Here is a 57,671-nt window from a genome sequence, read left to right on the forward strand (position 1 = left end):
ATAATTGCTCTAGAGAAACTAAGAATAATCCCGCCATCCCAGATACCTGTACTATTTTCCGTTATTGGTGTTGTGCTACATCCCGCTAGGACTAACATTAACCCTAACATACTGAATAGGACTAAAAATCGCTTACTCTTCTTTTTCACAAGAATACCCTCGCTCACTTTATTAGTCTAAAATTTTGGCTATTTTCAAGACGTGTGTTAATTGCTTTTTTGATTCTTCTTGCGATAACCAGGCAACTGATGGTCTAGCAATCACTAAGAAATCACAATCTTGTTTAAGATCTGGTTTCAATTCTAATAGCGATTGACGAATACGACGCTTAACCCAATTACGGGCAACCGCATTCCCAATACGTTTTCCAACTGAAATACCGACCCTAAAATGAACCTGTCCTGGTTTTTCCATCATATAAATAACATATTTTCGGTTTGCACAAGACTGACCCTTTTTAAAGACGGTTTGAAACTCTGCTTCTTTTTTAACGCGATATGATTTTCTCATGTGATATCTCCAGTTAAATAGGTACTCGTATCTTTGTAATAAAAAAAACCACTGAAATCAGTGGTCTATGCAGACAATACTTTTCTACCTTTACGGCGTCTACGTGCTAAGACGTTACGTCCGCCTTTTGTGCTCATGCGTTTACGGAAACCATGTACGCGTTCACGGTGACGTTTTTTAGGTTGGTATGTTCTTTTCATAATTTAGGCACCTCCTTAAATACTTAATGTTTCAACTAATCGGTATCTTATAAAATAAGACACCAGTGATGTCAATTTCACTTACCGGAATATAATACCATACTTCTTTCTTCTATGAAAGAAATTTATTAAAATTCACTGTAAATTAGTTATCCACATTTTTAAGATGATTATTTTTTTGCTGTGGATGACTTGTGAAACACATCTTGCGTTCCACAGTTCGGGTCACAGGCTTTTTCACAATGAACACCCTGTTAACAAGTTATACACACCCTTAACTAAAAATTGTTAATAACTAACATAAACGCTTTTACCATAACACTTATATTCACTCCTGATTTGTGGATAACCTTGTCATTTTTCACCAACTTACACTTTTACTCCCACCCTGTGGAAAACTTATTAATACCCCTGTTATTCTTTTTTACACAATTTTTCAAACCTGTGGAAAACTCTGTCTTAAAATGCTAAACTAAGGTTACGATTTATTTAAACAAGGAGGCTTTTTGTGCTTACTCTCGAAAATTTATGGACTTCGCTGACAGATTATTTCAAAACGCAACTTAATCCCGTTAGTTACGAAACTTGGATTTCATCAGCTGAACCAAAACAATTTATCAATAACGATCTTATTATCGAACTACCCTCCCAACTGCACAAAACATATTGGATACAACACTTAGCTCCAAAAGTTGTTGCTTTTCTTTATGAAACAACGGGCGAAGAAATTAATCCCGTTTTACAGATAAAGGGTGAAATCACTGCTAGCGCGCAAACAAAAATGTCTCTAGCAAATGCCGCGCAATCTAATAACGACAACGTTCCCACCTTTATGCGTGACGCCAAGTTAAACGACCGCTATACCTTTAGTACTTTTGTTACTGGTAAAGGCAACCAGATGGCGCATGCCGCCGCTTTAGTTGTTTCCGAGGAACCAGGCCGTCTGTATAATCCGCTATTTTTCTATGGTGGCGTTGGATTAGGTAAGACCCATTTGATGCACGCTATTGGTCACCAAATGCTTCTAAATAACCCTGATGCCAAAGTGAAGTATGTTACCAGTGAAGCTTTCACAAACGGTTTTATAAATTCACTCCGAAATAATACACCGGAAGATTTCCGTAAGGAATATCGCAGTGTTGACCTTCTATTAGTAGATGATATTCAATTTTTTGCCGATAAAGAATCAACTCAAGAAGAATTTTTCCATACGTTTAATTCATTATATGATGATAAAAAACAAATTGTTTTGTCATCCGATCGCTTACCAAACGAAATTCCGAAACTACAAAAACGTTTAATTTCTCGCTTTAAATGGGGACTTTCGGTTGATATCACACCGCCCGATTTAGAAACTCGAATTGCTATTTTAAGAAACAAATCTGATGCTGAGAACCTTGAAATTCCGGATGATACTTTAAGCTATATTGCCGGTCAGATTGATTCAAATATTCGTGAACTTGAAGGCGCGCTTGTAAGAGTTCAAGCCTATGCAACATTATCAAATTCAGAAATTACAACTAGCCTAGCCGCTGATGCCCTTAAAAACTTGAGTCTAAAGGACAAGTCAAACGAGGTTTCAATTGCCATCGTTCAAGATCGCGTTGCCAAATATTTCCACGTAACCGTAAGCGACTTAAAAGGTAAGAAACGGGTCAAAGCGATTGTTATGCCTCGCCAGATTGCCATGTATTTAAGCCGTGAACTAACTGAAAATTCTTTACCAAAAATTGGATCTGAATTTGGTGGTAAGGACCACACGACCGTTATCCATGCTCACGAAAAAATTGCCGTAATGTTGGAAACAGATGACAAATTACAACGTCAAATTTCGGATCTTAAGAGTGAACTTAACTAATCTAGTTTGTGGATGACTGTGGATAAAACAGTTTATTTACTCACAGGTTATCCACATGTGGATGCTTTTATTCATACGGTCCCAACCTATTTCTTAACATGATTAACAGGCCCTACTACTGCTTCTATTCTTTTATTACTTAATTAATAACTAAACTCACCGGAGGTTTCACTATGGAATTTACAATTAATCGATCAGCTTTTATTAAACAATTAACAGATGTTCAAAGAGCCATTTCTTCAAAAACGACGATTCCTATATTAACGGGTATTAAAGTCGTTTTAACTGCTTCTGGATTACTTTTAACAGGAAGTGATGCCGATGTTTCAATCGAAACTTTTTTATCTGTTGAAGATGAATCTAATAATTTAACTATTGAATCAACTGGCGAAATTGTCTTACCCGCTCGTTTTTTCAGTGAAATTGTTAAAAAATTACCACAAGATACATTTTCATTAACTGTAACTGACGGTTACCAAACTGAAATCACTTCAGGATCAGCTTCTTTTAATATTAATGGGCTAGATGCTAATAATTATCCTCATTTACCAGAAATTGATACGGATGATAATTTAATCTTCTCTGGTTCAATTTTAAAACAGATTATTAGCCAAACCGTTATCGCAGTTTCAAACCAAGAAAGTCGTCCTATTTTGACGGGTGTCCATTTTGTAATCGAAAATGGTGAATTCTTGGCTGTGGCAACGGATAGTCATCGATTAAGCCAACGTAAAATTACATTAGAAGGCGCTAATGATGCTAAGTATGATGTCATTATTCCAGGTAAGTCATTGGTTGAATTATCACGAATGATTGATGATTCAAATCCAGATATTGAAATGCGTATCTCGGAAAACCAAGTACTCTTTATTCTTGGTAACACTTCATTCTATTCGCGTTTATTAGAAGGTAATTATCCCGATACAAGTCGTTTAATTCCTAATGAATCTGCTACAGGTATTGAATTTAGTGCACCAAAACTGTTATCAGCAATTGAACGTGCTTCATTGTTATCACATGAGAGTCGTAATAATGTTGTTAAACTTGCGATTAACGCCGCAGAACAAAAAGTTGTTATTTATAGTAATTCACCTGATGTTGGTAATGTTGAAGAAGCGTTGGAATTCAGTAACTTATCAGGAAATGATCTTGAAATTTCATTTAATCCAGATTATATGAAAGATGCATTGCGTTCATTTGGCCAAACTGAAATTAAAGTTGCCTTTACACAACCATTGAGACCTTTTACTTTGGTACCAACTGAAGATACAACACAATTTATTCAATTAATTACACCCGTTCGTACATTCTAATTGTCCATTAGATAGCGGTAATTTATGAAAATAGAGTGAAAAGTCGTTTTAATTAACGATTTTTCACTCTATTTTTTATCAATTAAACCTTAAACCTAAAAATTGATAGAAATGGCGTTTAGAGTTTGGTTTTACTAAAAAAAAAGAACTGATAGCGGATTTTAGTCAATTAATTAAAAATATGGCCTTTTTAGCATTTTGAGAGTAAAAGGACTAAATAAAAATTAAATCGCTTAAATCGCCTTAAAATGAGATGTCAAATTGTAATTTTACATAAAAAAAGGTATAATGAAAAAAGAAGAAAATGGAGGTTGACGACGATTTGAAATCAGATATTTATTTAGAAACACCTTATATGATGTTGCAACAGGTCTTGAAATCAGAAACAATTATTAATTCTGGTGGCGAAGCAAAATGGTTTTTACGTGAGAACGAAGTGCTTGTGAACGGCGAATTAGAAGATCGACGTGGACGTAAATTATATCCTGGGGATGTCATTGAAGTACCAGGCATTGCAATTATTACGATGCATTCAATGGACGAAAAGTAGGCTTATCCATGTATTTAGAAAGTCTGACCTTGAGGGATTATCGTAACTATGAAGACTTAAATGTCTCGTTTTCTCCAGCAATCAATATTTTGCTTGGTGAAAATGCTCAAGGTAAAACCAATTTGTTGGAAGCCATTTATGTGCTATCGATGACTCGGAGTCATCGAACGAATAATGACAAAGAGTTAATCAAATGGGATAAGACGGCGGCAATCATTCAGGGTCGAGTGAATAAACACTTAGGCACCGTTCCACTTGAAATTCAAGTTAATTCTAAGGGAAAAAAAGCTAAAGTTAATCACCTTGAGCAGGCTAAATTATCACAATACATTGGTCAGTTCAATGTGATTTTGTTTGCACCAGAGGATTTGGCCCTTGTTAAAGGGGCGCCGGCGGTTAGAAGACGCTTCGTTGATATGGAATTCGGTCAAATTAATGCTCGATACTTGTATAATTTAGGCCAGTATCGAACAATTTTGAAACAACGCAATCAATATTTGAAACAGCTGCAACATAAAAAAAATCAAGATTTAGTTTTTTTAGATGTACTATCTGATCAATTAGCCGCTTTTGGCGCCGAGATCGTGCATCAACGATTGATATTTTTGAAACAACTTGAATTTTGGGCTAACCAATTGCAAGAAGAGATTACACAATCAGCTGAAACACTAACGTTTGAGTACGCAACTCATTTAGAGGATGCCGCAGATCAGACGATTGAGCAATTATATGCGCAACTCCAAAACGATTTAAAAAAAGCAACGAAAAAAGAAATATTTCAAGGGACAACCCTGGCTGGACCACATCGTGATGATGTGCGTTTTTTGATTAATGGCAAAAATGTCCAGACTTATGGATCGCAAGGGCAACAAAGAACAACTGCATTATCGGTTAAATTAGCCGAAATTGAGTTAATGAAAGAAGAAACGGGTGAATACCCGGTCCTTCTTTTGGATGACGTGTTGTCTGAATTAGACGATATGCGCCAAACTCACCTTTTAAAAACAATTCAAAATAAGGTTCAAACGTTTTTAACAACGCCTAATCTCAGCGGTATTGCCAGAACGTTAATTAATGAGCCGAAGATTTTTCATATTAATCAAGGTAATTTACTTGAAGAGGAGGAACACACAGTTGACTGATCAAGAAAAACAGGCTGAAATAGCTGAAGAATTACATGAAGAAAAAGCAAAAGAATACGATGCGAGTCAAATTCAAGTTTTAGAAGGACTTGAAGCTGTTAGAAAACGTCCCGGTATGTATATCGGAACGACGGCCTCACAAGGTCTTCATCACTTGGTTTGGGAAATTATTGATAATGGTATTGATGAGGCATTAGCTGGTTTCGCTGATGAAATTAATGTCGTTGTTGAAAAAGACAATAGTATTACGGTTCGCGATAATGGCCGTGGTATTCCCGTAGATATTCAAGAAAAGACGGGTCGTCCAGCACTTGAAACTGTCTTCACAATCTTACATGCCGGTGGTAAATTCGGCGGTGGCGGATATAAAGTTTCCGGTGGACTTCATGGTGTTGGTGCTTCAGTTGTTAATGCATTATCAACTGAGTTGGATGTTCAAGTAATCCGTGAAGGAAAAATTTACGGTATGGCTTTTGCTCGTGGTAAAGTTACGAAGGAAATGTCTGTTGTTGGTGAAGCACCCGAGAATGAACATGCAACAATTGTTCATTTTGTGCCGGATCCTGATATTTTCACGGAAACAACCGTTTACGATATTAAAATCCTAACAACACGTATTCGTGAATTAGCATTTTTGAATAAGGGACTTAAAATTACGATTGATGATAAACGTGATGGCGGACCCGGATTACAAGAATTCCATTATGCCGGTGGTATTAAGCATTATGTTGAATTTTTAAATAAAAATAAAGATGTTATTTTCCCCGAACCTATTTACGTTGAAGGTGAACAAAAAGGGATTATTGTGGAGGTCGCTTTACAATACACCGACGATTATCACAGTAATTTATTAACTTTCACAAATAATATCCATACTTATGAGGGCGGAACACATGAGTCTGGGTTTAAGACGGCCTTAACCCGGGTTATAAATGATTATGCCCGTAAAAATAACCTGATGAAGGAAAATGATGCTAACCTTTCTGGTGAAGATGTTCGCGAAGGGTTAACAGCCGTTGTTAGCATTAAGCATCCCGATCCTCAATTTGAAGGCCAAACAAAAACAAAATTAGGAAATTCCGATGCACGTTCTGTGACTGATCGAACTTTCTCTGAACATTTTACTAAGTTCTTAATGGAAAATCCTAAGGAAGCTAAGATTATTGTTGAAAAGGGCTTATTGGCTGCTCGAGCTCGCGTTGCCGCTAAGCATGCTCGTGAAGTAACTCGTAAAAAGAGTGGGCTTGAAATTAGTAATTTACCCGGTAAATTGGCTGATAATACAAGTAAAGACCCCGCAATTAGTGAATTATTCATCGTTGAGGGTGATTCAGCCGGCGGTTCTGCTAAACAAGGTCGAGCTCGCTTAACACAAGCTATTTTACCTATCCGTGGTAAAATTTTGAACGTTGAAAAGGCAAGTTTAGATAAGATTTTGGCTAACGAAGAAATTCGGTCATTATTTACAGCCATGGGTACGGGATTTGGTGGCGAATTTAATGTCGAAAAGGCGAACTACCACAAATTAATTATCATGACAGATGCCGATGTTGATGGTGCACATATTAGAACGTTATTACTAACGTTATTCTATCGTTATATGCGTCCACTTGTTGAAGCTGGATTCGTGTATATCGCGCAACCACCTTTATACCAAATTCGTCAGGGTAAAATGATTCGTTATGTTGATACTGAAGAAGAATTAGAAGAAATTCAGGGTCAATTATCACCAACACCAAAACCTGTTATTCAACGATACAAAGGTCTTGGAGAAATGGATGCTTCTCAACTATGGGAAACAACAATGGATCCAGATGCGCGTCGTTTATTGCGTGTTAACGTTGAAGATGCAATTGAAGCCAATGATGTCTTTAATATGTTAATGGGCGACCGTGTAGAACCTAGACGTGAATTTATTGAAAATAATGCTACTTACGTAGAAAACTTAGATATTTAACAATTTAGTCGTAAAGGAGGTCGAGTATTTTGGCAGAAGAACTACCAACTACAAGCCGGATAACAGATGTTAATCTTTCCGGAGAAATGAAAAAATCGTTCTTGGATTACGCTATGAGTGTTATTGTTGCCCGTGCGCTTCCCGATGTTCGTGATGGGTTGAAACCTGTTCATCGTCGTATTCTATATGGTATGAGTGAACTGGGGATCACGCCTGATAAACCATACAAAAAATCAGCTAGAATCGTTGGGGACGTTATGGGTAAGTATCATCCTCATGGTGACTCATCGATTTATGAAGCGATGGTTCGTATGGCTCAAGATTTTAGTTATCGTTATATGCTGGTTGATGGTCATGGTAACTTTGGTTCTGTCGATGGTGATGGCGCTGCTGCTATGCGTTATACCGAAGCTAGAATGAGTAAGATTGCCGTTGAAATGATGCGTGATATCAATAAAGATACGATTGATTTCATGGATAATTACGATGGTAGTGAACATGAACCAGTTGTTTTACCTGCGCGTTTTCCTAACTTACTAGTCAATGGTGCTACGGGTATTGCCGTTGGTATGACAACGAATATTCCACCACATAATTTGTCAGAAGTTATTTCTGGATTGCATATCTTAATGGATAATCCTGATGCAACTGTGGCTGATTTAATGGAAGCTATTCCTGGACCGGATTTCCCTACTGGAGCAACCGTTTTAGGTAAATCCGGTATTCGTAAAGCTTATGAAACGGGTAAAGGCACAATTACAATTCGCTCAAAAGTCGAAATTGAAGAACAAAAAAATGGTAAGGAACGTATCATCGTTGATGAATTACCATACATGGTCAACAAGGCACGTTTAATTGAGCGAATTGCTGACTTAGCTCGTGATAAAAAAATTGAAGGTATTACTGATATTAATGATGAATCCGATCGTGAAGGATTACGAATTGTGATTGATATTCGTCGTGATATGAGCGCTTCAGTTGTGTTGAATAACCTTTATAAATTAACGTTATTACAAACATCATTTAGTTTTAACATGTTGGCAATTGTTAATGGTATTCCTAAAGTCTTGAGTTTAAAGGAAATGCTTGTTTATTACCTTGAACATCAAGAAAAAGTTATCCGTCGTCGTACACAATTTGAATTGAAAAAGGCTCGTGCCCGTGCACATATCCTTGAAGGATTGCGAATTGCACTTGATCACATTGATGAAATTATCAGAATTATTCGTAGTTCAAATACGGGTGAGCTTGCTAAGAATCAATTGATGGGCAACTATGGATTATCAGATAAACAGGCTCAAGCTATCTTAGATATGCGTTTGGTTCGTTTAACTGGCTTGGAACGTGAAAAAATTGAAGAAGAATATCAAAACTTAATGGCATCAATTGCCGATTTTGAAGATATCTTGGCCAATGATTCTCGAATTCATGACATTATCTATCAAGAATTATTAGATTTACAAGCTAAATTTGGCGATGAACGTCGTACTGAGCTATTAATTGGCGAGGTATTAAATCTTGAAGACGAAGATTTGATTGAAGAAGAAGAAGTGATGATCACATTAACGCATAATGGTTATGTTAAACGACTTCCAACGGATGAGTTTAAGGCACAAAACCGTGGCGGACGTGGTGTTCAAGGGATGGGCGTTCACGATGATGACTTTATTGAACATCTCGTGTCGACATCAACGCATGATACTTTACTCTTCTTTACCAATGCTGGTAAAGTTTACCGTATGAAGGGATATGAAATTCCTGAATATGGTCGTACAGCCAAGGGAATTCCCGTCATTAATCTCTTAGGGGTTAATTCTGGTGAAAAAATCCAAGCCGTTATTAACGTAAGCAAACAAGAAAATGATGAACGTTATCTTTTCTTTACAACGCTTAACGGAACGGTTAAACGGACACCAGTTTCAGAATTCTCTAACATTAGAAATAATGGGTTAAAAGCGATTAAATTGCATGACGAAGATGAATTAATCAACGTTGCAATTACGGATGGCTCACAGAATATGATTATTGGAACGCATCTAGGGTATGCTGTATCATTTGCTGAGAATGATGTTCGTTCAATGGGTCGTTCTGCTTCTGGTGTTCGTGGTATTCGTTTAAGAGAAGGCGATTACGTTGTTGGAGCTGATTTATTAGCTGCTGATAGCCATGTCTTTATTATTTCTGAAAAAGGATATGGTAAACAAACACCTGCTTCTGCTTACGCAATTAAAGGACGTGGTGGAAAAGGGATTAAGACAGCCAATATATCTGAAAAGAATGGGCCAATTGCTGGATTAGCAACCGTTCAAGGTGATGAAGATATTATGTTAATCACTGATCAAGGCGTTATGATTCGCTTTAATGTGAAAAACGTCTCGAAAACGGGTCGTGCTACTTTAGGGGTTCATTTAATTCGAATTGATGAAAATGCTAAAGTCGCAACAATGGCTAAAGTAGAGGCTGCTCCTGAAGAAACAACAGTCGTTTTGGATGAAGATGTGCCAAACGTCGAAGCCGAAACAATTGATCCAGAATAAAAATTTTTAAAAATTAAAATAAAATCCTAATTAACCGCGTACTTAATCAGTGTGTAGTTAATTAGGATTTTCTTGCTTTAAGCGAATGGCAGTGATATAATTTTAGTTCGTAAGTGTCTATGGCATTAAATAGATAACTTTCCTTGTTCTTACCACGAGGTAAGGACCTAAAGTCCATAAGGAGGTGTAAACAGTCATGAGTAAATATGAAATTACTTATATCATCCGTACCGATCTTGATGAAGCAGCTAAAGCAGCTTTGATCGAACGTTTCGATGGTATCTTAACAAGTAATGGTGCAGAAATCGTTACTTCAAAAGACTGGTCAAAACGTCGTCTTGCATACGAAATCAGCGGTTATAATGAAGGTATCTACCATATCATTAATGCTACAGCCAACGATGATATCGCAATTAACGAATTTGATCGTCTTTCAAAGATCAACGAAGGAATTTTGCGTCATATGATCATTAACAGAGATGAAAAATAATTCATTTTTAATAAAATAACAGGGAGGAGCAATACATTATGATTAATAGAACAGTACTTGTCGGACGTTTAACAAGAGACCCTGATTTACGCTACACAGCTAGTGGTGCTGCAGTTGCAACTTTTACAGTTGCGGTTAATCGACAATTCACGAACGCTTCTGGCGAACGTGAAGCCGATTTTATCAGCTGTGTTATCTGGCGAAAAGCAGCCGAGAATTTTGCTAACTTTACGCATAAAGGTTCTTTAATTGGTGTCGATGGACGTATTCAAACACGTTCATATGATAATCAACAAGGAACCCGCGTTTACGTTACTGAAGTTGTCGTAGAAAACTTTTCGTTGCTTGAATCAAAATCTCAATCAGGCCAACAACAAGATAACGCTAATAATCAAAGCAGCGCTCCTCAATCAAGTTCATCTTCATCATCAAATAACAATGCTAACCCGTTCGGTGGCGCAAGTTCGAATAATAATTCAAACACAACGCAAACAAACGATTCAGCAGCGGTTGATCCATTTGCAAATAATGGCCAACAAATTGATATTTCTGATGACGATCTACCATTCTAATTAGAGGAGGAAACTCACATGGCACAACAACAACAACGTAGAGGTGGTGGCGGTGGCGCACGTCGTCGTCGTAAAGTCGACTTCATCGCAGCTAACCACATCGATTACATCGATTACAAAGATACAGACTTGTTAAAACGTTTCATTTCAGAACGTGGTAAGATTTTACCTCGTCGTGTTACGGGAACAAGCGCTAAAAATCAACGCAGTTTAACAATTGCAATCAAACGCTCACGTATTATGGGCTTATTACCATTCGTTTCAGAAGAATAGTAATCAAAAAAGAAGACTATGTAAATAGTCTTCTTTTTTTGTGCCCCTAGCAAGATTTGTGCAGTAAAACGGGGAATGTGATAAAATAGATAACATCTAGGATTCAAAGATGAGGAGATACTATGAAAAAGTTCCTTTCAAAAGAGAGGCTTCCCAGCTTCTTGAAGAATGAACGCTTAAGATGGATTGCAATTTTTATTATAATCTTATCTTTATTTAGTGTTGTTCTGTCTTTTACGGTCAATTTCTTTTTAGGACTTATGTTATTAATTATTGCATTGGGTGCTACCAGTGCAAGTATTTATATTATGTCCCAAATTACCGCAAATACGAATGAGTACATATCTGAATTATCATATCGAATTAAACGTGGTGAGCAAGAAGCGCTCATTAAAATGCCAATTGGTATTTTAATATTCAATGAACAAAACGAAATAGAATGGGTTAATCCTTACCTGCAGCCTTATTTTGAAAAAAATGATGTTCTAGGTAAGAAATTAGAGGCCGTTGATGAAGAGTTGGCAACGATTATTACCAATAATGTGGACAACAAGACAGCAGCTACGGTTTCATGGCATGAGAAAGATTTTGAAATGATTATTCAAAAGGATATTCATGTTGCTTATCTAATGGACGTCACGCGTTATTCGGCAATTGAGAAAGAATTTGAGGCAGAACGTGTTGTTATTGGACAAGTCTTCTTGGATAACTACGATGAAGTGACGCAATCAATGTCAGATAAAAATGTTTCTAATTTAAGTAATTTCGTCACAAATGAACTATCTAACTGGGCTCGTCGTTATGGAATGTATTTGAAAAGAACGGACACAGATCGCTTTTTTATCTTAGTACATGCGCATTCTCTACAACAAATTGAAGAAGAAAAATTTAAAATTTTAGATCGGATTCGCGATCGAACGTCAAAACAAAATTTCCCATTAACATTGAGTATGGGAATTGCGTATGGTGATGGCGATTTAAATTCACTCGCAAAATTGGCTCAAAGTAACTTAGACTTGGCATTAGGTCGAGGCGGCGATCAAGTAGTCGTTAAATCACCTGAGGAACAAGCGAGATTTTACGGTGGGAAAACAAACCCAATGGAAAAACGGACTCGAGTTCGTGCAAGAATGATTTCTCAAGCCTTACAAGAAATTATGAAACCATTGGACCAAGTTTTCGTTATGGGACATCAGAGTCCCGATATGGACTCTGTGGGTGCCTGTCTGGGTATCAGACGAATTGCGTTAATGAATAATATGAAATGTTGGATTGTACTTGATCAAACGGCTATTCATTCCGATGTACAGCGATTAATGGAAGAGTTGGATCAATATCCCGACATTAAATATAATATTATTACGCCTGAAGAGGCATTAGAAAAAGCGACGGAACAAAGTTTATTAGTAATGGTTGATCACTCTAAACCGTCAATTTCTGGAAGCCCGGAACTGTATGAAAAACTTAAAAATCGTTTGATGGTTATTGATCATCATCGTCGCGGTGAAGAGTTTCCTGAAAATCCGATGTTGGTTTACATTGAACCTTACGCATCATCAACTTGTGAATTGATTACTGAAATGTTTGAATATCAATCAAAAGATAGCGAGCCAATTAATAAAATTGAGGCAACCGCAATGTTGACCGGAATTATTATTGATACAAAGTCGTTTTCATTACGAACGGGTACGCGAACATTTGATGCAGCTAGTTATTTAAGATCCGTTGGAGCCGATGCAACAATGGTTCAAGACTTTATGAAAGAAAATGTTGATAGTTACTTGAAAAGAAATCATTTAATTGATAAAGTGGAGTTCATAAATAGTGATTTAGCATTGTGTGTGGGCGAGGATGATACAATTTATGATCCTGTGACAGCAGCGCAAGCAGCAGATTCGTTATTATCTGTTTCGGGCGTCTCGGCTTCATTTGTTGTAACAAAAAGACCAGATAATCGTGTTAGTATTTCAGCCAGAAGTACGGGTGAAACGAATGTTCAGGTTATTATGGAACAAATGGGTGGCGGCGGCCATTTATCAAATGCCGCAACACAGTTAACCGGCGTGAGCGTGAGCGAAGCCGCAGAACAATTAGTTAGCATATTAACAACAAAAAAAGATGAAATTAAGGAGTGATCAATTATGAAAGTTATATTTTTGGAAGACGTCCGTGGAAAAGGTAAACGTGGAGAAATTAAAGAAGTTCCAAGCGGTTACGCACAAAACTTTTTAATTAAAAATGGTAAAGCTAAAGTGGCAACAAACTCAGCTATGAGTTCGTTAAAAGGCCAACAAAAGGCTGAAGAAAAAAAAGCTGAAATAGTTTTACAAGAAGCTAAAGATGAAAAAGTTGTTTTAGAAAGTGATAAAACAATTGTTGAATTAACAGCTAAAGCCGGTGAAGATGGCCGTTTATTTGGCTCAATTCCCAGCAAACAAATCGTTCAGGCAATGGAAAAACAATACGGTATCAAAATTGATAAACGTAAAGTTGAACTACCAGAACCAATTCGCGCTTTGGGATTTACAAACGTCCCCGTGAAATTACATGTCGATGTAACAGCAATGATTCGTGTGCATGTTTCGGCCAATAACTAAAGTAGCGTTTATTTGAAAAACTGGGCAAAAGTTGATTTTGCGCCAGTTTTTTTCTTGATTTTGGAAGTAAGGAGAACACTATACAATGAATAATGAACTGTTAACAGACCAAACACCACCGCAAAATATTGAAGCGGAACAAGCTGTCTTAGGCGCTGTTTTTTTAAAGGGTGATGCCCTTATTGAAGCAATGGAATACTTGGAGCCAGAAGACTTCTATCAACGACGTCATCAATTAATATTTGCCGCTATGGTAGATTTAAATGACAGGGATGAAGCAATTGATATTGTTACAATTCAAGATAATTTAACGTCCAGGAATCAAATGGATGACGTTGGTGGTGTCAGCTACATTGTTGAGTTGGCGGGATCTGTCCCAACAGCTGCTAACGTACAATATTATGCTAAAATTGTTGAAGAAAAATCAATGATTCGACGTTTAATTGCTACAGCAACGTCAATTGCGACAAAAGGTTTATCGCAAGAAGACGATGTGGCGACACTTTTAGATAACGCAGAACGTGAAATTATGAGCGTCTCTGAAAAAAGAAATAGCAGTGGCTTTCAAGCCATTGCGGATGTATTAAAAAGCACGTTTACAAACATTGAAAAGTTGGCTAAAGAAGGCGACACGATTACAGGATTATCGACAGGTTATCCCGAACTAGATAAGATGACTGCCGGATTACATGCAGATGAATTAATTATTTTAGCTGCTCGTCCAGCCGTTGGTAAGACAGCTTTTGCATTAAATATTGCGCAAAATGTAGCGACTAAAACGGGCGAATCGGTTGCAATTTTTAGTTTAGAAATGTCAGCAGAATCCCTTGTAAGTCGAATGTTGTGTGCTGAGGGTAGTATTAATGCCAACCATTTACGGACAGGACAACTGGACGAATCTGAGTGGTCTAACTTAATAGTGGCGATGAACTCGTTATCAAAAACAAATATTTTCATCGATGATACTGCCGGATCAAAAATGGCTGAAATTCGTGCAAAATGTCGTCGTTTAGCGAAAGAAAAAAATGGTTTGGGATTAATTGTTGTCGATTATTTGCAATTAATTGAAGGCTCAGGTCGTGAAAGTCGTCAACAAGAAGTATCAGAAATTTCTCGACAAATGAAGAAGTTAGCGAAAGAATTGAGTGTTCCGGTAATTGCTTTGTCTCAATTGTCTCGTGGCGTTGAACAACGTCAAGATAAACGACCAGTCTTGTCGGATATTCGTGAGTCCGGGTCTATTGAACAAGATGCCGATATTGTGGCATTTTTATACCGTGACGATTATTATGAACGTGATACGGATGAAGATGAAGACGGAAATCTGCCTGATCCAAGGGATGAAGATGACCAAAATGTTGGTGAAGTTGAAGTTATTATTGAAAAAAACCGTGGTGGTGAACGAGGGACGGTTAAATTATTATTTGTTAAATCGTACAATAAATTCTCATCGCTTGCGTATATACCTGAAGGTTAAAAAATATCTCGTTAAGAGATATTTTTTTTGCATAAAGTAATAAAAGTTCGTTATATAGCCGATAAATGTTTTATTAAAAACTTAACGTTCGTATTTTACTTGTATTTTAATCGTTTTATTGCTACAATATCCTAGGATTGTATTTATGAATTACCAAAATATAAATTATGAGGTGGATGAAAATATGTCATCAGTAGTCGTAGTAGGTAGCCAATGGGGCGATGAAGGTAAAGGTAAAATTACAGATTTCTTGAGCCAAAATGCCGATGTTATTTCACGGTACCAAGGTGGCGATAATGCCGGACACACAATTGTATTCGAAGGTAACACTTACAAATTACATTTGATTCCATCAGGTATTTTTTTCCAAGATAAATTAAGCGTTATTGGGAATGGGGTTGTCGTAAATCCTAAAGCTTTGTGTGAAGAACTCGATTATCTTCAAGCGCTCGGCATTAAAGGCGATAATTTACGAATTTCTGATCGTGCACATGTTATTCTTCCTTACCATATTCTTTTGGACGGTCTGCAAGAGGCTGCTAAGAAAGATGATAAGATTGGAACAACTAATAAGGGAATTGGACCAGCTTACATGGATAAAGCTGCCAGAGTTGGTATTAGAATTGCCGATTTAATGGAAAAAGACACATTCTCGGCCAAATTAAAACTTAACCTAGAACAAAAAAATCGTGAATTTACAAAACTGTATGATCATGAACCACTTGAATTTGATGATATCTTTGAAACATATTTTGCTTACGGACAACGTCTTAAACAATATGTGGCGGATACATCAGTGATTATTAATGATGCATTGGATGCCGGAAAAAAAGTCTTATTCGAAGGTGCACAAGGTGTGATGTTGGATATTGATCATGGGACATACCCATTTGTAACATCTTCTAACCCAATTGCCGGTGGTGCAACAACTGGTGCCGGTGTTGGGCCTTCTCAAATTGATACAGTCGTTGGTGTCTGCAAGGCGTATACATCTCGTGTAGGTGATGGCCCATTCCCAACTGAATTGCTTGACGAGATAGGGGATACTATCCGTGAAATTGGTCACGAATATGGTGTAACAACGAAGCGTCCACGTCGTATTGGATGGTTTGATAGTGTTGTTATGAATCATTCTAAACGTGTCTCAGGCTTAACTAATTTATGTTTAAACAGTATTGATGTTTTAACGGGATTAAAAGAAGTTAAAATTTGTACGGCATATGAATTGAATGGCGAAATTATTCATCGTTACCCAGCAAGTTTTAAAGAGTTATCACAATGTAAACCAGTTTACGAAACATTACCTGGCTGGACTGAAGATATTACTCAAATGAAAACACTCGCCGAATTACCTGAAAATGCCAGAAATTATGTAAGACGAATTGAAGAAATCGTAGATGTTAAAATTTCTACATTCTCAGTTGGTCCCGATCGTGATCAAACAAATGTTTTAGACGACGTTTGGGCATAAGAGAATTACAAGTTGTAATCGAAAGACCTAAAATTAATTTTAGGTCTTTTTTGTTATATTAAAAGCTATTTGGAATGGTTTGAACTGTATTAGCAGTATAATGAATGATGTAAAAAGGGGTTCATGGAGGAAAATAAAATGGATTTAAAACAATTATTAGACCAACAAACTTATGAGATATTGACTCGAGAATATGGGCTACATGATGCGTATATTGACGCGATGACTTATGAAAATACGGGAGACAGTGAGTTAAAAAGTAATATTAGATTAGTTATAAAGTTAACTGATTATGAAGATGAACATTTGAAAATTGACTTAATCTTTGAAGAAATTTGGCGTATTAATTACAATATGGATCTTAATACTTACAGATATGTGGAGACAGGCAAGCCAGTATTTGGGGAGAAGCTAGGACAAATACTGGATTCTCGAGTTGATTACAGTGACCAAAAATATACTGTCACAATACGAATGCAGGGAGACTACCGATTAGTTGTTTCAGCGAAAAAATTTAGAATAGAAACGAGATATTTAGAAAATAAATAACTTGGGGAGAAACTCGGATGAAGTTAAAAAAATTTCTGGATCGACAGACATTTGATTTATTGGATCGTAATTATGGGAATGGATTAGAAAATGCTGACATTGGTGCGATGACGTATGTAAATACGGGAGATAACAGGAAAAAAAGCAATGTTAAATTAGTCATTAAAATGATAGATTTTGAAGGGAAACACCTGAATTTAATATTTGAAGAAGTTTGGGGTGTTAACCATGACATGGATCTTAATACGTTTAGGAATGAGGAGACCAACGAACCTTTATTTAAAAAGGGATTAGGGCAAGTGGATGGCTTTCATATTGACTATGTTGATAGGAACTATCTCATTTCAATAATAACGTATGAAGATTATAGGTTAATCATATCAGCCAAAAAATTTAGAATAGAAACGGAACTCGTTTGAGAGTAGTCGTTTATCTAAGGTGAGGTTGGTTTAAAAAGGAATTATGATTGGGATAATTTTATGGCACCTCAATTATTGAACGGTCCTTTTGTTTCACGTGAAACATTCATAAAAAAAGAGTACAAAAAAAGCACCTAGCCGCAGCTAGATGCTTCAACATATCTTGCGATATGTTGGGTTTGGCACCCATGGGTGGTTAGGGGCTCGAACCCTAGACCCACGGATTAAGAGTCCGTTGCTCTACCAACTGAGCTAACCACCCAAACCGTTAATAATAATTCATCAACTTAAATATATTATCATATATTTTTAGAAAAAACAATAACTTTCAAAAAAAGACTTCCAACAGATGAAGGACCGTGTTTGGCAATAACGATTGAATAGGCTATAATATGAAGGGTTAAGAAGTTGCACACGGATTTAATTTTGCGATTTCCTATAAGGAGGATCATATTATGAAGAAAATATTAGTTGTCGACGATGAGAAACCAATTTCTGATATCGTTAAATTTAATTTAACTAAAGAAGGATACGACGTATATACTGCCTACGATGGTGAAGAAGCCTTAGAAAAAGTTAAAGAAGTCGAACCAGATTTAATTTTATTAGATTTAATGTTACCCAAGGTAGATGGTTTAGAAGTTGCTCGCCAAGTTAGAAAAACTTACGATATGCCAATCATTATGGTGACGGCAAAAGATGGAGAAATTGATAAAGTCTTGGGCCTAGAATTAGGTGCTGATGATTATGTCACGAAACCTTTTTCAAATCGTGAATTAGTGGCCAGGGTCAAGGCCAACTTAAGAAGACAAAAAACAATTGAAAATGTCCAAGCAGAGGAACAACCACAAAATAGTGAAATACAAGTGGGTCAATTAACGATTCATCCTGAAGCCTACATGGTTTCGAAACATGATGAAAAAATTGAATTAACACATCGTGAGTTTGAGTTACTACACTATTTAGCGCAACATCTAGGCCAAGTAATGACTAGAGAACACTTACTACAAACGGTATGGGGTTACGATTATTTTGGTGACGTCAGGACGGTTGATGTTACGATGCGTCGTTTGAGAGAAAAAGTTGAAGATAATCCAAGTCATCCGGAATGGTTAGTAACGCGCCGTGGTGTCGGTTATTATATGAAAAATCCAGATTTAGAATAGAGCAGGAGCATAACGATGAAAATGAATCAAAAAATTCGTTTTTTTAGATCTATTCAATTTAAAATAGCCCTCATTTTTGCGTTATTAATTTTAATAACGTTAGAAATTGTCGGGGCTTATTTTGTTAGACAATTAGAGCAACAGAATTTAGACACATTTAAGCAACAAGTGCAGTTACCAACCTATGTTACTAATTCCATTACCAAGGATTTAGCGAATCCGGATGTTTCTGCCGGCAATAAAGATATTAAAAAGATATTGGAAGACGTCAGTAATTCAAGTATCACAGAAATCCGGGTCATTGATAGCAAGGGAACCATCCGCGGGAGTAGTGACTTTAATAATCAGACCGTTGTTGGTCAAAAAACAACGGATGCAACAATTAAACAGGTACTATATACGCCCAAAACATTTGAAAAAAAGATTTATGATGAATCTAACGATAAACGGTATTATGTTTCAATTGTGCCATTAGTTAATACTTCTGGTAATGCCACGACGACAGTCGGTGTAACGTACGTTAAAGCCAATCTTGAAAATCTATACTCTAATATTAACGATATTACCGTTATCTTTGTGACCGCCTCACTTTTTGCGGCAATTTTAGTTCTTTTAATAACGATTGTTATTTCCCGGGCTATAACTCGACCGATTGACGAAATGAAAAAGCAAACGATTCGAATTTCGCGTGGTGATTATTCGGGTAAAGTTCGCGTATATTCTAATGACGAACTGGGTCAATTAGCTGATGCAGTAAATAATTTATCCGTTCGTGTTGAGGAAGCACAAGAATCATCTGAGGCCGAACGTCGTCGCTTAGATAGTGTTTTATCGCATATGACGGATGGTGTAATTGCGACTGATCGTCGTGGAAATGTCATTATAATGAATGAGGCAGCTTCTACTTTATTGGATCAGAATGAAGATGATTCAATTGGAAAATCAATCCTTGATATTCTCGACTTGCGTAACCAATACACGTTGCGTGATTTGTTAGAAAATCAGGATGAAATTATGATTGATTTATCTGACGTAGAGCACGAACAGATCTTAAATGCTTACTTCTCGTTGATTCAGAGAGAATCTGGATTTATTAGTGGTCTGGTCTGTGTGCTTCATGATGTTACAGAACAACAAAAAATTGAACGTGAACGTGAAAGCTTTGTTTCTAATGTTTCGCATGAATTAAGAACGCCATTAACGAGTATGAAGAGTTATATCGAAGCATTAAACGATGGCGCATGGAAAGATCCAGAAGTTGCGCCAGGCTTCTTAAAAGTTACGCAAAATGAGACAGAACGTATGATGCGGATGATTAATGATTTACTTAATTTATCACGGATGGATTCAGGAACGTCTAAGTTAGAACTTGAATTAGTTAATTTAAATGAATTATTCGGCTACGTCTTGGACAGATTTGACATGATGATTAACACGGATGATGGTACCGGTAAAAAATATACGATTAAACGTGATTTTACTAAACGTGATTTATGGGTTGAATTGGATACCGATAAAATTGTCCAAGTAATTGATAATATTATGAATAATGCGATTAAATATTCACCAGACGGTGGGGAAATAACCTGTCGTTTATTAGAGACGCATAAACATGTTATTTTAAGTATCTCTGATGAGGGTCTTGGTGTTCCTAAAAAAGATTTAACCCACATTTTTGATCGCTTTTTCCGTGTTGATAAGGCACGTTCAAGGGCACAAGGTGGGACTGGACTTGGGTTAGCTATTTCCAAAGAAGTGATTGAAATGCATAAGGGCAAGATTTGGTTAGATAGTTCAGAGGGTAAAGGGTCAACCTTCTACATCTCGTTGCCTTATGAATCATATGAGGAGGACCTGTGGGATGAAATTGAGTAAATTTATTTTACCAACAGTCTTATTTTTATTAATCATGACAAGTGTTGGATTATCATGGGTTATTTGGACGGATCCAACTTGGAATGGTAAAAGTGAGTCAACAAGAACGACTAATTCAACTCAGACTGATTTAACGAAAACCGCAAAATTGAGTGAGGTTTATTCACCAACATCGATTATTTATAATGATGATCAAGAGCAAAATGTTTTATATAGTGAAAAAGTTAATATTATTGCCAATATTCAAAAACAAATGCGTAAATGGGAAGAAACTTCAATTGTTGAGGTTCCAGTTAAAGATGAAAAGGAATACCTCTCTTTTTTGAATGAAAAAAATCAGTTAATGCTTAGTTATTCAGATGAGATTACGATTAGTTTGTTCAATCAAGTCTTTAATCAACAAAATAAAAATTATCAAACACGTCCTTTTGATCGTATCGTTATTCCTCGTAATAATAAACGTAGTATTTATCTCTTGAGTGACAAGGATAAAAAAGTTTACGAAATTTCTTTGAGTAAATCATATAATAAAGACAAAATGATTGATGAAGCTTTAAAAAGTGGGAAGTTCTCACAACTACTAGTTACATTTAAATTGCACAATAATAATATTTTTATGTACTATAATCAAGATTTTAAAGTAGCGCGCTTCCGGTACTTAGTGGATAAACAAACGGCCAGTAAGTATGTCGCTAAACTACTGGGACAAACAAACGGCTCAACGGTTAATATTAAGGAAAGTAAAAAAACGAGTACTTATTACGATGGTTCAGACAGACAATTAACTGTTCAAAATGAGACAAATTTAGTTTCATTTGAAGACGATAAAGATACAAATCAAGAACAAAAAATCGGTCGTGGAAAAGCGCTAGAACAGAGTTATGATAGTATCAAAAACACGGGTATTGGTCTAGATAACATTCACTTTTATCGATTTAATAGTGACACCATGACAACCGTATTTAGAAGTTACATTGAAGGATTTCCGATTTTCAATCAGACTAAGAATGGCGCGATTGAAGTGGAACGATTATCCAATGGTGGAAATAAGATTAATTTTTCATTGTCAACGTTACAAATTGCCGTTCCATCTGGGAAGGCAGACGTGACACTACAAAGTACGGAAAAGGTACTAAATGATTTGGTTGCGGCGGGTTATAAAGATTCCGATATTTCCGATATTCAATTAGGTTATCGTTGGGTATCAAGTTCCGATTCTGATTTAGTGGTTGATTTATCGCCTACTTGGTACGTCCGTTACAAAAATGAATGGAAAAATTATGCTGGGTTGTTAAAAATAGACTAGGAGGTGAATTAATTGGATTTTAAACGAATTGAGATTATTTTTATTATTGTTTTTCTTGGTTTGAATATCTTTTTATTCACCTCGCTGCGTCAAAATCAGAAGATTGAAATATCTAGCAGCTCTTCAGCCGGAACAACAAAAACGGGAACAACGCTTAAAGAGATGCGAGAAGATAATATTAAATACGGTAGTGTTTCGAATAAAGTTGGTACTGGTGTATATATTGCTAATAAGGCATCTGATTCGTTAAAAAATGATACAGCACAGTTACAGGAGCAAGTGACAACGTACAAAGATAATACGTTATCAGGTGTTTTTGTGACCCCAATCAGTATTTTAGATGGCGTTAATCCGAATAAAACGATTGATAAAACAATTGTAGATAATAAGAAATTGATTCTACACGGAGCGGATTATCGTTACAATGATAGCCTTTCAACGGATACCGAGGTCGTATATTCGCAAGTTGTTTATGGAAAAATGGTCTATGCGGATGTTGGTTTAATAAAATTTACCATTAAAGAAAATAAAGTCGTTGGATACTCGCAAACTTATATGGCGAATACGGAAAAATTACGTGAAAATGAGTCAATTATTAGCCAACAGCAAGCAATCCTGATATTGTATCAATATAATCAATTTGTCAGTGCAAGTAAGGTGAAGTGGTCCGAGATGGGCTATGCGGAACTACTAAGTTTGGATAAAAAATATAGCGTCTACATTCCGGTTTGGATTGTGGCAATCAAGAATCCAAGTAATGGCGCAATCCAGTATAAACAAGTTAACGCATTCTCTGGGGCCATCATGAAGGATAGTAATAGTATTTTAAATTAATTGAATATTAAAGGATAGAGGCGTAGACGAGTAATGAATGAAGAGACAGACGACATGAAGATTAGCGTTCTCGCAAGTGGCAGCGCGGGAAATGTCACTTATATTGAAACACCGAAGCACAAGGTACTTGTAGACGCCGGCTTAAGTGGTAAAAAAATAGCGAGTTTAATGACTGATATTGGTCGAGATATTAATGATGTCGATACATTACTTGTGACTCATGAGCATACTGATCATGCTAAGGCCGCCGGTATTCTAGCCCGTAAGTATGATATGAATGTTTACGCGAATGAGTTAACGTGGGATGCTATGGCCCATACCGTTGGTAAAATTCCTGTCGAGAAGAAACATATATTTGATATGGGAAAAGTCATCACATTTGATGATTTAGACGTTGAGAGTTTTGGTGTCTCCCACGATGCCGCTGCGCCACAGTTCTACCAATTCCATCATAATAATAAGTCGTTCGTTATTTTAACGGATACGGGATATGTTTCAGAGAACGTTCAAGGGACAATCTCTGATGCAGATGCGTACTTGTTTGAGTGTAATCATGACATCGAGATGTTACGGATGGGTGGTTATCCTTGGTCGTTAAAACAACGTATTTTGGGTGATAAAGGTCATCTGTCAAATGAAGATGGTGCTGATGCGTTGATGAATGTCATGGGGAATCGAACGAAAAAAATCTTCTTGGGTCATCTTAGTAAGGACAACAATATGAAGGAACTAGCTCATTTAACTGTAGAATCAACGATGAAAGAACATGATTTAGCGGTTGGTAGTGACTTTAATGTCTTTGATACGGACCCAGAAAAAGCAACAAAATTAGTTATTTTATAAAAATAATCTTTTTTCAAAATTTGTTCATAAATAGTTCACAATTAATCGTTATTCTTAAGAGAGTAAAAAGACTACGTTTAAGGAGGCAGCGACAAATGTGTCGCGTATATAAAAATGTCAGATGAAAAGAGAACAGGATCTGGGTTAGGTAAAACAATCGTTACGGCGCTTATCGCGGGTTTAGTTGGTGGAGGAATTGCATTCGGTGGTTACCAGCTTTATCAAAATAATAGTGGTGATAATGGTGCTATAACAACGTCTTCAAATAAATCAGGAACAACAAAAGTAACAAATGTTAATGTTAAATCTAGTAATGAAACGTCAAAGGCGTTTTCTAAAGTTGAAAATGCCGTTGTTTCAGTAATTTCATATACGAAATCAAGCAGTTCAAGCAATAGCTTAACTGATATCTATGGGACGGCGGGTGATTCTTCTTCAACCGCGACGGAATCTGAATCAAGCGAAGGCTCTGGTGTTATTTATAAAAAATCAGATGGTAATGCTTATGTCGTAACGAATAATCACGTTATCTCTGGTGCAAGTAAAGTTGAAGTTTTATTAAGTAATGGTAAAAAATTAAGTGCCACGGTTGTTGGTAAAGATGCTGTTACGGATTTAGCTGTTTTGAAAATTTCAGCAGATAGCGTCACTCAAATTGCGACATTTGGCGATTCTGATAACATAACCGTTGGTGAAACGGCGTTGGCTATTGGTTCTCCACTTGGGTCTGAATATGCAACGTCGTTAACGCAAGGTATTATTTCAGCCAAGAAACGGACAATTGATGTCACAAATAGTGCAGGTATTAAGACAGGTCAAGCAACGGTTATCCAAACTGATGCAGCGATTAATCCTGGTAACTCAGGTGGCCCATTAATTAATACTTCTGGACAGGTAGTTGGCATTAACTCGATGAAGTTGGCAAGTACAGCAACGGAATCATCTGCTGGTTCAGGAACGTCTTCAACTTCCGTAGAGGGGATGGGATTTGCTATTCCAAGTAACGAAGTTGTCTCAATTATTAACCAATTAGTTGCCAATGGAAAAGTTAAACGTCCGGCATTGGGTATCTCGCTAATTGATTTAGACTATGTTTCTGCAAGTGATCAAAAGAGTGTTTTAAAATTACCAACGAGTGTTAATTCAGGGATTGTTGCTGTTAAAATTAATAGTGACTCACCCGCTAAGAATGCTGGAATTGGTAAATATGATGTTATTGTTAAGTTAGATGGTAAGAAAGTGGCTGATACTTCAAGTTTACGAGAAGTTTTATATGCTCATAAAATTGGTGATACAGTGGCCGTTGAATTTTATCATAACGGTAAGTTACAGAAAGCCAACATTAAATTGACGTTAGAGGCAACTGATTCTAATACGGGATCAGATACAGCTAGCAAATCGGCATCATCAGCACAATAATTAACTAAGAAATATCCGTAAAGTCCTTATTTACGGATATTTTTTTTATTTTAATTAAAGAATGTGTATAACTAAGTGGACAGATAAAATGATGGGTGTGAGTAACAAGATAAAAGGGCAGTACAAAAGGACTTATTTAATAAAATAGTTATGCACAAATGAGTAGCTAAGTTGTGTGTAACTTTTATTTTTAGAAATTTTAAAATAAATAAAGGCTGATATACCGGTAGATAAAGCGTATAATTAAGAAATGTTAAAGGTCTGTAAATCTGTGCATAACTAATATAGTGTTGACAAATGGGTGACAAATAAATATAGTGACGAACACATATTCGCCGCAATATGTTGTGGTCTAAAATGTGGATATGTGCGTAACTTTGTGGATAACTTGTGAAAAAGGTGGAAATGATGAATATTAAAATTATTGGTGTCGGTAAATTAAAAGAAAAGTATCTTAAACAAGGAATTGAAGAGTACGCAAAACGATTAAGTAAGTTTTGTAAATTTGAAATTGTTGAAGTAAATGATGAAAAAGCACCAGAGAAGTTAAGTTCGGCAGAAATGATTGATGTTAAAGGAAAAGAAGGCGAACGAATTCTTAGTAAAATTAAGGATAAAGAGTATGTCTACGCATTAGCTATTTTAGGTAAGGAACGTACATCTGAGGATTTCGCTAAAGAAATAGCTGATCTTGGGACGTACGGACATTCAGATATTACATTTGTGATTGGCGGATCGTTAGGTTTGAGCGATGCCGTTTTAAAACGGGCGGATACTCAGATTTCGTTTGGTAAATTTACGTTGCCCCATCAACTAATGCGCATGATTTTAACAGAACAAGTTTATCGAGGATTTATGATTAATGCGGGTAGTCCTTATCATAAATAGATTACTATTTGAAGAAAACGAGCTTAAATTCTCCTTGTCATAGAGTGCACTCAAAGGTGTACGATAAAGACAATCAAGATGATTATGAGTTGATAAAAAGGAGAATCTATATATAGTGAGTAAAAAGAATTTAATGATTGTGACCGTTGCATTATTACTATCCAATGCAATGGCAGGTCTTGATGGCACAATAATCAATACCGCACTACCGGCTATTGTAAGTGATTTACATGGGATTCAGTACATGGGTTGGATAGTCGCGGTATTTCTGTTAGGAATGGCAGTCGCGACACCACTTTGGAGTAAATTTGGTGAACGTGTTGGAAATCGTGGCGCGTATCAATTAGCAACTTTATTATTTGCAGTTGGGGCAGTATTTCAAGCAACATCTAGTAATATTGTCTATTTTTTAATTGCACGAACAATTATGGGAATCGGCGCGGGCGGAATGAATACAATTCCATTTATAATCTACGCGGATATCTACCAAAATATTAAGAAACGATCACAAGTAATTGGCTATGCAACAGCCAGTTATAGTATTGCTTCGATTATTGGTCCTTTAGTTGGTGGGTGGATTGTTGATACGTTCAGTTGGCATTGGGTTTTCTATATTAATGTACCAATTGCTCTAATTTCAATTATTGCGGTTCAATTTTTCTTTAAAGAACCGATTAAAAAACGACAAAAAGGAAATATTGATTACTTAGGTGCTGGACTAATGGTTGTTAGTTTGGTTACGTTACTGACTGGAATTCAAATGATTGGCGTTGGTTCAATTGAACTTATTATTGGGCTAATTGTTATGGGGTTCATTCTAATTGGTGTTTTAGTTAAAGTCGAAGAAAGAGCCGTTGATCCAATTATCCCTAATCGATTATTTACAAATAGTAAATTGATAATTGATTTCATTTTATTTGCTCTTTTATGGGGAGCCTTTATTTCATTCAATATTTATATTCCAATGTGGGCGCAAGGATTATTGGGTATGAGTGCATTAATTGGTGGAGCAACACAAATTCCTGGTGCGTTGACTAACTTAGTAGGTTCATTGGGAGGTCCGTCAATGATTCCCAGACTAGGGAAATATCGCGTTATCACAATTGGGACAATTAGTTTTATTATTTCATTTGCAGGGATGTTAATTGTTGGAATAACCGTTCCATTTTGGTATTTATTGTTAATGGGTGCCTTCGAGGGGTTTGGATTAGGGATGTGTTTCAATGTCTTACAATTGAGTGTTCAGCAAGATGCCGAAGGGCGAGATGTGCCAATTGCGACTTCGTTTGCCTATCTCTTACGTATTTTAAGTCAAACATTTATGTCTTCAATTTACGGGGTTGTTCTTAATCATGCATTAATAGAAGGAGTTAATAATTCACACGGGAAAATTTCAATGGATATGTTAAATAAATTAAGTGATTCTAAGAGTGTTTCAAGTCTTCCAAAGCAATTAATTCCTAAAATGCGACAAATTATGTACGCAGGATTACATAACATTATGGTTATCGCAACAGTATTATTGGTTATTGGATTATTATTTAATTTATGGATTCAAGCGAAATCAAAGAAGAAAAGTACTAATTAAATACCAATAGTAATCTTCTTAAAGTGACTAGGTTCAGGTCTGGTTACTTTAAGAGGATTTTTTTGGGTTTATTGATAAATTAAAAAAATTCAGTGGAGCTGTTTTAATTTAGTATTTGGGATAGCGGTTTAAACCACTTAACTCTGAATGAGGACCACTTAACCAAATATGGCTCACAACTCCTCCTTTTGGGAATAGACTTAGGTCATTCAGTAAAGGGAGGATTTTTTAATGACATTATTAACTGCAAAATCGATTAGTAAAACATATCGCGAAAAAGTAGCTGTTAACCATATTGATTTAACTGTAAAAGAAGGGCAATTAATTGCTTTTCTTGGGCCAAATGGTGCCGGTAAATCAACAACAATTAACATGCTGACAGGATTGATTCAAACAACATCTGGTGAAATTAGACTGGCAGGGCTAGATCCAAAGCAAAAAGAATACCACCACAAAATAGGTGTCGTTTTTCAAAATAGTGTGTTGGATGGGCAATTAACGGTACAACAAAATATTCAAAATCGAGCAAGAATGTATAAGAATATTGATTTGGATTTTGAAAATCAATTAATTGGTGATTTTGGACTAACCACCATCTTGGATCAACGATATGATACTTTATCTGGTGGGCAAAGGCGTCGTGTAGATATTGCAAGAGCACTTGTTCATCAACCAGATTTATTGTTTCTTGATGAACCGTCTACGGGCCTTGATATTCAAACGAGAAAAGTTATCTGGGGTACATTAGAGAAATTACGTGAAACAAGAGGACTCACCATCATACTCACGACACATTATCTAGAAGAGGCCGAGGAAGCTGATTTTGTATATGTTATTGATCACGGAGAAGTCATCGCACATGATACGGTGAAGCAGTTGAAGGAAGATTACGCGCAAAATCTATTAACGATTGAGTCTGAGAATAAGGATGCCGTACTTGCCGAAATAGATTCAAGCTGGAGTGTGGTACAAGAAAAGGGCTCTTTATTAATTAAGGTACCTAATGAGCATGATGCAATTGACTTCTTACAAAGGGTGGAACCATTAATTACACATTTTGAATTTCGTCATGGCAATATGGATGACATATTTATGGCGTTAACCGGAAAGGAGATTCGTTAATATGCAAAGTTTAATTAAGCGTCATTTAAGTTTATATTTTGGTAATCATAGTGGGGTAATTTTTTCTTTAATGGGGGCACTTATCTCATTTATTTTATATCTTGTTTTTTTGAAACAAAATATGGTAGCTAATTGGGCAAGCGTTCCGGATACTAAGCTCTTATTGGATCCTTGGTTAATCGGAGGAACATTAGTGGTAACCGCAATATCAGCGACGTCCTATGGACTGAGTCAAATGATTAAAGATCGTGAGAGTGGAGCTTTATCTGATTTATATTTAACGGATATTTCTTATATTGGCATTCAGATTAGTTATTTTGTGAGTGCTATTATTATTGGGATTGTTATGCAGGTAGTGATGTTATTAGGTATGGAAGTTTACTTTATTGCCGTAGATGGCATCGACTTTCAATTAGATATCATTTTGCCACTTCTGGGAACTATTGTACTGAGCAGTGTGGTTTGGACAACCTTTAATTTACTTTTATTCTCATTCGTGAAGAAAGTTGATTCATTGGGGAAAATTAACGCCATTATTGGAACTGCATCTGGTTTCTTTGCGGGGGTTTATATGCCAATGGGATCAGTTCCCAATACGGCCCAATTAATTATGAAGTTAACGCCGGCACCTTATAATGCATCAATTTTCCGTCAAATATTGGTTAAACAACAATTAGATGAATCGTTCCAAAAGGCAACGGTGGCTGATATATTAGAATTCAAAAAATCGATGGGTATCGGCATTAATTTGAATGAACTGACAACTATTCAACAAAATGGACTGATCTTAGGAGCATTTACAGTGATTTTTATTATTGCAGCACTTATTTTAGCCGGCAGTAGTCGTCGGTCGGTGGTAAGTAGGGTATAATTAACGAATATTAGTGGAGAAGAGGGATGCGACTTGAAGGTTAATTTTGAACAAGATGATGAACTAAGTAACGATGAAGTGATCATTAATCTTCGCGCTAACTCTCTTTCCGGGGATGTTTTAAAACTACTACAACAACTAGAAAATTGGAATGAACAGCTTGATATGATTCCAATCACAACGGAAGACCGAACCGTTATGGTTCAAACGAGTGAGATACTTGCTATTGAGGTGTACGGTAGTGAGTTGACTATTCATACGATTACGAAGGACTACGTATCAAAAGGACAACTTAAAACAATTCTTGAACGGTTAAATAATAATGATTTCATTCAAGTTGCAAAGAGTACCGTTATTAATATTAATCAGTTGGACTCATTAGAAGCTGCTTTCTCTGGAAATATGACAGCAATTATGACAAATCAGCTGAAGATCAGTGTTAGTCGTAAGTATTTACCAGAGCTGCGTCGACAATTAAGAATGTGAGGACAATTTGATGATAAAAAAAATAATGCGTCATATTTCAATTGGGGTGTTAATTGGTTCGTTTATCTTTTTGCTTATGTTACTAACTCAGATGAAGCCAGTTACTGTGACACCCGAAGACATTATTAGAGTATTTGTGATGAGTGCGTTAATCGGCGTATTATCAATGATTTTTAGTATTGAACGTCTGAATTTTTTTGTAGCCATATTAATTCATTATGTGGGCGTCATACTAATTGTTGGATTGAGTAACAATATAATAGACATGTTAGGTAATCCCTTTGTTTATTTAACCGAAATAACCGTGATATATGTGATTGTATGGATCATTTTACGCATCTCAACTGGATTAAATGTTCGGTCTATCAATAATGCGTTGAAACGTAAGCGACAGAAAAAATAAAAGAAGCTATAAAACGAGAAATCTCCGTTTTATAGCTTCTTTTTTTACAAATAATAATCTAAATCACTTGCTGGCGTTGGGTAAGCAAAGATGAGTTGGTCAACAGCTGATTTTGACGTTTTATTTGCGATTAGTGGCGTTAAGTAGTTGATGAGTTCTTCAGCAATTGTCGTGTAAGCAACGGCTCCGACTAATAAATGTGTTGATTTATCAAAAATCGTTGTCACGGATGCTTCGGGTTCTTTAATCCGATTAAAGGTGTACCATTTTGTTGTATCCTGGGTTCTCACTTCGTAATGTTCTGGGTCTCTTTGGGCCTGTTCTAAGGATACACCAACCTGTGAGAGTTGTGGACTCGCGTAGACAGTTACTGGAATTGGCGGATAAGAGATTGCGTGAGTTGATTGACCAAGTAGTTGATTCGAAACATAGTGACCTTCAAATGTTGAAACGGGTGTTAATTTGGGTTGCCTTCGTGAAATGACGTCACCAACGGTATAAATGTGTTCGTTTGAGGTTGTTAAGTGATCGTCAACCACAATACCATGGGAATTAACTTCCACACCAGCAACGGGTAAATTAAGGGTATCTACATTTGGATGACGACCTAGCGCAGATATCGCTAAATCAACAGTTAAATCAAGCTCATTATCTCCTAGTAGTAGATATCCCGAGTTTATTTTTCGGACTTCAGTGACCGTGGTATCAAAATGAAAATGAATACCACTGTTTTTTAAATTATCAATAAGTCGATTCGTGTAAACTGTTGGGAATTCACGCAAAATTTGATTATTGTGCTGAATGATATGGACTTCTGACCCAGCTGCGGCCGCGATATTAGCGAGTTCAATTGAAACATAACCGGCACCAATGAAGACCATTTTTTCTGGTAATGTTTTAAGCGATAAAAAGTCTGTACTCGTTTTTAAAAAATGACGTCCTGTAATATTAGGGATAACGGGTGATTGACCAGTTGCAATTATAAAGTTATCTGCGGAATATACAGCGTCATTTATGCTGATTTCTGTTTCTGAAATAAATTTGGCGGACCCATAGACCGTTTCGATATTTGAACCAGATAATCCGGCCAGTGTGTTCGTTGGCACGCTATCCGTATAGGAAGATTTAAATGCCATTAATTCTGGCCAATTGATAGTCGTGTTACCTGTTAATCCAAAACCAGATAATGATTCTTGGCGTTGTTTTGTTTCAACGGCGGAATAAAGCATCTTTTTAGGATCACAACCGCGGTTCGGACATGTGCCTCCCCAAAGATCATTTTCAATGATTAATACGGACTGTTGCTGACTTAAATCAAAAGCAGCTGAAAGGCCACCAGGGCCGGCGCCAATGATAATAGTATCGTAATGAGATTGTTTCATGTTTATTCCCCCTATGTATAAGTTACTCAACCTGATGGTAGCATAAAGGTGGGAATTAGTTAAAAATAAGTAACTAAAATGTTTCACGTGAAACATATATCAAGAAAAATTGGTCTATTTGAATATCCGTTTGATTATTTAAATAACAGAGGGTATAGTTTAAAGGGCCTCAAATCGGAGGTATTAATAATTTAAAATAATTTCTGGGGGTATCAGATGACAGCAGCGGCACTAGATGAAATAACGCGGATCCTAATTTATACGATTGTATCGTATCCAATTGTTGGTGGCTTGGCATTTATTGTATCAAGTCTCTACTATAGAATATTTATGGAGAAGAGGGAGTTACCCAAGTATCTTGAGAAGGGGGAACCTTTTATCTCCATTTTTGTGCCCGCACATAATGAAGAGAAATCAATCGAGGCAACAATTCGTCATCTTGAGACCAAGATGAACTATCCTCTGGATAAGTATGAAGTAATCGTCATTAACGATGGGTCTACCGACAAAACGGGAGATATTTTAGCGACATTACAAGATGAGTTCAAGTCACGATTACGAACAATCACGATTATTAATAATCGTGGTAAGGCAGCTGGATTTAATATCGCATTGGCTTTTGCGAAGGGCGAATTTATTCTATCTAATGATGCCGATTCAAAACCCGAAGTGGATGCCTTATGGAAATATATGTCGTACTTCGAAAGAGAAGACGGTAAAAACTTAGGGGCTGTTACAGGTAATATGTTGCCTATTAATAAAACGACAATTGTAGCAGAAGCGCAACAAAATGAACTGAATTCAATTATTGGATTAATTAAAAGATCTCAATTATCGTATGGCGGTTTATTTGCTTTCTCAGGAGCTAACACGATGTATCGAAAAGCAGCAGTTTTAGATGTTGGCGGTTGGGAAGCTGAGCAACCAACAGAAGATATTGCGATAGCCTGGGATATGCAAGCCTTAGGTTGGAGAGCTTATTTTGCGCCACATATCCGTTTTTTCATGGATGTACCTGAAAAGTTGGGTGAGTTAATCAAGCAAAGACATCGGTGGTCATCAGGTGGTGTCTATGTTCTTTTAACGAAAACATTACGTGTTTTACGCCATCCAATCAAACAGTTTTCAAGCGTACCGATTATTATTGATTACGCGTTAAGTGTTATTTGGTCCGTTTTTTATTGGTTAAGTATGATTGCATTTATTGCCATTCAGATTATCTGTATCGTGAATAAGGATTGGCTGCAACTAAGTAATAATTTAGCATTTGCTAGTATTTTTATTTCTATAGAGGTTGTTATCGGCTTAATTCAATTAATCATGGCATCATTGTTCAATGATCAGGGCAAGTCTTTAAAATACGTCATTTTTGCGCCTTGGTATCTCCTTATCTACTGGATGGTTAACACGTATACAATGGTGGCAGAGTTAATTCCAACCATTCGTAAAATTGTTACGGGTGAAGATGGTGGTGTTTGGCATTCACCTGAACGCTCAGAAAGTATTACGGCGGATTTAGGAGGCGATGAAGATGATAGTAAATAAACCAGATTACATCATAAATGAAGTTGATGAAAAATCATTAACGATTGATTGGTTTTTTGGTCAAAAGCAATTAAGTCTTAAATTAAAACAATTAGTCTTAATTACGATTGGGTGGATTGCATGTTTAGTACCAATTGGCATTACAACGATACTAATCATCTTTAGGGATAAGAATATACCAATTAATCAGGCGGCATTTACGGAGCTTTTTGACACCATTATAAGCACATTTTTACAGTATTATTTATTTTTCATCATCTTCTTTTTTATTTTGCATATCTATAATCTTATTTTATCGAGAAATCGTCGGAGAAATGATAATGCGAGTTATAATCCTAAATTATTAAAAAAGCATACTGATCTAGCTGAAGAGATGTACTACTCAAAATATGGGCCACGAGATCATAGGGAAGGCCAAAATAGAATTATAATCCAAGATTATGCTGATATTGGCACGTTTGAATTAAGACAGCAATTTGATTATTTTGGAGATGAGGATGAAGATGCCTTCTAAAGAAGATAAAGTATTACTAGAAGAAATGGTTGTACGAGAAAGAAATATGAAGCGAAGACGTGACATATCTGGCTTAATGTTACATAAATTAAGGTTATTTAAGCGAAGATTGGTTGCATTTTTAACAGTGTTATCGTCTGGGTTATTATTAGGGTTTTATTCGATATTTGAACAATTTAAATCGATGTCGATTGTGAGTGTTATTGAAGTCAATGTATTAGTAGCGGCTATTTTAGTCCTATTTACGTCCTATTTTTGGCAATTAATGCTTAAATATTGGCCATTAAAAAATTTAATTAGCTGGTATAAAACAAGATTAAGAACAATGTACGCGGGTCCATTACTGGCATCAAAAAGATGGTTACAGTTCTATTATAAAGGCCGTGATATTTCGCCGTATATTCCACAAATTTTATATTACTTACAAAATGAGTCGGCATTAAAAACGGTTGATGAAGTATTGGCCTTTATTGATGGCGAAACGCCTTCTGAAGTGAAGGAACATAATGTTTTAGATAAATTTCGTCGCTTTATTGGTGAAACAAATCAAATGGTACTTAGCACGGCTACGGCTGATGGGATACCATCAAGTCGACAAATGCGCTTTATTGTGTCGCCTGAAAAATCGAATGTTTGGTATTTTGGTTCAGCACCAGAGACGCCTAAAATTGCTGAACTTGATTTAGGAAAGGCCGCCATTAATACGATTCCGACTAGTACGGGGATGACGATTGCTAGCAATAAATTGAGTATCAAGCGATCGAAGTATAAATTATCGGATTTAGCTGATCTGTACCGCATTCAAGTGCCAGGATTTATGGATGGGTTATTAGAAGCAGATATTGATAATGAAATTATTTATGAAATTGTGATTGAAAGTGCTCGATTGGATACTTGGACACAGCATGATCAAGTGAAATTTTAGATCAATAATAGCGGTTAACGAAGAACCTGAATTATGGTCATAATCAATCTAAAAAATAGTGAACGAAAACTTTTGAGTTTTCGTTCACTATTTTTTTAAGATTTACCCAGCATATTTTTTAGGGTTTTAAGTTAAAGCCCGGATAATCTGCATTTCAATGGTAGCTAAAGTCTGTTCTTCCGTCTTAGCTGTCTCTATATCAAAAAGATTAACTTGCATAAAATAGGTGAGCAGAAAGCCTATAATGGTTCGAGCAAAATCGTCTGCCGTTAATTGGGGATTCAGGTTGTTATTTTGTTCCAATAGATGTAATAAAATATTTTTAAGAAATGGTGTATGGATGTTCATTGTTTCAACGAAAAGTCGTTTAATTGACGAATCTGTTAAAATTTCTGTAATTAAAATTTGGATAGATTCATGATTTTGTTTCAAAAAATCCCAACGATTTTGAACAAAAAAGTGAACGAAGGTATCTAATGTTAAATCAATTTCTTTGATTTCAGATTGGAGAGCTAATGCTGATTTTGGAATGAAATTAGCTATCATCGGGTTGATAATTGCCAATAACAAATCATATTTTGTTTTAAAATATTTGTAAATAGTTGCTTCGCTGACTTGTGCTTCAGCTGCAAGTTCAGAGGTTGAGGTATTATCAAATCCTTGAGCCGAAAATAACGTTAAACCGGCCAATAGAACAGCTCTTTTTCCGTTCGGAATATTTTTATCGGAAATCCAATCATTTTTAATGTTTTCCATTTGAATACCTAAACCTTCCTATAACGTTTCAATCCAATAATATTCAAAATTAGTAAAACAATCAAGAAAATTAATAATGCGACTAGCATAGGCCATACGGTCAGTAAATGATAACCGTGCATGATAACACCTGTTAATGCCTCACCGGCATATCTCATTGGTAAGATATACGAAAAATATTGAAGCCACTGGGGCATTGAATCGAGTGAAATGATACCGGATAGAAAGACTTGAGGTAGAACGATGATGGGAATAAACTGCATCAATTGGAATTCTGATTTCGCAAAAGTCGACATTAAAATACCAAATGCTAAAGCAACTAGCGATAATAATAAATTAATGATAATAACTGACCATATGTTACCCAAAATATCGACGGACAGAACTTTAACTGTAAATAAAACAATTAATATCGTTTGTAGAAAGGCTAAAACGCTGTAACTAAGCATATAACCAAAGACAATTTCTGATCGTTTAACGGGTGTGGCCAATAAACGATCAAGGGTACCAGATGTTCTTTCTTTCAATAAAGACATACCAGAGATTAGGAAAATAAAGAAGAAAACGAAGAATCCCATTAATATTGGTAGCATCTTATCAAAGTAAGAGGTATTTTTATCGCCGTAAATATAGTGATTTTTGAGTGATAAAGGTTGAGCTACATTTAATTTGGGTGATTCGGGTAAATTTTTTGTTAAGGTCGTTAATTCATTTTCGATTTTTTCTTGTTGGATGGAACCAGCGGCCGTTTTGATAGCCATTTTCGTTGCGGCCGTCTTACTGGCATCGACGTTTGCATAAGTAGCAGATAATTTTTGACCAGATTGATTTATATATGAGTCAATTTGATCCTTTTTAAGTGCTGCTTTAGCCTGGCTAATAGTTGCGTATTTTTTAATGATGATATTTTTTTGATCCAATTTTTGATTAAATATTTTAGAGACAGAGACGGTTCCAATCTTAGTTGATTGCGTTGAATTATTATTAAATGCAAAACTCATCAGTGTTAGGACAAGTAGCGGCGCAATAAAGATGAGTGCCAAAGAACGCTTATCTCTTAATAATTCAGTTAAAACGCGTTTGGCAATGACTAAAGTTCTCATTTGTTTTCCTCCTCAACCTTTAAAAAGACGGATTCAATTGAATTGACGTGATACTTATTTTTTAGCTTTTCAGGAGTGTCATCTGCAAGTAAGTGGCCGTTTAATAACATAGCAACACGATCGACTAGTTCAGCTTCGTCCATGACATGGGTTGTAACAAGGATAGTGTGACCTTCTGCTTTTAATCGGTGAAGCTCTTGCCAGATATGGCGGCGAAGAGCGGGATCAATACCAACAGTTGGTTCATCCAAAACAATTAAATCTGGATTTCCAATGAGGGCAATAGCAAGTGAAAGACGACGTTTCATACCACCAGAGTATGTAGAGACACGTTTATCCAACGCATCTCCTAAATCAACTACATTCGTGACGTGTTCAACGCTAGATGGTATGTCTTGTTTTGTGATTCCCTTCATTCGACCGAAAAAAATTAAATTTTCACGGCCAGATTGTTGTTCGTATAAGGAATCATTTTGGGCCATATAACCAATGTTTCCTAGTAATTCACGATTAGGCATTACCTGATTGAAGACAGTCGCCGTACCACTATCAGCTGTTTCTGAACCAAGTAATAATTGAATGATAGTTGATTTTCCGGCACCTGAAGGGCCAATCAGACCCAAGATAGTGCCTTCTTCTACGGTTGTTGAAATGTGATCCAGAACGACGTGTTTGTTAAATGATTTTGATAGATCATGTAATTGAATAACTGGTTTATCCATAATAATAACCTTCATTTATAAAGTAAGTGAGTATTCACTTACCCATGAAAATATTTTAATCTTTTTAAATAATGTTGTCAAATTAATCATTTATTGAAAAAATAAGTACTAGATTTTATGAATGTATTACTTCAAGAGGATATAAAAGACTCAATTATTTATAAAAGTGCTCGATTGGATACTTGGACACAGCATGATCAAGTGAAATTTTAAAAGAGTTATTGGCGAGAATTGTCGCTAATAATTCTTTTTTTTATAAAATCAAGCAAAAAAAAAACTTTTTAAATTTATTTTAACGTATTTAACGCCGTATTTTGTCACATAAAATACAAATAAATTATCTTAATGAGGCCTATCGTTGAGAGAATGAGCAGGTGAGCGGACACTTTGATTGGTTTACATTTATTACAGAATATTATAAATATTACATTATTTCAGGATATTGATATTTAGCTGAAATGCTTATGTAAAAGGTAACTGATAGTATGAACCTCGTAAGATAAATAGAAGAAATTAAATAAAACCGCTCAATAAAAAGGAGAACTAACATAATGAAATTGAATACTAAAATGACAAAATTTTCAGTCGCAATGGTCGCAACAGTCGCAGCAGGTCTTGGACTTGCAGTTAAAGCAGCAGACGCTGATGTTTATACTGTAAAATCAGGTGACACACTTAACAACATCTCAGCAACATACAGCACAAAGACATCTAATGATGTTAGTGTTGACGCAATTGTTAAAGCAAATGACATTAAAGATAGCAACTTAATCTATGTTGGTGAACAATTAACAATCAATACTGATACAGCTGTTAAAGCAACAACACCAGCTGCATCAACAAATACAACTTCTGAAGCCGTAGCACCTGCAGCATCAACACCTGCACCAGCTAAAAAAGCCGTAGCACCAGCTGCAGCAACTACTTCTGATTCATCAAGTGCTAAAGCATGGATTGCTAACAAAGAATCTGGTGGTTCATATACAGCTACAAATGGTCAATATATTGGTAAATATCAATTAAGTTCTTCATACTTAAATGGTGACTACTCAGCTGCAAACCAAGAAAAAGTAGCTAATAACTACGTTTCAAGCCGTTACGGTTCATGGGAAGCTGCTAAATCATTCTGGTTATCAAATGGTTGGTACTAAAATTTAAATTAATTATTCAAAGCTTTGGATTCGGACATATGTCCTAATTCAAAGCTTTTTTTGTTTTACAACTAATGTCAAAAATGATAATGTTTAATCACTAAGTCAGACGGATGAAAGTTGAGAGTGAAAGTGAAAAATTACGAATTTTTACTATTTGATATTGATGATACGTTACTTGATTTTGGGGCAGCAGAAGATAATGCACTAGAAACACTTTTTTTAACTCAAAAAGTAACGTTGGATGCTAAAATAAAACAGAATTATCTAAAATTTAATCGTCAATTATGGCGGCAATATGAACGTGGCGATTTAGAACGTGAAAACTTATTTAATAATCGCTTTGAGATATTTTTCAAGAAACAGTTTAATAAAGTAGTCGACGGTAGAGCTCTAGCTAAGCAATATCAAGACCATTTAACTGATGGACATGAAAAAATAAAGGGCGCCGACGAATTATTGGCATCGATAGATAAGACAAAATATCAATTATCAATCATCACAAATGGTATTGCAGACATGCAATATAAGCGATTAGCAGAAGCAAAATTAGATCAATATTTTCCACAAGTATTTGTTTCCGAAACGACGGGATATCAAAAACCAGCAGTGGGATATTTTAATTATGTTTTTAATCGTATTGATAATTTTGATCCAAAAAAAGCACTTATAATTGGTGATTCTTTAACGTCAGATATTCAAGGTGGCAACAATGTGGACGTTGATACTGTTTGGTATAACCCGGGTAATACCAAAAATAAAACATCCGTAAAGGCAACCTATGAAATTGATGACTTATTGGCTATCAATCGTATAATATGATCGTTATATGGTACTCGTATTGTGATTTAAGTTAAAGGGGAGATTTTTAAAATGAAAAATATCAAAAAAATAATTACATATGTTATTTTTTTATTGGCTATCTATTTCTTATTTTCACAAGTGTTGGCTATTTCCGAAATGGCCACAGATAAATCTGTTATTGAGTTTGCGAAGGTAGAACCCGCAATCTTTATTAGCGTTTTCTTTGTAATTTATACACTCTTCATGACGATTAGTATTGCATTCTTTTATTTTTCCCATACGCTATTAAAAATTAAGGGAAGCTATGATGTCAGTCTGATTATATTGAATTTTTTCACAGTGTTTTTCACTATTTCAACGTTAGTTATAAAGTCAGTCGGTGGCGTTCTGCCATCGTTCTTCCTCATGACTAGTTTGTTTTTTATTTTATTATCAATGTCTTTATCGACGACGGCAAAACTGTTGTCATTGCGAAAAGAACGTCTCAAAAACCAAGATATATAAGGATCGGTTATAAATAATATTAAATATTTTTAGGAGTGTTATATATGAAGATTAAGGAACGACTTGATACATTAAGCGATGCAATTATTGCAATCATCATTACAATCATGGTACTAGAAATGCCGATTGAAGTAAAAAATGGTGAAATTAATTTTGCTGATTTATTTCAAACGATTGGTATTTTTATTGTTAGTTTCTGTTTTGTGGCTAATATCTGGTACCAACACGCAGTTGTTTTTGCGGAAGTCGACGAAGTATCGAATAAAATCATTGTTATGGATTTAATTTTAATGATGTTTTTAGCATTAATTCCAGCATTTACAAGATTAATGACTACCGATACAGTTAAAGAAACAGTTGTGATGTATGGTATTTTATATGTGATTATCATTTATATTTTCAGAGGAATTGCCAAAGCAATCATTCATCAAAAATACACAGAAAAATCTGATATGCAAAAAGTTTACGTGGCGATTTATGGTAAACATAATACCGAGACCGGATTACTAATGCTAGCACTAATTATTTTAGGTTGGTTTTTCCCTAAAATAGCATTAGTTTTTTTCATTATTATCCCAATTCGTTCATTTATTGCCAATAGTGCAGATAATAGTGAATTTACGGGCGTCAGTCAGATGGATCCTAAAGGTACTGAGGCATTTTTGAAGATGTCACAAAAAGATAGAGAAAAATTGAAACCACTTATTTTGACGCTTCGAAGAGAAATGGCACGAAGAGATCCAGATGCTTGGGAAAACTTCACTGAGGATGCCGAAGAAGCACTTGATGTGAGTGAAGAAACGATACTAAGATGGTTCCATCGATATTATGAAGATTTTAAAAATGGCAGAAGAGCAGGTAAGGGCCATGATAGAGTGGCCGGTAAGGAACGGTTGGGGAGACAAGACAGAAAATAAACAAAAAGCTTTCAAAATTATTTGATTTTGAAAGCTTTTTTGATTGGTGTATGTATGCTAAATATAGTAACTGTATTATAAAAATAAAATTTTTAATTCCATCCTTGACAAAGCCATTTAGTAAACAGTATAAAGTAAACAACAGCTGGAATATAAAAGTTTACTAGGAGGAACTATGATGAATAATGAATTAATTAATTTTGATAAAAATACGGGGGTATTCCATTTAAGTAATAATGAAATCTCTTATATTATAAAAGTAGAACAAGGTGATGTGTTGGCGCATGTGTATTTTGGTAAAAAAGTAGATCAATACAATGACCACCATAATTACCCAAGACGTGATCGAGGATTTTCGGGAAACGTACCAGGACAAAATGAAAGGGCTTACTCTAAAGATACGTTGCCCCAAGAATATTCTAGTCATGGGTCAATGGATTATCGGGTACCAGCTAGTATTATTCGTCGAGAAAATGGAGCAAATTTAACAGATTTTCGATATGATTCTTACGAAATTACTCCTGGTAAACCTACGCTAGAAGGTCTTCCATCTGCTTATGTCCTTGATGAAAATGAAGCGAGCACACTAATGGTTACGCTTAAAGATCGATTTGATGATATTTATCTTGATATGTTTTATACAATTTATAGCAATCGTAATGTAATTGCTCGTTCTATAAATATTCGTAATTTAACAAATGCCTCTTTATCGCTAGAAAAGATTGCTTCAATGCAATTGGATTTAACACATTCAGGTATATATCAGGATGTTCTCTCGCTACCTGGTGCACTGACTAGGGAGCGACAAATGAATCGTGAAAAAATATCGACGGGTGTGAAGCGTTTTGAAAGCCGACGTGGTGCATCTAGTCATCAGATGAATAGTTTTATTGCCTTATTAGGAGCCGACGCAAATGAGTTTGATGGTGAAGTGATCGGTGTACATTTAGTTTACTCAGGGAACCATTGTTTCGAGTTAGAAGTTGACCAAATTAATCAAATACGCTTAATTGCAGGGATTAATGACTATAATTTCACCTGGAAATTAAAATCAAAAGAAAATTTCCAAACGCCAGAAGTCTTATTAGCGTATTCAGACAGTGGCTTGAATAAGATGAGCAATACTTTCCACGATTTATTAAGGGAGCGAGTAGCACGTGGTGAACATCAATTTTCAGAGCGTCCAATTTTGGTAAATAACTGGGAAGCAACATATTTCGATTTCTCGGATGAAAAAATTGAAGCAATCGTTGATGAAGCGGCTAATCTAGGTATTGAGATGTTTGTATTGGATGATGGGTGGTTTGGTCATCGAAATAATGATGATTCCTCATTAGGCGATTGGTTTGAGTTTGAGGGTAAATTAAAAAAAGGATTAAAGGGCATTTCTGATTATGTTCATCAAAAAGGTTTGAAGTTTGGTCTATGGCTTGAACCCGAGATGATTTCGATTGATTCAGAACTATACGAGAACCATCCAGATTACTTGATGCAGGTGCCAGGGCGGGAACCATCCCCATCACGTGATCAACACTTATTGGACATGGGACGTAAAGAGGTAAGAGAAAATATTCAGAAACAAATCGAAAGAATATTGGATTCGGTTGATATTGACTATATTAAGTGGGATATGAATCGTAGCATGTCGGATGCGTATTCAATTGGTTTGGAAAGTCAACAACAGGGAGAAACCGCACATCGTTATATTTTAGGTGTTTATGAATTAATGGAAAATTTAACTCAGAAATATCCTAAAATATTATGGGAAGGCTGTTCTGGTGGTGGTGGACGTTTTGATGCAGGACTTTTATACTATATGCCACAGTCTTGGATGAGCGATAATACGGATGCAGTTGAACGTCTTAAAATTCAATATGGTACCAGTGTTGCATATCCTGTTTCTGCGGGCACCGCCCATGTTTCGGCCGTGCCAAATCATCAAACTGGTCGAATGACTTCATTGAAAACGCGTGGAGATGTGGCTATGTCAAGCATACTGGGTTACGAATTAGATTTAACGACATTATCGGAAAAAGAAAAAAAAGAAATTTCGAATCAGATTATTTTCTATCAAGATTTGCGACAGTTGGTTCAGTATGGTGATTTTGTTCGGTTAAAAAGTCCGTTTGAAGGAAATACAACTTCATGGTTATTCGTTTCTAAAGATAAGTCCGATGTTTTACTATTTGTGGGCCGTACCTTGGCGAATGCTCAACCAGAATTTAATGAAGTCCGATTAAAAGGCATAGCAGAAGATTTTTTATATGAAAATCAAGAAACTAGAGACGTATATTCTGGTACAGAGTTAGCCAATATAGGTATTTATTATCCTGATTTTTATGGCGATTTTCAAACGAAACTAATTCACTTTAAGAAAATAGAAGGTAAGTAATGGAGAAACGAAATTCCGGCTTGACTCAGGTAGCCATCTTGGCCATTTCGATTTTATTAACTAGCGCAACGGCAATAAATGGTGCATTACCCCAAATGCGCGCTAGTTTATCAATGACCACTACTCAAGGAGAATTAGTAGCAACGGTACCATCGTTAGGTGTTGTTATATTTGTTGTATTATCAAGCCTTATCGCCAAAAAAATTGGAATAAAAAGAACAGTTCAAATTGGATTATTATTAGTTGGTTTTGGAGGGATTGCACCCATTTTCTTAGTGAATTATCCATTGATTATTGTGAGTCGATTCGTATTGGGTGCCGGTTTTGGCCTGTTTAACTCGCTAGCGGTATCGATTATTAACATACTTTACCGGGATGAGGAAAATCGACGGGCAAACATGTTGGGATTTCGTGGCGCAGCCGAAAATATTGGAAGTGCTGTTATGACGATTGCAGCGGGAATTTTATTAAGTATCAGTTGGAAATTATCTTTTGGTATTTATGCAATTGCCTTTGTTGTTCTAATTGTATTTACTTTATTTGTACCGGAAATCACCGATAAAACGCCAAATAAAATGAATCATAAAGAAAAAATTAATATGACTGTATTTCTTCTAGCGTTATTCGCACTATTTTTGGTTATGACTTTTGTAGCGATCGGTGTGAGATTTCCAGCGATGGTGACTTCGATGCGCGGAGAAAACTATAATGCATCTAATCTATTAGCGGTAATGCCAATTATTGGCATTATAACTGGTTTCTTCTTCGGGAGAATCTATCAAGTAATAGGAGAAAAGTGTCTACACTTGGGGTTAATCTTATTAGCGGTAGCAACATTATTAATTGGAATATCTGCTGGGAATTTTCCGGTGCTGTTAACAGGTTATTTTATTAGCGGGATTCCTGGGAGTTTGATTTTTCCATTTATATATAATTCGTTAAATAAGTATGCTCCGGCAAGTAAAATGAATGTTGCGACGTCTATCATTTTGATTGGGTGTAATTTAGGTAGTTTTTTAGCACCATTTGGATTAAATTTATTACAAAAAGTTGGCGGATCAGAAAGTATCTTTATACCTTTTATTGCTTTATTTACCATCATTTTAGGAATCTTAATGATATTCGTCATTCGTGATATGAATCTGCTACAAAGAAAAGTTGATAAAACGGAGTAAACATGTGTGGTAAGATTTAAGTATAAATGGGTGAGGTGTGTAAAATGGTTGGTATGCGAGAGGTTGCTCGTAAAGCAAATGTCAGTCCTGGTGCAGTTTCTCGATTTTTAAATCAAGATAAAACACTATCTATCTCTGAAGATACAAAACAGCGAATTAGGGCAGCAGTTAGAGATTTAAATTATGATATTAATAAACGTAAATATGAAAAAGCAAAAATTCAATCCATAGGCTTAATTTCAACTATTGATAGAAAAAAAGAATTTGATGATCCATATTTCAGCCAATTGAGAGAGGGCATCAAAGAAGAAGCTCAACGTCTTCATTTGGGACTGAACCGGACTTATTACTTAGCAGAAGATAATCCACAGGAATGGAAAGATTTTGATCATTTGGGTGCGATTGTGATTATTGGCACGGTAAATGAATCATCAATTCAAAAATTGATGAAGCAGAATAAAAATATTGTGATAGTGGATAATCCAGACATCACCGCGGATGTAGATTTGGTTTATGCTGATTTTGAGCGAATGATTCAAAAAAATTTATCGTTATTAGTTGCCGCGGGGCATACAAATATTGCTTATATCGGCGGGTACAACATTGATATTAATGAATACGGAAAAAAAGAAATTAATGAAAACGAAAAAAGGTTAAGGGCTTATAAACAATTTATGTACGATCAAGGACTTAAGCAAAATATTAATTATAAATTAGGTCAATGGGAGCCATTAGAGGGTAGGCGCATGGCCGACGAGTTATTGGCAGAAAAGGTTGATGATTTTCCGACGGCAATAATAGTGGGAAGCGATCCACTAGCAGTCGGCGTTTACCATAGTCTTCAATCAGCCGGTAAAAAAATTGGTGAGGATTTGGCATTGATTAGTTTTGATAATATTGAAATAGCCCAAAGCCTGACACCTGGCCTAACTAGTGTAAACATTAATAGTAAAGAAATAGGAAATGCCGCCGTTCGATTGGCAAGTGAAAAAATTAACGGTGAACGTGGTGAAAATGTGGTTTTAACTTTTCCTTCAAAATTAATTGAAAGAGAAAGTTTTCACTTTAGTTAGGAGGGTAACGAATGGATACGGAAGAAATTAAAAAGCGTATGGATAGTGGCGAAATTTATTTTGAAAATGCTGAGATTAATCAAGAACAGATGAAATACACGGATTGGATATTTGAGTATAACCAGCTATTACCTAGTAAAAGTATCGAAAAAAAACAATTATTAAATAAATTTCTAGGTGGTATTGGTGAAGAAACAACATTGCTTCAGCCTCTTCACGCTAATTGGGGAAAAAATACATTTATTGGTGCGCGCGTATACAGTAACTTTAATTTAACGTTAGTGGACGATACAAAAATAATTATTGGTGACGATACTATGATTGGGCCTAATGTGACCTTAATTGCTGGAACCCATCCTTTAAATTCGGACTTAAGATTGAAAAATGCCCAGTATAATTTACCTGTAACTATTGGAAAAAATGTATGGCTTGGTGCCAGTGTAATTGTTTTTCCGGGAGTGACAATTGGGGAAAACTCTGTGATTGGAGCGGGTAGTTTAGTAACAAAGGATGTACCAGATAATTATTTGGCGTATGGTTCTCCCTGCAAGTTAATAAAAAAAATAGAGTCGTAAAATAATTAGGTTCTAGAAATGAATTTTAACGTGATTTCTATTAATCTAACAGTAAAAAATACCCCCGTAGAAGACGTCTAAAGTCCTTTACGAGGGTATTTATATTTAAAATAGAATTGGTTAATTACTTTTGTGCCATAAAATCCTTCAACCAATCTTTACCTTCAACGAAACGCGTAACAAGCATTGCAGTTGCGGTATTTCCTGTTGAATTCAATAAAGTAGCTGGAATATCAATAATTGTCGTAATGATTAAAATTAATGGAAGGGCGGCCATTGGGAAACCAAAAATTGAACAAATTAGGGTTTCGGCAACCATACCACCGCCTGGAATTGCGCCCATAACGACACCAACCAAGAATGATACGCAGATAATCATAATCATGTTATTAACACTCGTAATATCTTTACCAAAAACGGCAAATAAAAATGTTGTTTTTAAAACGCCACCAATTACAGATCCATCTTTATGCGTATTCGCGCCTAAAGGAATAATGGTATTTGCAATATCTTCTGTCACACCCATTTTTTTAGAGTATTCTAAGTTAACAGGAATACTTGCGGCGGATGAACTTGTTGCGATTGCTGTGACAGCAGGGGCTGAAACGTTTTTCCAAAAAATAGTAAATCCGGCTTTGCCACCCGCAATGAAGGCATATAAACTCATCATTACAAAGAAGTAGAAGGCCGTAATTCCTAGATAGAGAACGAAACTACGTAAATAACCAGCGGCAATTTGAGGTCCTAAGTTACCAATAATATTGGCAAAGAAACAACCTAAACCAATTGGCGCGTAGTACATAACGTATTTAACCATACGCATAACAACTACGTTTCCGGCTGATAAGAATTTTGTGAACGCACTCGCTTCTTTACCAGTTGCTGAGGCGGCTGTACCCATCAAGATTGAAAAAATAATTAATTGAAGCATATTATCTTTAGACAATAGGTGATAAAAATCGTTAACAGTAAATGTGTTAACTAACGTTTCTAAACCGGACGATTTTACCGATGTATCTTTAACAGTACCCATTAATCCTTTAATGGTATCAACATTTACACCATGGATCGGGTTGAAAAGGCGAACACCAATATAGCCAATAATTCCGGCAATGAAGGCTGTCGTTAGAAAAACAATCAAGGTAGTCATCATAATTTTACCAAGACGTTTCATTTCAGACATCTCTGCGATTGCGGATGAGATACTGAAGAAAACGAGAGGGACTAAAATCATGTACATTAGATTTAGAAAAAGATCACCTAATGGTTTAAGAACGGATGCTTGTTCTTTAAATAATAGGCCAACAATGCCACCTATAACTAATCCTAAAAGTAGAAATAAGGATGTTTTGTAACGATTAAAAAAAGTAGTCATAGCAATTCCCCTTAATTAAAAATAGTCTGAAGTCGTAAACAATAGTATACCAATTATATTGTGTAAAAGCTAAGGCTAAAATAAGCTAATGAGGGTAGGGAAAGCGTTAGTCGAGCGTAACCTATTGACGCGTTATCATCTTTAGTTTACAATTGTAGTCATAAAGATGATGTGAGATTAAAGGAGTGAAGACCATGACAACAAAACAATCGATTGAAATTAGTGACGCCGAGTGGGAAGTTATGCGTGTTATTTGGACGCTTGGGCAAAGTACTAGTAACGAAATATTTGAAAATTTAAAAGAAAAAATGAAATGGCAGATGCCAACAATTAAAACGTTATTGGGACGATTAGTTAAAAAGGGTGCGTTATCTGCTGATAAGGAAGGCCGAGCATTCATTTATAAACCTCTAATAGAAGAACAATCAACGATGGATCACGTTAGTCAGTTATTATTTGATCATATGTGCCAAATGAAAATTGGATCAACAATCGCAGATTTACTGGATGAAGTGGCACTGAGTCAATCAGATATTGTACGGTTACGAAATGTAATCGATCAAAAAGCTAAAAATGCACCAGAAAAAGTTGAATGTAACTGTTTAGCGAAAAAAACGGTTTAATTGTTTCACGTGGAACACTAATTTTTATTTATGCTTCCTTTCAGTAAAAAGACCTACGAGTGAAAAACTTGCAATAATCCATGCTGCCAACATAAAAGTTTTGGTAAAGGCTTGGGTTAGTTGCTTATTTTTTAAATTTTTAATCTGACTTAAAAGTTTAGATATTTGTTCATTTACATCGATTTTTGATACTCCACCATCCAATGTAGTTAAACCTTTATTTATTTTTCCGTCCTTAGATAATGTCTTTGATAATATATCTTGTGCTTGAGTAATATTATTGTCAGCGGACCTAGAAGATAATGCTTTAGTAAAGGCTTTTCCAGTAGTGATGTTTGGATTAGTCCCAATTTTATAAATTGAAATCAAACTAGAAAGTTGCGTAATTGATTTTGAATTTTGAATTGATTTTGGTTGAGCCTGTAAAAAAATTAATTTTTTTTCGTAAGTATTCAATATTTTTATGGCGTTGGGATTATCTTTGACCAATTCATATAGTAACGCATTATATTGGGCTGTAATTTCATTTTGCCCAATGGAAATTTTATTGGTTAGGCTGGAAACGGTATTAGGATTACCGTTAAATTGCTTTTTTAAATTTCCAAGGCCAGTATGCATTTTTGATAGTTCCTTATTTTTAATTTGATAATTGGTATTATCAGATTTTAATTCTTCACTAATCGATTTTTTTAATGCATATTGAAAATTTGGACTAACTTTATTTGAGTTTAGAATAGTTATAACCCTCGTTTTCATCAAGTTATCAATATTATTTGGTAATTTTTTGCTAGTAATTTGATCAATAGAACGTCTTTCAATAGTATTTTTGGCTGTGTCGACATTATGGGTCATTGTGCCAACTAATAGTGCAATGCCAAGACAAGTTCCCAATTGTCGGGCAGCGTTAACGATACCTGAAGCAATCCCAGCCTTATTTTCCGGAATAAATTGAACAGCTGAAACAATTGATAAACAAGCGAACCCAAAACCAAATCCCAAAATAATCATGAAAAAAGTCATCAGCTGATTAGTAACATGGAACTTAAGATTTGATAATAAAAATAAACTGCCTGCCATTAAGACCATTCCCGTTGTAATAATACTGCGATAACCGGTATAAGTTGATAATTTTGACCCTAAGGGCATTGATATCATAACTGTAATTGACATAAACATAATGATATAAGAGGCACTTAGGGCACTATATCCACGTACATTTTCAAGAAAAAAATTAAAAATTAATGACGAGCAGACAATTGCAAATCCACACATAAAGTAAATAATTGTTGAAGCTGAAAAGGTCATTTCTTTAAATAAATTTAATTCAACTAAAGGCTGTTTCACCTTTAATTCAATCCAAAGAAAAATTAAAAATGTGATTAAAGTTCCAAGCATTAAACTAAAACTAGTAATAGAGTTCCAGCCAATATCGTATCCTTTAACGAGTAAGAAGGTTAATTGTGATAGGCATAATGTTAAAAAAATTAAACCGCCTAAATCAATTTTCTTTGAAATAGTTGGATCAAAAGATTCTTCAAAACAAAAAAGAATTAAAATGAATGTGATAATAACAATGGGAACATTAACAAAAAATATCCATTTCCAATTTAAAAATTTTAAAATAATACCACCAATTGAAGGGCCAGCTGCGGCTGCAACTGCCGTAACGGCACCAATAATCCCAACTGCTTGATTAGCATCTTTACGACCAAATAGGTTTACGGATAGGGGGATCATAATTGGTGTTACAATTGCGCCTCCAATTCCTTGGATAAAACGTGTAAAAATTAAAGTTGGAAGGGTGTTCGATAGCCCACAAAGTGCAGAACCAATTCCAAATATGATAAGACCAATGCACATTATTTTTTTTCGACCAAACTGATCTCCAAATTTTGAAGCCGGAATAATGGTGATTGACATAATCAAAACGTATATTGTACTAATCCAGTTAGTATCAGTTAAGTTGGAGTTAAAGGAATTTGTAATATCAGGAAGCGCAATATTTGTGATTGTTGTATCTAGTGTGACCATAAACATAATTAGGGATAAAGCTATGAGACCTAGTAAGATTTTTTTATTTTTTATCAATGGATTGGCAACTCCTTTTTATTAGTTTGTGTAGTTGAATTAAGATGTTTCCTTGGGATTCTGTTTACATTGGAAACAGGAAGGATGAAAAAAACTATTTTATCGTTTTTTTCTTTCATTAGATATATCTAAAAAAATTTGTTCCGTTTCAGTTCCTATACGTTCTAGATCCATGATAACTTCATCTGGTAAATATTTGTAAAGATTAGCGATACTTTTGTTTAATTGTTTAGAAAATTTAGCATGTGCCTTGTAAATTTCTGAGCCTTTAACGGTTAAATTAATGACAACTTCGTTTTCAGTTTCTGGAGAAATTGATTTAGTCACTAAATCATTCTTTCTCAATTGCTTAATCCGTTTAGAAACTGCTCCTTTCGTGATACCTAATAGTTCGGCTAAACGTGTAACATTAATGTCTGGATTATTGCCAATGAACTCTATCGTATGCGTTTCTGATGGATGAAGTAAGATATCAGTTCCATAGGAATACGGTGTTTTTTCAATTTCATTATATCTATTGATAACTCTTAAAAAAATATCACTTAGTTCTGAAAATGTTTCTTTTTTCATAAGTATGCCCTCAATTCAGTATTTGATTTCGTTTTTATTATAAAGGTTTGTGTTTCCAATGTAAACAAGTTCCTTTGTAAACACAAACGGCTATTACGATATTAAATGGGTCATAGGGATTAGCCAAATTTCTAATCATTTTAAATCTTAAGTCATATTTCTAACGAATACGGTGTCTGGATTGTTTCTTGAATTTCTTTTTGGATTATTAACTGATAGTTGTTCTAAAAAATAATGTAGTAACTGCTGTTAGTCCCGCTTGCTATATTGTATTTAATTACAGTGATGTCAGATGATTTTTATTTTATTTACTTTTCATGGTTTATATATGGAATCAGTAACGCTGCAATCGGTGGGTCTTTGAAATCCCATTTTATTAGACGGTTGACGAATGGTGAACGTAAAATTGAGGCATTTAACAGTAAGTATATTAGGTGTGGGAACAGTTATTTTTAAAATGACCTATACATCGTATTTTTGGTTATGATTGCCGTTTTTAAACATCTCATTAGGATTTAAAGATAGTAAAATTAAATTTATTGAGAGATCGATGTTAAAAGACAATATGAAAGATTTAAAAGATAACAAACAGATCACTTATCTATATTTAATTTCAGTTGATAGCCATTTTGAGTAATTATATTTTCGAACAGGTTAACTAAAAAATAAGTGCCTTATTATTAATAACGTCCTTATTTAGTCTCTTAATCCTATTGGTACAATTTCTTTGTTTTTAATACCTTTTAAGTTAAAAATGTGTCATCAAAGATGTCTCTTGTTGGTACCATTGACAGCGTTGTAGCCACGCTATTTCTGTGGGGCGTGGGCATGTTAGATAAATTTTACTTGTTTAATGTCATAATAATCGTAATAAATTTATTGCTCATGATGGTATCTTTATCGTTACTGATTGAGTCAAAAGGATGGAAAAAGTGTGAAGTTCTTCCTATTTTAACAATTCATTTCTGTTATTATGTATGCGTTAACAAAATATTACAGAATGGAGAATGATAACTTATGGAAATTGCAGGATTTGGCGTTGAGGAATGGTTGAACGTTTATGAAACACAGGCTACATATGATATTGCACAAAGTACAGTTTCATCGATGACGATGAACGAGTTGCTGAATATGGGTCAGGTAAATAGTCAGGATTTTTATCGCGATTTAGATGCACAAAAAATGAATTATGGTTGGATTGAAGGTTCTCCAGCCTTTAAAACAGAGGTCAGTCATTTATATAAAACTGTCTCACCAGAACAAGTTTTACAAACTAATGGTGCAACAGGAGCGAATCAATTAGCTTTATATGCATTAATCGAACCTGGTGATCACGTCATTTCGATGTATCCTAGTTATCAGCAACTCTACGATATTCCTAAATCATTAGGAGCTGAAGTCGATTTTTGGAATATTTCTGAAGAAAATCAATGGATGCCCGATTTGGACGAATTGCGGACACTTATTCGGCCAAATACTAAGATGATTTGTTTAAATAATGCAAATAATCCAACAGGAACGGTTATTGAGACAAACTTAATGACAGAAATAGTAAAGATTGCTAAAGAAGTTGGCGCGTATGTCCTAGTTGATGAGGTTTATTTGCCCTTAGACGATACTACAGATGTCAGTTCAATTGTTGATTTATATGATAAAGGGATTGCGACAAATAGTTTGTCGAAAACATATTCGACGCCTGGTATTAGGATAGGATGGACAGTTGCTAATCCTGCCATAACGGATATTTTTAGAAAATATCGCGATTATACAATGATATGTGCCGGTGTTTTTAATGACCAGATGGCTGTTCATATTTTAAAAAATAAGGATCTCGTTCTGGATAGAAATCGGAAAATTGTTAAACAAAATTTAAAAATATTAACTGACTGGGTCGACGATGAACCAGCTGTTAGCTTGGTTGTGCCAAAGTCTGTTTCAACTTCATTTATCAAATTTGAAACAATTGAAGATGATGAACAATTTTGTAAGAAGTTATTAAAAGATTATGGGGTTTTAATGGTCCCTGGTAGTCGATTTGGTGTGCCAGGTCATGCAAGATTAGGGTATTGTGCTAAAGAATCAGTTTTAGTAGAAGGTTTGAAACGTTTGTCACAAGCATTACATGAGTAATCATAATATCGAATAGAGCCATAAAATCTGATTTAACAATTGGATTTTGTGGCTCTGTTTTTTGATTAACGACCAAAAGTGTGAACTGGTTAACACTTTTTATGTCACTATTCTCACTCCACGAATAACGAACTATTGATATAATCCAAGCGAAACAACCGACGGAGGAGGGTGACAACGATGGTAAAGGGATGTTAATGGGAGAATGCAACAAATTATGCAAGATAACACTTAAAGGAGGAACCTATTATGGATTCAACAACACCAATGGTGGAGACACCTAAAAAGAAATTTAAGCTAAAAATGCCGGGCGCTTTTGTCATTTTATTTATATTAACGATTGTTGCAGTTATGGCAACATGGATTATTCCGGCAGGATCTTATTCGAAATTATCTTACGATCAGGCGAGCACAGAATTAAAAATTACAGATGCCCATGGTAATGTAAAAAAGGTACCAGCAACACAAAATCAGTTAGATAAGTTACACGTTAAAATTGATATTAAACAATTTACGTCTGGTGGCATAACGGCAGCCGTATCAATTCCTAATACATACCAGCGATTAAAACAGAATCCGGCCGGGCCATCTGACATCACGACCAGCATGGTGAATGGGACAATTCAAGCCGTTGATATCATGGTATTCATTTTGGTCTTGGGCGGTATGATTGGCGTGGTTAAAGTCAGTGGCGCTTTTGAATCAGGATTAGTGGCGCTTACTAAAAAAACGAAAGGACACGAGTTTTTATCAATCTTTTTCGTCTCAATCTTAATGGTCTTAGGCGGAACGTTGTGCGGAATTGAAGAAGAAGCAGTTGCTTTTTATCCAATTCTAGTACCCGTATTTATCGCGATGGGTTACGATTCGATAGTCTGCGTGGGGGCAATATTCTTAGCTAGTTCCATTGGAACAACATTCTCGACAATTAACCCATTCTCAGTTGTTATTGCGTCGAATGCTGCCGGCATTGATTTCACTCAAGGTATGATTTGGCGGATTGTCGGATTAGTTGTTGGCTCAATCTTTTTAATTATCTACTTAGGTCGCTACAGTAAAAAAGTCAAAGCTGACCCAACCGCATCATATACGTATGAAGATAGTAAGGCGTTCAATAAACTTTGGTCTGTATCGGCGGGCGATGGAAACAAAGAACCTGTTTTCACTATTCGTAAAAAAATTATACTATTACTATTTGTTGTTACATTCCCAATTATGGTTTGGGGCGTTATGGCAAAAGGTTGGTGGTTCCCAACGATGGCATCTTCATTCTTAGTTTTTTCTATTGCAATTATGATCTTAACGGGTACTGGAAAAGAAGGACTTGGAGAAAAGGGAGTTATTGATGCGTTCGTTAATGGTGCTTCAAGTTTAGTTGGTGTGTCATTCATTATTGGACTCGCTCGAGGAATTAATATTGTTTTAAACCAAGGATTGATTTCAGATACAATTCTCCAATACGCTTCATCGTTAGTAGTTGGCGTGAGCGGACCAATTTTCATTATTGTCATGATGATTATTTTCTTCTTCCTCGGATTTATCGTGCCGTCATCATCTGGGCTAGCCGTTTTAGCAATGCCAATATTTGCGCCATTAGCCGATTCCGCTAATATTCCAAGATATATTGTCGTTTCTGCATACCAATTTGGTCAATACGCAATGCTCTTCTTAGCGCCAACAGGGCTTGTTATGGCAACTCTTCAGATGTTAGATATCAGATATTCACACTGGGTAAAATTCGTTTGGCCAGTTGTTGTCTTCGTTTTATTGTTCGGTGGCGGATTGTTAGTACTACAAGTTCTTGTTTCTTAATTCAGTTAAGAGCATAAAATAATATAATTCTAATGATTCTCATTTTGAATTTTTAAAAACTCAACAATGAAGGCGCATACAATGTTATCTATGAAATAATCACCCGTATAAATTCTCATAATGAGAGAAACTTCACATTATGAGTGTAAGCGTTTCCTAAACTAGACCAATTGGACCTGTTATGCTGTGCATGTAATAAATATATGGGAGGTAATCATTATGACAAGTCCAGTACATGTAACATCAGAAATCGGAACTCTTAAAACAGTTTTGTTAAAGAGACCCGGTAAAGAAGTTGAAAACTTAACACCAGATATCATGGGTCGTCTTTTATTTGACGATATTCCATACCTACCTGAAATCCAAAGAGAACATGATTTCTTCGCAAAAACATTGCAAGACAATGGCGTTGAAACAATTTATCTTGAAACTTTGGCTGCTGAAGCCCTAGATGCAGGAAATGTAAAAGAAGAATTCTTAGAAAAAATGTTAGATGAATCAGGTTTAGTTTCAAGTACACTCCATGCAGCATTGAAAGAATATTTACTCTCAATGGAAACACAAGACATGGTTGATAAAATTATGGCCGGCGTACGAACAAATGAAATCGATTACAAATCAAATGCTTTAGTTGATCTCAGTTCTTCGGAAGACTACCCATTCTTTATGGATCCAATGCCTAACCTTTACTTCACGCGTGATCCAGCAGCTTCAATGGGTGATGGGTTAACAATTAACCGTATGACATTTGCTGCACGTCGCCGTGAATCGTTATTCATGGAATACATTATGGAATTCCATCCACGTTTTGCTAACAAGGGCGTAAACGTATGGCGTAGTCGTAACCATCTCGACCGTATGGAAGGTGGAGACGAATTAATTTTAAACGACCACGTTCTTGCAATTGGTATTTCACAACGTACTTCAGCTCGTTCAATCGAAGAATTGGCACAAGTTCTATTCGCAAAACATAGTGGTTTTGATAAAATTTTAGCAATTAAAATTCCTAATAATCGCGCAATGATGCATTTAGATACTGTCTTTACAATGATTGATTACGATAAATTTACAATTCATCCAGGAATTCAAGATAACGGCGGAAACGTTGATACATTTATCTTAGAACCCGGCAAAGATAATCACATTAATATTTCACATCGTACAGATCTTCAAAACGTCTTACGTGAAGTTTTAAAAGTGCCTGAACTTATCTTAATCCCAGTTGGTAACGGCGATGCAGTAGTTGCACCACGTGAACAATGGAACGATGGTTCAAATACACTAGCAATTGCACCAAACACTGTTGTGACTTACAATCGTAACTATGTGTCAAATGAGGTCTTAAGAAGTTACGGCATTAAAGTTATTGAAGTTATTTCAGCTGAATTATCACGAGGTCGTGGTGGTCCACGTTGTATGAGTATGCCTATTGTTCGTGAAGATTTAAAAAAATAAAAAATAAAAAAGGTGGAAAATAACATGTCAAACACAGTATTTCAAGGTCGTAGTCTTTTAGCAGAAAAAGATTTTACTCCAGAAGAATTAGAATATCTAATTGATTTCTCAATTCATTTAAAAGATTTGAAAAAACGTGGAATTCCACATAAATATCTTCAAGGTAAAAACATTGCTTTGCTTTTTGAAAAAAATTCAACAAGAACACGTGCTGCTTTTACAACAGCATCAGTTGATTTAGGTGCACATCCTGAATTTCTTGGAAAAAATGATATTCAATTAGGAAAAAAAGAATCAGTTGAAGATACAGCTAGAGTTTTAGGTAGTATGTTTGACGGTATTGAATTCCGTGGATTCAGCCAAGATGTTGTTGAAGGATTAGCTAAATTCTCAGGCGTTCCCGTATGGAATGGTTTAACTGATGAATGGCACCCAACACAAATGATCGCTGATTTCATGACAGTTAAAGAAAACTTCGGTAAATTAAAAGGCATTACATTAACATACGTTGGTGATGGCCGTAACAACATGGCTAACAGCCTTTTGGTAACTGGTTCAATGTTGGGGGTTAACATTCATATCGTTGCACCTGATTCATTACAACCAACTGAAGAAGTTCAAAAATTTGCTGCAGAATTTGCTGCAAAATCAGGTAGCAAAAACATGATTACTTCAGACGTTGATAAAGGTGTTAAAGATTCAGACGTTCTTTATACAGATGTTTGGGTATCAATGGGTGAAGAAGATAAGTTCGAAGAACGTATTAACACATTGAAACCATACCAATTAAACATGGACATGGTTAAAAAGACTGGTAATGAAAATATGATCATTATGCATTGTTTACCAGCATTCCATGGTATTGAAACTGAATATGGTAAAGAAATGTTTGAAAAATATGGTGTTAGAGAAATGGAAATTACTGACGAAGCATTCCGTAGTAAATATGCACGTCAATTTGAAGAAGCAGAAAACAGAATGCATTCAATTAAAGCAATTATGGCTGCAACTGCGGGAAACTTATTCATTCCACGTGTTTAATAACATCAAGATAGTTTGTTTTTAATGGTGAAAGAAACTTAACAGGGAAGTGTCTCTGCGAAAAATAGGCTGTCATTAGGGGGACTAATCTGGAGCAAGACTTTAGATTAGTTTCCCTTTTATTTTTAATAAAGAAAGTAGGCAGTTGAATTATGGAAGAAAAAAATACGGTTAAAAAAATTAGTTTGATGGCGCTTGTTGCGCTAGTTATTAGTTCTTCTATCGGTGGTGGGGTCTTCGGATTAACGTCTGATTTGGCCAATGCATCTGCACCGGGGCCTGCGTTAATTGGTTGGGTCATTGTCGGAGTGGGTATTTTAATG

54 protein-coding genes and 1 tRNA gene (2 of these 55 cut by a window edge) are annotated in these 57,671 nt (G+C 35.6%); 44 read left to right on the forward strand and 11 right to left on the reverse strand.

The genetic code is table 11. The annotated features are described in order from the left end of the window. The 3 genes from yidC to rpmH form a co-directional block, all read right to left on the reverse strand. Window positions 1-149 carry the start of a membrane protein insertase YidC gene (gene yidC / locus N0K73_RS01285; RefSeq protein ID WP_057974159.1) on the reverse strand. The gene continues 691 nt to the left of window position 1, outside the view, so only the first 149 of its 840 coding nucleotides appear in the window; it begins with the start codon at window positions 147-149; the stop codon falls past the left edge of the window. A 22-nt stretch (window positions 150-171) separates the two neighbouring features. Continuing rightward, window positions 172-510 (reverse strand): ribonuclease P protein component, encoded by a 339-nt coding sequence (rnpA, locus tag N0K73_RS01290; RefSeq protein WP_057974158.1) that lies wholly within the window; start codon window positions 508-510, stop codon window positions 172-174. 65 nt (window positions 511-575) lie between these two features. Next, entirely contained in the window at window positions 576-710 is a 135-nt protein-coding gene (rpmH, locus tag N0K73_RS01295; RefSeq protein WP_057974157.1) for a 50S ribosomal protein L34, read from the reverse strand. A 508-nt stretch (window positions 711-1,218) separates the two neighbouring features. Here rpmH and dnaA point away from each other — a divergent pair. The 15 genes from dnaA to N0K73_RS01370 all read left to right on the forward strand — a co-directional run bounded on the left by dnaA (window position 1,219) and on the right by N0K73_RS01370 (window position 17,915). After that, window positions 1,219-2,568 (forward strand): chromosomal replication initiator protein DnaA, encoded by a 1,350-nt coding sequence (gene dnaA / locus N0K73_RS01300; RefSeq protein ID WP_057974156.1) that lies wholly within the window; start codon window positions 1,219-1,221, stop codon window positions 2,566-2,568. Window positions 2,569-2,741: 173 nt separating this feature from the next. Further along, complete coding sequence (gene dnaN, locus N0K73_RS01305) at window positions 2,742-3,881, forward strand: DNA polymerase III subunit beta (RefSeq protein WP_112249499.1); 1,140 nt, start codon at window positions 2,742-2,744, stop codon at window positions 3,879-3,881. A gap of 322 nt (window positions 3,882-4,203) precedes the next feature. After that, window positions 4,204-4,431, forward strand: coding sequence for a S4 domain-containing protein YaaA (gene yaaA, locus N0K73_RS01310; protein ID WP_057974154.1), 228 nt, complete (start codon window positions 4,204-4,206; stop codon window positions 4,429-4,431). 8 nt (window positions 4,432-4,439) lie between these two features. Further along, window positions 4,440-5,573 (forward strand): DNA replication/repair protein RecF, encoded by a 1,134-nt coding sequence (recF, locus tag N0K73_RS01315; RefSeq protein WP_112249500.1) that lies wholly within the window; start codon window positions 4,440-4,442, stop codon window positions 5,571-5,573. Further along, window positions 5,566-7,530: a DNA topoisomerase (ATP-hydrolyzing) subunit B gene (gene gyrB, locus N0K73_RS01320; protein ID WP_057974152.1), complete on the forward strand. Its 1,965-nt coding sequence runs from the start codon at window positions 5,566-5,568 to the stop codon at window positions 7,528-7,530. Before recF ends, gyrB begins: the two co-directional genes overlap by 8 nt. Window positions 7,531-7,616: 86 nt before the next feature. Continuing rightward, window positions 7,617-10,067 (forward strand): DNA gyrase subunit A, encoded by a 2,451-nt coding sequence (gyrA, locus tag N0K73_RS01325; protein WP_404825120.1) that lies wholly within the window; start codon window positions 7,617-7,619, stop codon window positions 10,065-10,067. A gap of 196 nt (window positions 10,068-10,263) precedes the next feature. After that, the gene (gene rpsF / locus N0K73_RS01330) at window positions 10,264-10,557 is read left to right on the forward strand and encodes a 30S ribosomal protein S6 (RefSeq protein ID WP_057974150.1); all 294 of its coding nucleotides are present in this window, start codon (window positions 10,264-10,266) and stop codon (window positions 10,555-10,557) included. 38 nt (window positions 10,558-10,595) lie between these two features. Beyond that, window positions 10,596-11,129, forward strand: coding sequence for a single-stranded DNA-binding protein (gene ssb / locus N0K73_RS01335; protein ID WP_057974149.1), 534 nt, complete (start codon window positions 10,596-10,598; stop codon window positions 11,127-11,129). An 18-nt stretch (window positions 11,130-11,147) separates the two neighbouring features. Next, a complete protein-coding gene (gene rpsR, locus N0K73_RS01340) occupies window positions 11,148-11,402 on the forward strand; it encodes a 30S ribosomal protein S18 (RefSeq protein ID WP_057974148.1) in 255 nt (84 codons plus the stop codon). 122 nt (window positions 11,403-11,524) lie between these two features. Then, on the forward strand, window positions 11,525-13,537 hold the full coding sequence (locus tag N0K73_RS01345) for a DHH family phosphoesterase (RefSeq protein WP_112249502.1): 2,013 nt from the start codon (window positions 11,525-11,527) through the stop codon (window positions 13,535-13,537). A 6-nt stretch (window positions 13,538-13,543) separates the two neighbouring features. Next, window positions 13,544-13,999, forward strand: a complete 456-nt coding sequence (gene rplI / locus N0K73_RS01350; protein ID WP_057974146.1) for a 50S ribosomal protein L9 — start codon at window positions 13,544-13,546, stop codon at window positions 13,997-13,999. 85 nt (window positions 14,000-14,084) lie between these two features. Continuing rightward, window positions 14,085-15,476 (forward strand): replicative DNA helicase, encoded by a 1,392-nt coding sequence (dnaB, locus tag N0K73_RS01355; RefSeq protein WP_057974145.1) that lies wholly within the window; start codon window positions 14,085-14,087, stop codon window positions 15,474-15,476. 184 nt (window positions 15,477-15,660) lie between these two features. Next, window positions 15,661-16,947: an adenylosuccinate synthase gene (locus N0K73_RS01360; protein ID WP_057974144.1), complete on the forward strand. Its 1,287-nt coding sequence runs from the start codon at window positions 15,661-15,663 to the stop codon at window positions 16,945-16,947. 138 nt (window positions 16,948-17,085) lie between these two features. Next, on the forward strand, window positions 17,086-17,496 hold the full coding sequence (locus N0K73_RS01365; RefSeq protein ID WP_112249504.1) for a hypothetical protein: 411 nt from the start codon (window positions 17,086-17,088) through the stop codon (window positions 17,494-17,496). Between the two features lie 17 nt (window positions 17,497-17,513). Next, a complete protein-coding gene (locus tag N0K73_RS01370; RefSeq protein ID WP_112249506.1) occupies window positions 17,514-17,915 on the forward strand; it encodes a hypothetical protein in 402 nt (133 codons plus the stop codon). A 189-nt stretch (window positions 17,916-18,104) separates the two neighbouring features. Here the strand turns inward: N0K73_RS01370 and N0K73_RS01375 are convergent. After that, a tRNA-Lys gene (locus N0K73_RS01375) sits at window positions 18,105-18,177 on the reverse strand. 193 nt (window positions 18,178-18,370) lie between these two features. On the opposite strand from N0K73_RS01375, the gene yycF reads away from it, so the two are divergent. The 12 genes from yycF to N0K73_RS01435 all read left to right on the forward strand — a co-directional run bounded on the left by yycF (window position 18,371) and on the right by N0K73_RS01435 (window position 30,716). After that, window positions 18,371-19,081 carry a response regulator YycF gene (gene yycF, locus N0K73_RS01380; protein ID WP_057974141.1) on the forward strand — a complete coding sequence of 237 codons (711 nt, stop codon included), beginning with the start codon at window positions 18,371-18,373 and terminating at the stop codon, window positions 19,079-19,081. Window positions 19,082-19,102: 21 nt separating this feature from the next. Next, window positions 19,103-20,956 carry a cell wall metabolism sensor histidine kinase WalK gene (walK, locus tag N0K73_RS01385; RefSeq protein WP_112249604.1) on the forward strand — a complete coding sequence of 618 codons (1,854 nt, stop codon included), beginning with the start codon at window positions 19,103-19,105 and terminating at the stop codon, window positions 20,954-20,956. Continuing rightward, on the forward strand, window positions 20,943-22,262 hold the full coding sequence (locus N0K73_RS01390) for a YycH family regulatory protein (protein ID WP_057974140.1): 1,320 nt from the start codon (window positions 20,943-20,945) through the stop codon (window positions 22,260-22,262). Before walK ends, N0K73_RS01390 begins: the two co-directional genes overlap by 14 nt. Window positions 22,263-22,274: 12 nt before the next feature. Continuing rightward, on the forward strand, window positions 22,275-23,096 hold the full coding sequence (locus N0K73_RS01395; RefSeq protein ID WP_112249508.1) for a two-component system regulatory protein YycI: 822 nt from the start codon (window positions 22,275-22,277) through the stop codon (window positions 23,094-23,096). A 33-nt stretch (window positions 23,097-23,129) separates the two neighbouring features. Further along, on the forward strand, window positions 23,130-23,939 hold the full coding sequence (locus tag N0K73_RS01400) for an MBL fold metallo-hydrolase (protein ID WP_112249510.1): 810 nt from the start codon (window positions 23,130-23,132) through the stop codon (window positions 23,937-23,939). 114 nt (window positions 23,940-24,053) lie between these two features. Next, entirely contained in the window at window positions 24,054-25,358 is a 1,305-nt protein-coding gene (locus tag N0K73_RS01405; RefSeq protein ID WP_112249512.1) for a S1C family serine protease, read from the forward strand. Window positions 25,359-25,766: 408 nt separating this feature from the next. Then, complete coding sequence (rlmH, locus tag N0K73_RS01410; protein WP_112249514.1) at window positions 25,767-26,246, forward strand: 23S rRNA (pseudouridine(1915)-N(3))-methyltransferase RlmH; 480 nt, start codon at window positions 25,767-25,769, stop codon at window positions 26,244-26,246. A 133-nt stretch (window positions 26,247-26,379) separates the two neighbouring features. Continuing rightward, the gene (locus N0K73_RS01415) at window positions 26,380-27,834 is read left to right on the forward strand and encodes an MFS transporter (RefSeq protein ID WP_202812834.1); all 1,455 of its coding nucleotides are present in this window, start codon (window positions 26,380-26,382) and stop codon (window positions 27,832-27,834) included. A gap of 231 nt (window positions 27,835-28,065) precedes the next feature. Further along, window positions 28,066-28,956, forward strand: a complete 891-nt coding sequence (locus tag N0K73_RS01420; RefSeq protein WP_112249516.1) for an ABC transporter ATP-binding protein — start codon at window positions 28,066-28,068, stop codon at window positions 28,954-28,956. Between the two features lies 1 nt (window position 28,957). After that, entirely contained in the window at window positions 28,958-29,827 is an 870-nt protein-coding gene (locus N0K73_RS01425) for an ABC transporter permease (protein WP_112249518.1), read from the forward strand. A gap of 33 nt (window positions 29,828-29,860) precedes the next feature. Further along, on the forward strand, window positions 29,861-30,313 hold the full coding sequence (locus N0K73_RS01430; RefSeq protein ID WP_057974132.1) for a LytTR family DNA-binding domain-containing protein: 453 nt from the start codon (window positions 29,861-29,863) through the stop codon (window positions 30,311-30,313). A 10-nt stretch (window positions 30,314-30,323) separates the two neighbouring features. Next, entirely contained in the window at window positions 30,324-30,716 is a 393-nt protein-coding gene (locus N0K73_RS01435) for a DUF3021 family protein (protein ID WP_112249520.1), read from the forward strand. Window positions 30,717-30,760: 44 nt separating this feature from the next. Here N0K73_RS01435 and N0K73_RS01440 read toward each other — a convergent pair whose 3' ends face one another. Beyond that, entirely contained in the window at window positions 30,761-32,098 is a 1,338-nt protein-coding gene (locus N0K73_RS01440; RefSeq protein WP_112249522.1) for a dihydrolipoyl dehydrogenase family protein, read from the reverse strand. A gap of 216 nt (window positions 32,099-32,314) precedes the next feature. On the opposite strand from N0K73_RS01440, the gene N0K73_RS01445 reads away from it, so the two are divergent. The 3 genes from N0K73_RS01445 to N0K73_RS01455 are packed head-to-tail and all read left to right on the forward strand — an operon-like array spanning window position 32,315 to window position 35,082. Further along, entirely contained in the window at window positions 32,315-33,643 is a 1,329-nt protein-coding gene (locus N0K73_RS01445) for a glycosyltransferase family 2 protein (protein ID WP_112249524.1), read from the forward strand. After that, complete coding sequence (locus tag N0K73_RS01450) at window positions 33,630-34,157, forward strand: hypothetical protein (RefSeq protein ID WP_112249526.1); 528 nt, start codon at window positions 33,630-33,632, stop codon at window positions 34,155-34,157. Before N0K73_RS01445 ends, N0K73_RS01450 begins: the two co-directional genes overlap by 14 nt. Further along, window positions 34,141-35,082 carry a pyridoxamine 5'-phosphate oxidase family protein gene (locus N0K73_RS01455; RefSeq protein ID WP_225416465.1) on the forward strand — a complete coding sequence of 314 codons (942 nt, stop codon included), beginning with the start codon at window positions 34,141-34,143 and terminating at the stop codon, window positions 35,080-35,082. Before N0K73_RS01450 ends, N0K73_RS01455 begins: the two co-directional genes overlap by 17 nt. Before the next feature lie 126 nt (window positions 35,083-35,208). Here the strand turns inward: N0K73_RS01455 and N0K73_RS01460 are convergent, their stop codons facing one another. Genes N0K73_RS01460 through N0K73_RS01470 form a run of 3 tightly spaced genes read right to left on the reverse strand, consistent with a single transcriptional unit; the run spans window position 35,209 to window position 37,663 of the window. After that, entirely contained in the window at window positions 35,209-35,838 is a 630-nt protein-coding gene (locus N0K73_RS01460) for a TetR/AcrR family transcriptional regulator (RefSeq protein ID WP_112249529.1), read from the reverse strand. An 8-nt stretch (window positions 35,839-35,846) separates the two neighbouring features. Further along, window positions 35,847-36,941, reverse strand: a complete 1,095-nt coding sequence (locus N0K73_RS01465; protein WP_057974125.1) for an ABC transporter permease — start codon at window positions 36,939-36,941, stop codon at window positions 35,847-35,849. Next, window positions 36,938-37,663 (reverse strand): ABC transporter ATP-binding protein, encoded by a 726-nt coding sequence (locus N0K73_RS01470; protein ID WP_057974124.1) that lies wholly within the window; start codon window positions 37,661-37,663, stop codon window positions 36,938-36,940. The genes N0K73_RS01465 and N0K73_RS01470 overlap by 4 nt, the downstream gene beginning before the upstream one ends. Window positions 37,664-38,214: 551 nt before the next feature. On the opposite strand from N0K73_RS01470, the gene apf reads away from it, so the two are divergent. The 8 genes from apf (at window position 38,215) to N0K73_RS01510 (ending at window position 46,254) form a co-directional block, all read left to right on the forward strand. Beyond that, on the forward strand, window positions 38,215-38,814 hold the full coding sequence (apf, locus tag N0K73_RS01475; protein ID WP_404825117.1) for an aggregation-promoting factor: 600 nt from the start codon (window positions 38,215-38,217) through the stop codon (window positions 38,812-38,814). Window positions 38,815-38,946: 132 nt separating this feature from the next. Continuing rightward, window positions 38,947-39,636 (forward strand): YjjG family noncanonical pyrimidine nucleotidase, encoded by a 690-nt coding sequence (locus N0K73_RS01480; protein WP_112249531.1) that lies wholly within the window; start codon window positions 38,947-38,949, stop codon window positions 39,634-39,636. A 51-nt stretch (window positions 39,637-39,687) separates the two neighbouring features. After that, on the forward strand, window positions 39,688-40,122 hold the full coding sequence (locus N0K73_RS01485; protein WP_057974122.1) for a hypothetical protein: 435 nt from the start codon (window positions 39,688-39,690) through the stop codon (window positions 40,120-40,122). Window positions 40,123-40,166: 44 nt separating this feature from the next. After that, a complete protein-coding gene (locus N0K73_RS01490; RefSeq protein WP_112249533.1) occupies window positions 40,167-41,039 on the forward strand; it encodes a TMEM175 family protein in 873 nt (290 codons plus the stop codon). A gap of 178 nt (window positions 41,040-41,217) precedes the next feature. Beyond that, the gene (locus N0K73_RS01495; protein WP_112249535.1) at window positions 41,218-43,431 is read left to right on the forward strand and encodes an alpha-galactosidase; all 2,214 of its coding nucleotides are present in this window, start codon (window positions 41,218-41,220) and stop codon (window positions 43,429-43,431) included. Continuing rightward, window positions 43,431-44,606 (forward strand): MFS transporter, encoded by a 1,176-nt coding sequence (locus N0K73_RS01500; protein ID WP_112249537.1) that lies wholly within the window; start codon window positions 43,431-43,433, stop codon window positions 44,604-44,606. The genes N0K73_RS01495 and N0K73_RS01500 overlap by 1 nt, the downstream gene beginning before the upstream one ends. Window positions 44,607-44,650: 44 nt before the next feature. After that, the gene (locus N0K73_RS01505; RefSeq protein WP_112249539.1) at window positions 44,651-45,679 is read left to right on the forward strand and encodes a LacI family DNA-binding transcriptional regulator; all 1,029 of its coding nucleotides are present in this window, start codon (window positions 44,651-44,653) and stop codon (window positions 45,677-45,679) included. An 11-nt stretch (window positions 45,680-45,690) separates the two neighbouring features. Then, window positions 45,691-46,254 (forward strand): sugar O-acetyltransferase, encoded by a 564-nt coding sequence (locus N0K73_RS01510; protein WP_112249541.1) that lies wholly within the window; start codon window positions 45,691-45,693, stop codon window positions 46,252-46,254. 124 nt (window positions 46,255-46,378) lie between these two features. Here N0K73_RS01510 and N0K73_RS01515 read toward each other — a convergent pair whose 3' ends face one another. Beyond that, entirely contained in the window at window positions 46,379-47,629 is a 1,251-nt protein-coding gene (locus N0K73_RS01515; RefSeq protein WP_057974120.1) for a dicarboxylate/amino acid:cation symporter, read from the reverse strand. A gap of 194 nt (window positions 47,630-47,823) precedes the next feature. Between N0K73_RS01515 and N0K73_RS01520 the strand changes: the two genes are divergently transcribed. Continuing rightward, window positions 47,824-48,252 carry a CopY/TcrY family copper transport repressor gene (locus N0K73_RS01520; protein ID WP_057974119.1) on the forward strand — a complete coding sequence of 143 codons (429 nt, stop codon included), beginning with the start codon at window positions 47,824-47,826 and terminating at the stop codon, window positions 48,250-48,252. A 24-nt stretch (window positions 48,253-48,276) separates the two neighbouring features. On the opposite strand, the gene N0K73_RS01525 is transcribed toward N0K73_RS01520, so the two are convergent. Next, window positions 48,277-50,340, reverse strand: a complete 2,064-nt coding sequence (locus N0K73_RS01525) for an MDR family MFS transporter (RefSeq protein ID WP_112249543.1) — start codon at window positions 50,338-50,340, stop codon at window positions 48,277-48,279. Between the two features lie 99 nt (window positions 50,341-50,439). Next, complete coding sequence (locus N0K73_RS01530) at window positions 50,440-50,910, reverse strand: MarR family winged helix-turn-helix transcriptional regulator (protein ID WP_057974118.1); 471 nt, start codon at window positions 50,908-50,910, stop codon at window positions 50,440-50,442. A 1,017-nt stretch (window positions 50,911-51,927) separates the two neighbouring features. On the opposite strand from N0K73_RS01530, the gene N0K73_RS01535 reads away from it, so the two are divergent. From N0K73_RS01535 to arcD, 5 genes are all read left to right on the forward strand, one after another. After that, window positions 51,928-53,040, forward strand: a complete 1,113-nt coding sequence (locus N0K73_RS01535; RefSeq protein ID WP_112249545.1) for an aminotransferase — start codon at window positions 51,928-51,930, stop codon at window positions 53,038-53,040. 249 nt (window positions 53,041-53,289) lie between these two features. Beyond that, window positions 53,290-54,852 carry a YfcC family protein gene (locus N0K73_RS01540; protein WP_112249547.1) on the forward strand — a complete coding sequence of 521 codons (1,563 nt, stop codon included), beginning with the start codon at window positions 53,290-53,292 and terminating at the stop codon, window positions 54,850-54,852. Between the two features lie 219 nt (window positions 54,853-55,071). After that, entirely contained in the window at window positions 55,072-56,307 is a 1,236-nt protein-coding gene (arcA, locus tag N0K73_RS01545) for an arginine deiminase (RefSeq protein ID WP_112249549.1), read from the forward strand. A 24-nt stretch (window positions 56,308-56,331) separates the two neighbouring features. Then, the gene (gene argF / locus N0K73_RS01550; RefSeq protein WP_112249551.1) at window positions 56,332-57,348 is read left to right on the forward strand and encodes an ornithine carbamoyltransferase; all 1,017 of its coding nucleotides are present in this window, start codon (window positions 56,332-56,334) and stop codon (window positions 57,346-57,348) included. A 152-nt stretch (window positions 57,349-57,500) separates the two neighbouring features. After that, on the forward strand, window positions 57,501-57,671 hold the start of the coding sequence (gene arcD, locus N0K73_RS01555) for an arginine-ornithine antiporter (RefSeq protein WP_112249553.1). Its footprint extends 1,254 nt past the window's final position; only the first 171 of its 1,425 coding nucleotides appear in the window; its start codon is at window positions 57,501-57,503; its stop codon lies off the right edge, out of view.

The organism is Dellaglioa algida, assembly GCF_030127605.1.
In the GTDB taxonomy this organism is placed as follows: Bacteria; Bacillota; Bacilli; order Lactobacillales; family Lactobacillaceae; genus Dellaglioa; species Dellaglioa algida.

Excerpts from the sequence above, each read along its gene's own strand:
- N0K73_RS01345 (WP_112249502.1), top strand. The coding sequence starts at position 11,525 with ATGAAAAAGTTCCTTTCAAAAGAGAGGCTTCCCAGCTTCTTGAAGAAT.
- yycF (WP_057974141.1), top strand. The coding sequence starts at position 18,371 with ATGAAGAAAATATTAGTTGTCGACGATGAGAAACCAATTTCTGATATC.
- N0K73_RS01440 (WP_112249522.1), bottom strand. The coding sequence starts at position 32,098 with ATGAAACAATCTCATTACGATACTATTATCATTGGCGCCGGCCCTGGT.
- N0K73_RS01465 (WP_057974125.1), bottom strand. The coding sequence starts at position 36,941 with ATGAGAACTTTAGTCATTGCCAAACGCGTTTTAACTGAATTATTAAGA.
- N0K73_RS01535 (WP_112249545.1), top strand. The coding sequence starts at position 51,928 with ATGGAAATTGCAGGATTTGGCGTTGAGGAATGGTTGAACGTTTATGAA.
- recF (WP_112249500.1), top strand. The coding sequence starts at position 4,440 with ATGTATTTAGAAAGTCTGACCTTGAGGGATTATCGTAACTATGAAGAC.
- N0K73_RS01485 (WP_057974122.1), top strand. The coding sequence starts at position 39,688 with ATGAAAAATATCAAAAAAATAATTACATATGTTATTTTTTTATTGGCT.
- argF (WP_112249551.1), top strand. The coding sequence starts at position 56,332 with ATGTCAAACACAGTATTTCAAGGTCGTAGTCTTTTAGCAGAAAAAGAT.
- N0K73_RS01460 (WP_112249529.1), bottom strand. The coding sequence starts at position 35,838 with ATGGAAAACATTAAAAATGATTGGATTTCCGATAAAAATATTCCGAAC.
- N0K73_RS01450 (WP_112249526.1), top strand. The coding sequence starts at position 33,630 with ATGATAGTAAATAAACCAGATTACATCATAAATGAAGTTGATGAAAAA.
- N0K73_RS01390 (WP_057974140.1), top strand. The coding sequence starts at position 20,943 with ATGAAATTGAGTAAATTTATTTTACCAACAGTCTTATTTTTATTAATC.
- gyrA (WP_404825120.1), top strand. The coding sequence starts at position 7,617 with ATGAAAAAATCGTTCTTGGATTACGCTATGAGTGTTATTGTTGCCCGT.
- rplI (WP_057974146.1), top strand. The coding sequence starts at position 13,544 with ATGAAAGTTATATTTTTGGAAGACGTCCGTGGAAAAGGTAAACGTGGA.
- N0K73_RS01435 (WP_112249520.1), top strand. The coding sequence starts at position 30,324 with ATGATAAAAAAAATAATGCGTCATATTTCAATTGGGGTGTTAATTGGT.
- N0K73_RS01400 (WP_112249510.1), top strand. The coding sequence starts at position 23,130 with ATGAATGAAGAGACAGACGACATGAAGATTAGCGTTCTCGCAAGTGGC.
- N0K73_RS01515 (WP_057974120.1), bottom strand. The coding sequence starts at position 47,629 with ATGACTACTTTTTTTAATCGTTACAAAACATCCTTATTTCTACTTTTA.
- N0K73_RS01420 (WP_112249516.1), top strand. The coding sequence starts at position 28,066 with ATGACATTATTAACTGCAAAATCGATTAGTAAAACATATCGCGAAAAA.
- N0K73_RS01530 (WP_057974118.1), bottom strand. The coding sequence starts at position 50,910 with ATGAAAAAAGAAACATTTTCAGAACTAAGTGATATTTTTTTAAGAGTT.
- N0K73_RS01490 (WP_112249533.1), top strand. The coding sequence starts at position 40,167 with ATGAAGATTAAGGAACGACTTGATACATTAAGCGATGCAATTATTGCA.
- N0K73_RS01370 (WP_112249506.1), top strand. The coding sequence starts at position 17,514 with ATGAAGTTAAAAAAATTTCTGGATCGACAGACATTTGATTTATTGGAT.
- N0K73_RS01360 (WP_057974144.1), top strand. The coding sequence starts at position 15,661 with ATGTCATCAGTAGTCGTAGTAGGTAGCCAATGGGGCGATGAAGGTAAA.
- N0K73_RS01415 (WP_202812834.1), top strand. The coding sequence starts at position 26,380 with ATGATTGTGACCGTTGCATTATTACTATCCAATGCAATGGCAGGTCTT.
- apf (WP_404825117.1), top strand. The coding sequence starts at position 38,215 with ATGAAATTGAATACTAAAATGACAAAATTTTCAGTCGCAATGGTCGCA.
- rnpA (WP_057974158.1), bottom strand. The coding sequence starts at position 510 with ATGAGAAAATCATATCGCGTTAAAAAAGAAGCAGAGTTTCAAACCGTC.
- N0K73_RS01520 (WP_057974119.1), top strand. The coding sequence starts at position 47,824 with ATGACAACAAAACAATCGATTGAAATTAGTGACGCCGAGTGGGAAGTT.
- rpsR (WP_057974148.1), top strand. The coding sequence starts at position 11,148 with ATGGCACAACAACAACAACGTAGAGGTGGTGGCGGTGGCGCACGTCGT.
- dnaB (WP_057974145.1), top strand. The coding sequence starts at position 14,085 with ATGAATAATGAACTGTTAACAGACCAAACACCACCGCAAAATATTGAA.
- N0K73_RS01495 (WP_112249535.1), top strand. The coding sequence starts at position 41,218 with ATGAATAATGAATTAATTAATTTTGATAAAAATACGGGGGTATTCCAT.
- N0K73_RS01405 (WP_112249512.1), top strand. The coding sequence starts at position 24,054 with ATGTCAGATGAAAAGAGAACAGGATCTGGGTTAGGTAAAACAATCGTT.
- N0K73_RS01425 (WP_112249518.1), top strand. The coding sequence starts at position 28,958 with ATGCAAAGTTTAATTAAGCGTCATTTAAGTTTATATTTTGGTAATCAT.
- N0K73_RS01510 (WP_112249541.1), top strand. The coding sequence starts at position 45,691 with ATGGATACGGAAGAAATTAAAAAGCGTATGGATAGTGGCGAAATTTAT.
- N0K73_RS01455 (WP_225416465.1), top strand. The coding sequence starts at position 34,141 with ATGAAGATGCCTTCTAAAGAAGATAAAGTATTACTAGAAGAAATGGTT.
- walK (WP_112249604.1), top strand. The coding sequence starts at position 19,103 with ATGAATCAAAAAATTCGTTTTTTTAGATCTATTCAATTTAAAATAGCC.
- rpsF (WP_057974150.1), top strand. The coding sequence starts at position 10,264 with ATGAGTAAATATGAAATTACTTATATCATCCGTACCGATCTTGATGAA.
- ssb (WP_057974149.1), top strand. The coding sequence starts at position 10,596 with ATGATTAATAGAACAGTACTTGTCGGACGTTTAACAAGAGACCCTGAT.
- rlmH (WP_112249514.1), top strand. The coding sequence starts at position 25,767 with ATGAATATTAAAATTATTGGTGTCGGTAAATTAAAAGAAAAGTATCTT.
- N0K73_RS01445 (WP_112249524.1), top strand. The coding sequence starts at position 32,315 with ATGACAGCAGCGGCACTAGATGAAATAACGCGGATCCTAATTTATACG.
- N0K73_RS01540 (WP_112249547.1), top strand. The coding sequence starts at position 53,290 with ATGGATTCAACAACACCAATGGTGGAGACACCTAAAAAGAAATTTAAG.
- N0K73_RS01505 (WP_112249539.1), top strand. The coding sequence starts at position 44,651 with ATGGTTGGTATGCGAGAGGTTGCTCGTAAAGCAAATGTCAGTCCTGGT.
- N0K73_RS01470 (WP_057974124.1), bottom strand. The coding sequence starts at position 37,663 with ATGGATAAACCAGTTATTCAATTACATGATCTATCAAAATCATTTAAC.
- rpmH (WP_057974157.1), bottom strand. The coding sequence starts at position 710 with ATGAAAAGAACATACCAACCTAAAAAACGTCACCGTGAACGCGTACAT.
- arcA (WP_112249549.1), top strand. The coding sequence starts at position 55,072 with ATGACAAGTCCAGTACATGTAACATCAGAAATCGGAACTCTTAAAACA.
- N0K73_RS01500 (WP_112249537.1), top strand. The coding sequence starts at position 43,431 with ATGGAGAAACGAAATTCCGGCTTGACTCAGGTAGCCATCTTGGCCATT.
- dnaN (WP_112249499.1), top strand. The coding sequence starts at position 2,742 with ATGGAATTTACAATTAATCGATCAGCTTTTATTAAACAATTAACAGAT.
- N0K73_RS01365 (WP_112249504.1), top strand. The coding sequence starts at position 17,086 with ATGGATTTAAAACAATTATTAGACCAACAAACTTATGAGATATTGACT.